Here is a 57,671-nt window from a genome sequence, read left to right as displayed (position 1 = left end):
GGTGGCCAACGCCTGGCTGGAGGGCACCTACTCCGAGATCTACGGGCACGTGGGCAACGACGAGGCCGGCATGGCTGAGCTGTTCCGGCAGTTTTCCTACCCGGGCGGCATCCCCAGCCATGCGGCACCGGAAACGCCGGGATCCATCAGCGAGGGCGGCGAACTTGGGTACGCGCTCGCGCACGCCTACGGGTCGGTGTTCGACAATCCCCAGCTGGTCACCGCCGTCGTGATCGGGGACGGCGAGGCCGAAACCGGACCGCTCGCGGCGAGCTGGCATTCGCACAATTTCCTGGACCCTGCCGCGGACGGGGCCGTGCTGCCCATCCTGCACCTGAACGGCTACAAGATCGCCAACCCCACGATCCTCGCACGGATGCCGGAAGCCCAGCTGGAACAGCTGCTGCGCGGCTACGGCCACGAGCCGTATTTCGTCACCGTCGCCGACCCGGACAACACCGCCCAGGCGCACCGGGATTTTGCGGCGGCACTGGAGGCCTGCCTGGACGGGATCCGCGCCATTCAGGACTCCCACCGCGGAGGCGACGCGGACGCCGTCGAAGGTCAGGACGGGGCGCCCCGCTGGCCCATGATTGTGCTGCGCTCGCCGAAGGGCTGGACCGGCCCGAAGACGGTGGACGGACTCCAGGTGGAGGGCACCTGGCGGAGCCACCAGGTGCCGCTGTCCGAGGTCCGCACCAACCCCGAACACCTGAAACTTCTTGAGGGGTGGCTGCAGTCCTACCGTCCGGACGAGCTGTTCGACGGCGATGGCAGGCTCCGGCCGGCTATCGCCGAGGCCGCCCCCACCGGCGATTTCCGGATGAGCGCAACCCCGCACGCCAACGGCGGGCAGCTGCGCCGCGCACTGGAACTGCCCGACTATGAGGCGCACGCCGTGGACGTACCGGAGCCCGGCACCGAGCGGATCAGCCCCATGATCACGCTGGGTTCGTGGATGCGGGATGTGATCTCGCTGAACATGGAGAACTTCCGCCTGTTCGGGCCGGACGAGACGGCATCCAACCGCCTCCAGAACGTCTATGAAGTCACCAACAAGGTGTGGCAGTACAGGATTGACGACGCCGACGAGCACCTTGCGCGGTCGGGCCGGGTTCTGGAGGTGCTCAGCGAGCATCTGTGCCAGGGCTGGCTGGAAGGCTACCTCCTGACCGGACGGCACGGCGTGTTCAGCTGCTACGAGGCCTTCATCCACATCGTCGATTCCATGTTCAACCAGCACGCCAAATGGCTGAAGGTGCACCGCAAGCTTCCGTGGCGCCAGCCCGTGGCGTCGCTGAACTACCTGTTGTCCTCACATGTCTGGCAGCAGGACCACAACGGGTTCTCGCACCAGGACCCGGGCTTCATCGACCACGCGGTGAACAAAAAGGCCGAGGTCATCCGCGTGTACCTGCCGCCGGACGTGAACACCCTGCTGTCCGTGATGGAACACTGCCTGGCGTCCACGGACTACGTGAACATTGTGGTCAGCGGCAAGCAGCCGTCGCCCACGTGGCTGGGGCCGGCCGACGCCGAGCACCACTGCCGCCGCGGCCTGGGAATCTGGGAATTCGCCGGTTCCGAGGTGGCGGGGGAGGAGCCGGACGTGGTGCTGGCGTGCGCCGGGGACGTGCCCACGGTGGAAACAGTGGCTGCTGCCGAGCTGCTGAAGAATGGTGCCCCGGGGCTGAAGGTCAGGGTGGTCAATGTGGTGGACCTGATGCGGCTCCAGGACGTGAGTGAGCACCCGCACGGCCTCCCGGCGTCGGACTTTGACGGAATTTTCACCCCGGACAAGCCGATCATCTTCGCGTACCACGGCTATCCGTCGCTGATCCACCGGCTGGCCTACCGCCGGACCAACCAGGAGGGCCTGCACGTGCGCGGCTACAAGGAGGAGGGGACCACCACCACGCCGTTCGACATGGCCATGCTCAACGGAATCGACCGCTTCCAGCTCGCCATCGACGCGATCGACCGCGTTCCTGGCCTGGCCGAGAAGCACTCCCTGCTGCGCCAGACGCTCCAGGACCGGCGGATCATGGCGCGGGAACACACCCGCACCCATGGGGAGGACCCGGAGGAGATCCGGACCTGGGCGTTGGGCGGAGGGAACCGTCCCCATGCCATGGCTTGACGTGCTCGGCAACGACATTCACTACACCGACTCAGGCCACGGCCAGTCGGTGGTCCTGCTGCACGGCCATGCCTCCGCGGCGGCGTGCTGGGAACCGATCATCGCGGAGCTGGAGCAGGACTTCCGCGTACTGGCGTACGACACCTACGACCACGGCTGGTCCTCGAACTCGCCGCGGCAGGGACCGCTGGTTGACCGGGCGGCAGAGCTGGAGCGCTTCATCGGTTCGCTGGGCCTGGAGAACCCGGTCATCGTGGGGCAGTCCATGGGCGGCATGACCACTCTTCGCTGGGCCGTCCGCCATCCCGGCGACGCGGCCGCCCTGGTGGTCTGCGGTATGGGCTGGCCGCTGGTGGTGCCGCCGCCGGGGCAGCCCGGCCAGCCGGAGAAGTTTGAGGTGTTCAGCTCGCTCGACGCCGACGAGCGGATCTGGCTGGGGGTGGGAAACTCCTTCACAGACGAATGGATCGCTGCCAACCCGCTCGACCACGCCCGCTACATCCGGGTCCGGTCCACGGCCGCGGCGATCGAAGCCGCCCGCCATCCGCGCAGCCTGGAGGCAAGCCAGGGCGAGTTCCTCAGCGCCGACGCCAGGGAGGTTGACGCGTTCCAGAAGGGGCTGGAGTCAATCACGAGCCCGGTGCTGGTGTTCATCGGGGACGCTGAGAGGCCGCGCATCCGCCGCGGCGCCGAGCATGTGGCCGCAACCGTTCCCGGCTGCCGCCTGATCGTCGTCGAGAACGCGGGCCACAACGCCTACTTCCAGCGGCAGGACCTTCTTGTGGCGGCCATCCGCAATGCTGTCGCAGGTACCTGAAACCTCCCCCGGGGTTACTCCGAACGGTACTGAAGGGCGCCGGGGATGCCGCCTGTTTCGGCCAGGCCGTCCCCGCGGGCAAACGCTGCCCACAGGCTGCGCAGCTCCCGGCCCACGGTATTGATCTCCTCCCACGTGGATCCCGTGAGGAGTCCGGCAGCTGCCCAGGTTTGCTGGTTACCGAACAACAGCGGCAGGTCAACAGTGTGCGCAGCCCGGTAGTAGTTCCCGGTGGCGCCCCAGGAGATCACGTAGCTGTGGGCCTTGCCGCCGGCGCGGGCGTGGCGGCGGGCAAACTTCCGGGCTGCCCGGCCGTACACCGCCTCCGTCACAGCCCAATTAATGGCTTGGACGGCGGCGTTGCCGATGCCGGGAACCTTGCCCAGCCGGCTGACGAGGGGGCTGCGGGGCAGGAACAGACGTGCCTCGTCGGCAGTGTGCCCGATCAGCACCTCGATGTCCGGGGCCGTGGCGTTCCAGGCCGCCTCAATGTCGGCCTCGGGTGGCAGCGGTGCGTGGCCGTACTGCGTGCCGAACGGCATGGCGGCCATCAGCCCGTATTTCCGGGCCACCTGCGAGACGCGGTCCTCAACGGCGACGACGTCCATCGCAGGCGTGTCCTCGGTGACGGCCTCGGCCGCGATGCCCATGGCGTGGCTCATCTTGTGCCGGCCCCGGATGATCCCCAGCGGTGCGCTCTGGATGATGGCCCGCTGGAAGAGCGACGGCGCTTCAGGGGTCGCCATGAGATGGGCCACGGAATCGCCCCCTGCAGACTGCCCGAACGCGGTGACGCGGCCGGGATCGCCGCCGAAGGCCGCAATGTTGCGCTGCACCCAGCGGAAGGCTTCGAGCTGGTCCAGCAGGCCGAGGTTCGCGGGCCGGCCCGTGCCGGTGGCCAGGTATCCGAACAGTCCCAGCCGGTACGTCACGGACACAACAATGATGCGGTTCTCGGACACCAGGGACGTGGCGTCGAAGATGGCCAGGTCGCCTGATCCGGAGGTGTAGGACCCGCCGTGCAGCCACACCATGACCGGGACCTGCTCGCCGTCGGCAAGGCCCGCGGGAACGGTGATCGAGAGCCGCTGGCAGTCCTCGCTGCCGGGGAGCTCGCCGTAGCGGGTGCCCAGGACGTCGTCGAGGAACGGCACAGGGCCCTGCGGGCAGGCCGGGGCGGGTGACGTTGCGGCAAACGCCGTGGTCCAGTCTGTCGCACTGACAGGGGGGCGGAAGCGGCACGCGGTGGCGTAGGGGATGCCCGTTGCGCGCAGGACGTCACCGTCCCGCCATCCTCTGACCGGACCGCACGGGGGACTAAACAAAGGCTCGGAACTCACGGGTCAACGATTCCACAGTTTCCTGATCCGCCGCTGACAACGCGCGAACTGGCAGGTGTGACCCTCAAAGCGCGATTTTGGGGGTCATATGTGCCAGTTCGCGCAAGGGGGAGGGGCGGGTTAAACGACGACGGCGGGTGGCGCGGTTCCTGAGGAACTGCACCACCCGCCGTCGAACGCTTTTAGTGCGCGGCAGGCACGTAACGCTTGATGGAGGCTTCCAGCTCGGCCTCGGCGGCGGCGCGGTCGCCCCAGCCTTCAGCCTTGACCCACTTGCCCGGCTCCAGGTCCTTGTAGCGGGTGAAGAAGTGCTCGATTTCCTTGATCAGGAATTCGCTGACGTCGCTGACTTCCTGGATGTGGTCGAAACGGGCGTCAACGGGAACGCACAGGACCTTGGCGTCTCCGCCGCCGTCGTCGGTCATGTTGAAAACGCCGATGGGGCGGGATTCGACGATGACGCCGGGGTGCAGGTCGAAGTCCTGCAGGAGCACCAGCGCGTCCAGCGGGTCGCCGTCCTCACCCAGGGTGTTTTCGAAGAACCCGTAGTGCGTGGGGTACTGCATGGAGGTGAAGAGGACGCGGTCCAGGCGGACGCGGCCGGTCTCGTGGTCAACTTCGTACTTGACGCGGGATCCCTTGGGGATCTCGATGGTCACGTCATGCTTCATGGAATGCTCCTCGGCAATTGCAGGGGGTGCGCGGCACAGTAGACGACCAGCAAAAAGGAGTGTCGGTGCCGCCGACTACTATTGAGGATATAGCGAGAGGCCCAAGTTTCAGGAACTGTGGGGAATTTTCAGGACTTGAGGACCAGCACCAACATGAAGGAAACATCGGGCCCCGGCGCGTTCACGGACGGATTCCGGCGCACGTTCCACCGCGGACTGGGGGCCTGGCCCACTGCGCTGCTCCTGGTTTTGATCGTCGTCCTGGCCCTCCCCGCCGGCTGGCTGCTCGCCCCGGCTTTCATCGGCCCGGCCCCCGTGGAGGCGCCCGAAATACCGGCCTGGCAGCAGGCCCCCGCGTCGCTTTCCGCCCGGCAGGGACTGTCTCCGCTCACGGACTCTGCGCCGGTACCGCTGCCGGCGGCCGTCACGGCCCAGCTGGAACCGGTGTTAAAGCCCGACGGCGGCGGCACCTTCACGGGGCTGGTCCAGGATGCGTTCACGGGCCAGGTCCTGTTTGACCGCGGCGGTTCGGAGAACCGGATTCCGGCGTCCAACATGAAGCTGCTGACCGCGGTGGCCGCCTTGCGGGTCCTCGGACCGGACGCGCGGTTCAGCACCAGGATCATCACCGGTCCCACACCGGACCAGGTGGTGCTGGCCGGCGGCGGCGACGTCCTCCTGGGAGCGGGTGTGTCCGCGCCGGACGAGGTGTTGGGCCACGCCGGGCTCGCCACCCTGGCCGCGGCTACGGTGGCCGCGCTGCAGGACGCCGGCGCAACCGGAGAGCTGAAGGTCCTGGTTGACGATTCCCTGTTCAGCGGCCCGTCGCTGAATCCGGCCTGGGCGGGCGGCGATGTTGAAGCCGGCGAGGTGGCCCCGCTATATCCCCTGGCGCTGAACTCGGCTCGGTTCGATCCCGCCGTCACCACGGGCCCCCGCCCACAGGATTCAGCCGTCACCGCCGCGGAAGCGTTCGCCGCGCAGCTCAAGGCAGCAGGTGCCGCCGCGGGACTGACCGTGGCAACCGGCGTCGGGCGTTACACAGTGCCGCAGACGGCTGACCGTAACCCGGAGGTCCTGGCCGAGGTCCAGTCCGCCACCGTGGGCGAGCAGGTCGACCTGATGCTCCAGACCTCGGACAACTACCTCGCAGAGGTCCTGGGCCGGATGGCGGCCGCGGCGGAGGGCCAGCCGGCCAGCAACGATGGCGCCACAGGCACCGTCCGGGCGCAGCTCACCGAACTCGGGATCCCTACGGACGGGATGCGGCTCGCGGACGTGTCCGGGCTGGCACTGGACAACCAGGTGTCGGCCCGCCAGTTCGCCGAAGTGGTGCGCGCCATCACCTCCGGGACGGACCTCAGGCTCCGGGCCGCGCTGGCCGGGTTTCCGGTGGCCGGCCTGACCGGAACCCTGGACACCCGCTACGGGGACAGCTCCACCGCCCGTGGCGCGGGGCTGGTTCGGGCCAAGACCGGAACGCTGAATTCGGTGATCGCGCTCAGCGGCTACGTGGTGGACGCCGACGGCCGGCTGCTGGTTTTCTCGTTCATTGGCAACGGCCTCACCCCCGGGTCGGGCGGCAACAAGGAAGCCCTGGACCGGGCCGCCACGGCGCTCGCGGCCTGCGGCTGCCGCTAGGAATACTGGCTGGGTCAGCACTGAATCGCCGAGACCGGTGGCCCGGGCTGTGGGCCTGCAGGCGTTCGCCGGTGAGCGAACTTAAGGACGATCCGTGGTCCGCTGTGTTCTGATGGGAACTATGGAGTCCACCGCACGTGATACGTCCGCACCGGCGCCGTCCAGCCCGGCCCAGGCCCTGATCAACTGGGACCTCGCCGCGTCCACTGCCGCGCGGCTGACATCCGCGGGGCCAGTGCTTTCCCCGGCGGAGATCGGCGACGCCGTGGACAGCCTGCGGCGGCTCGCTGACGAATCCGTGCACCACGTCCACCAGATCACCGGCCTGGAAGCGGCCAGGGACCTGCGGGACTCGTCGGTGCTGGTGGTGGATCGGGCATCCTGGGCCAAGGCCAACACCCAAAGCTTCGCGGTGATGCTCAAGCCGGCCATGGAGAAAATGCTGGAAAGCCGCCGCGGAACGGTCAGCCCCGCCGCGGCAGCCGTCAGCGGCGCCATCACCGGCAGCCAGCTGGGCGCCGTCCTGGCCTTCCTCTCCAGCAAGGTCCTGGGCCAGTACGACCCCTTCGCCGCCCTCGCCGAAGGCTCCACGGCGCCGGCCGGCGGCAGGCTGCTGCTGGTGGCCCCCAACATCGTGACCGTGGAGCGCGAACTCAACGTCACGCCCGAGGACTTCCGGCTCTGGGTCTGCCTGCATGAACAGACGCACCGCGTGCAGTTCGCCGCGGCACCCTGGCTGCGCCACCACATGCTCTCCGAGATCGACAACCTCAGCGTGCACCTGCTGGGCAACGTTGACTCCCTCATGGAGCGTGCCTCCGCCGCCGCCCGCTCCCTCAAGGACCGGACCGCCACAGGCGGCACACCGGGCCGCGGCGCCATCCTGGACCTGCTGCAAAACCCGGAGGAAAAGGCATCCCTGTCCCACCTCACGGCCGTCATGAGCCTGTTGGAAGGCCACGCGAACGTGGTGATGGACGCCGTCGACGCCAGCATTGTGCCGTCCGTGAAGACCATCCGGCAGCGCTTCAACGACCGCGGCAAGGACCGCGGCGTGATCGAAAAGTTCATCCGCAACCTCCTGGGCCTGGACGCCAAGATGCGCCAGTACTCCGACGGCGCCAAATTCGTCCGCGCCGTGGTGGACGTCGCCGGGATGGAGGGTTTCAACAGGGTCTGGGAATCCGCGGACAACCTGCCCACCGAGCCCGAAATCCATGACGCCAGGATCTGGCTTGACCGGATGGGCCTCTAGTTGCCTGAAGTGCACAGCGGACGACGGCGGCCCGGCAGGCTGGCGCCCGTCGTCGGCACAGCGCGCAAGGCGCTCCAGAACGCACTGGCGGACGCCGGCTATCCCGCGCACGTGATCGTGGCGTGCAGCGGGGGCCCGGACTCTCTGGCGCTCGCCGCCGTCGCGGCGTACTTTGCCCGCCGCGGCCATGTGGACGGACATCCTGTGACGGTGGGGGCCGTGGTGGTGGACCACCAGCTGCAGCCAGGCTCGGCCGAGGTGGCCGCCCGCACCGCGCAGACCCTCACGGAACTTGGACTCGCCCCGGTGGAGGTCCGCACCGTTGTTGTCGCGCCCACCGGCATGGGCCCCGAAGCTGCCGCCCGCGACGCCCGCCACTCCGCCTTGGACGCTGCCGCCGCAGGCCAGGGCGCCGCTGCCATCCTGCTGGGCCACACCCTGGACGACCAGGCCGAACAGGTCCTGCTGGGACTGGCCCGCGGCTCGGGGACCAGATCCCTGGCCGGAATGCGCCCTGCCCGCGGGACGCTGCTCCGGCCGTTCCTCGGGCTTCGCCGCGCGGACACCCTGGAGATCTGCGACGTCGAGGAACTCGACCCCTGGCATGACCCCAGCAACGCGGACCCGTCCTTTGCCCGCTCCCGGACCCGCGTGGAAGTGCTGCCGATGCTCGAAGAAAAGCTCGGCCCCGGCGTCGCGGAGTCCCTGGCCCGGACGGCGTCCATTCTGCAGTTGGACGCCGACTACCTTGAGGACGTGGCGGAGAGCACCTTTGCTGCCCTGGTGGAGCGCTCCGGCGTCGACGTCAGCCTTCCGGAGGAGGCGTTGGGGGACCTGGCGCCGGCCATCAGGTTCCGGGTCATCGCGAAGGCGGCGGCCGACGTCGGGGGCCAACAGCCCAGCTACCAGAGGCTTCTGGCGGCGGAAGCGCTGCTTCGGCGGCAGGGTTCGGCCGGGCCCGTTGAGCTTCCCGGCGGCGTGAGTGTGTACCGGCTGTCGCTGGCCCAGCTGGAGGCGGCAAACCGGCCCGGTGCGGTCGCCGGCCAGCCCAACGGCGGCAGTCCCGTTCCCCGTGAGGGCGCCCGCTGTGGGAAGCTAGTATTCCGGCCTCAAAAACCGCCCCAAAATTAGTCGCACCCCGCATCTACACAGGAGCCATTGGTGGATTCAAACGACGTCCAGGCAGACCTCAAGCACGTTCTCTACACCAAGGAACAGATCCAGCAGCGGATCGCCGAACTCGCTGCCGAGATCGACAAGGACTACGAAGGCCGTGAAATCCTCATTGTTGGTGTGCTCAAGGGTGCCGTGATGGTCATGGCAGACCTCGCCCGGGCACTCCACAGCCACATCTCCATGGACTGGATGGCTGTTTCCTCCTACGGCTCCGGCACCCAGTCCTCAGGGGTTGTCCGCATCCTCAAGGACCTGGACACGGACCTCATGGGCAAGGATGTGCTGATCGTCGAGGACATCATCGACTCCGGCCTCACGCTGTCCTGGCTGAAGACCAACCTGGAATCCCGCGGCACCGCTTCGGTGGAAATCTGCACCGCCTTCCGCAAGCCCACCGCCGCCAAGGTGGAGATCGACGTCAAGTACGTGGGCTACGACATCCCCAACGAGTTTGTGGTGGGCTACGGCCTGGACTACGCGGAGAAGTACCGCAACCTGGACTTCGTGGGCACGCTGGCCCCGCACGTCTACGAGTAAAAGCCCTCGCACAGCACTGCCGGTGGCGGCCTCTTCGGAGGCCGCCACCGGCATTTAAGCCGGGCCAAAGCCGGCCGAATTGACAAAACGATTTGTCAGCTTTCGTACCGCACCTCCAGCAGGCAAAACATCCGGGGGATGTGACCCTTGACACCCGGCCCGAAAGAGGCCTACATTAATGCCAAGTCGTTTTGGCAAAACGATTTTTCACCCCACAGACCGTCTCGCCATTCCGTTCGAGAGAAAGTGAGTCGACAGAGATGTCCACTCGAAAGACCATCAACAGGTTCGCCACCATCGGCGGCCTCTGCACCGCCGTCGCACTTGCGGCCACCGGGTGCGGCGCCGGGGGCCCGACCACTTCGGGTAGCGCCGCCAGCACCGTCAACGTCCTGGTGGAAGCTGGCGGCCACGCCGAACTGACCGGCGTCGCCGAGCAGTGCAAGAAGGACGCGGGAATCGACGTCAACTTCGTCGAACTGCCCTACGACGGCATGTTCAACCGGCTCTCCAGCGAGTTCTCCTCCGGCAACGTCTCCTTCGACGTCGCCGCCCTGGACTCCGTATGGCTCCCCAGCTTCAAGGACGCCGTCCAGCCCATCGATGAACTCTTCACCGATGAGGCCAAGAAGGACATCTTCCCGGCACTCGTCAAGGAAGCCAACGTGGACGGCCACTTCATCGGTATGCCCGCCTGGACCAACGCCGAAATCATCCTCTACCGCACCGACCTCTTCGAGGACGCCGCGAACAAGGCCGGCTTCAAGGCAAAGTACGGCTACGACCTCGCGGCACCCACCACCTGGCAGCAGTACAAGGACATCTCCGAGTTCTTCACCAAGGACGGCATGTACGGAACCGACGTCAAGGGCGGCGTCGAGACCGAATGGCTGGCCCACGTCCTCCAGGCCGGCTCCCCGATGATCCTGGACGACAACAACAACGTGGTCATCGACAACGCCGCCCACATGGAAGCGCTGGACTTCTACACCAGCCTGACCAAGTACGCGCCCCCGGGTGCCGCGCAGGTGGACTGGGCCGCGGCCCAGAACCTCTTCAACCAGGGCAAGACCGCCATGACCCGCTTCTGGGCCCACGCCTACCGCCAGATCCCCAAGGACGCACCGGTGGCCGGCAAGGTGGGCGCGGCGCCGATGATCGGCGGCAGCGCAGGCGTGGCAGGCGTTCCGGGACCCTGGTACCTCTCAGTCCCCAAGGCCACCAAGAACACGGACAACGCCAAGAAGTTCGTCAAATGCGCCTATGACTACAACAGCATGGGCATCGAGTCCAGCCTTGGCCTCGCCTCGCGCATCTCAGCCTTCGAGAAGTACCAGGACAAGGCCGGGTACGAGAGCTTCGGCCCGCTGATCGAAACACTGAACGGTAACGCCACTGCCACCCGGCCGGCCACCGAGAAGTGGCAGCAGATCGTGGACACCGTCCTGGTGCCGCTCCTGCAGAAGGCCGTGGCCGGCGGAGACTCCGCAGCCCTCCTGGCTGACGCCAAAAAGCAGATCCAGGCCCTCCTCAAGTAAGACTCCGCGGCTGGCACCTGCCCAACCGGTGCCGGCCGCGGCCCCAACAAACAGAAGAGAAAACCGTGCGCATCTCCGATCGCCGCTTCGCAACGTTTCTGATGGCTCCGGCGGCTTTGTTCCTCGCCATCTTCGTGGCTTACCCGCTGTTCCGCCTGGTGGCCGACAGCTTTTTCAAGATCTCGCCCATCGCCGGCGGGCCCCGCGACTTCGTGGGACTGGACAACTATTTCCAGGCCTTCGCCTCCGAGGCATTCATGGGCGCCGGCTGGCGGACCCTTGCCTACACCCTCGTGGTTGTAACCCTCGAATTCGCCCTAGGGCTGGGCATGGCCCTGCTCTTCACCATGCTGGGCCGCAACTCCCAGATCTGGCGGACCGTGTTCCTTTACCCGCTCATGATTGCGCCGATCGTGGCAGGGCTGCTGTGGAAGTTCCTCATGATCGACAACTTCGGCCTGATCGGGACCCTCATGCACCAGGCCGGGCTGCTGGCCAACCCCAACCAGATCGGCTGGCTGTCGGACCCCAACATCGTGCTGTTCTCGGTGGCCATTCCCGACATCTGGCTCACCACGTCGTTTATGTGCCTGGTGCTGTTTGCCGGGCTGCAGAACATCCCCGGTGACCTGATCGAAGCGGCCCGCCTGGACGGGGCCCGTGCGCCCGCCATGCTGTTCCGGATCATCCTTCCCCTGCTGCGGCCGGTCATCGCCGTCGCCCTGGTGGTCCGCGGCATCGACGCGGCACGTGCCTTCGACACCATCCTCATCCAGACCAACGGCGGCCCCCAGTCCGCCTCCGAAACCATGAGCCTGCTGATTTACCGCACCATGATCCGCTTCGGCGATCCCGGCCTGGCAAGCGCCATGGGCACCATCTACCTGCTGGCCATGCTCGCCGTCGCCTTCTTCGCGGTCTCCACCATCTGGCGGCCAGGAAAGGACAACTGATGAGCCTCGCAGACCCCCGCCTTCACGGTCCAGCCGCAACGGAGACCACCATGCCAACCACAACAGTTCCTTCCGCACCCAGCACCAAGGCGCCGGCCGGCACCGGCGCGCGCCGCCGTCGCTACCACGCGGAGGGCCTCGAGGCAGGCAAGCGCAGCACCAGGACGCTGCTGTGGATCCTCCTCGCGGCGGCCATGATCTTCTACGGTTTCCCGTTCCTCTACCTGCTCTTCACGTCCTTCAAGACGCCGATCGACACCATCGCCGTCCCGCCCACCATCCTGCCCAAGGAGTGGACGCTCGAGAACTACACCAACGCCCTGGGACGCAGCGGGGTGCTGGCTTCCTTCATCAACAGTGCGCAGACGGCCATCATCAGCACGGTCCTGTCCCTCGTGCTGGCGGTTCCGGCCGCGTACGGCATCACCCGCTACAAGACACCCAGCGGCCGCGTTTTCATCATGGCGGCGCTGGTCACCCGGATGGTGCCGCCCGTGGCCATCGGCATTCCGCTCGCATCGATGATGTCGGCAGCGGGACTCGCCGATACGCCCATCGCCCTGTCGATCGCCCACACCACCATCTCGCTGCCGCTTTCCATCTGGCTGATGTCCAGCTTCTTCGAAGCCGTGCCCAAGGACCTGGAGGAAGCGGCCACCGTGGACGGCTGCAGCAGGCTCGGCGCCCTGTGGCGGGTGGTCATTCCGGTGGTCTCCGGCGGCATCGCGGTCACGGCGATCTTCGCCTTCCTGGCGTCCTGGAACGAGTTCCTGTTCGCCCTCCTGATGACCGCCGTCAGGTCCCAGACCACTCCCGTGGTCATCGCGAATTTCCAGACCCAGTTCGGACTGGACTGGGGATCCATGACGGCACTGGCCGCGGTCTACTCGATCCCGGTCATCCTCCTTACCCTTCTCTTGCAGCGCAAGATCGTCGCGGGCATGACGCTCGGCGCCGTCAAGGGCTGAGAAACCACACCACAAAGGGAAGAAGCTATGTCAAGCAACAACTGCTACGACGTGACGACGTGGCCCGTCGGCAATGCGTTTGAGGACGTCGGTGAAGTAATCAACAGCATCATCGCTGACATCAAGGCCCGGCAGGCGGCCACCGATGCGAACAATGGCGGAAAGCCAGGCGCGGTGATCTACATTCCGCCCGGTGACTACCATCTTCGTACGCAGGTGCTGATCGACATCAGCTTCCTCAGGATCCACGGCTCGGGACACGGATTTACGTCGTCGAGCATCCGGTTCAACGTTCCCGAAGACGAATGGCCCGACCTGCATGAGCTGTGGCCAGGGGGGAGCCGCATCATCGTCGACCTTCCCCTCGGCGAAGACGGGGAGGAATCCAAGGGCGCCGCCTTCTACGTTGAGCGCAGCGGGAGCCCGCGGATCAGCTCGGTCGAGTTCTCCAACTTCTGCATCGACGGGCTGCACTTCACCCCGGATGGCTCGGGAATGCCTCCGGAGAACACCTACGTCAACGGCAAGACCGGTATCTATGTCGCAAACGCCAATGACTCATTCCGCGTCACCGGCATGGGGTTCGTCTACCTTGAGAACGCGCTCACCATCTACCACGCGGACGCGCTGTCCATTCACGATAACTTCATCGCCGAATGCGGAAGCTGCATCGAGCTGCGCGGGTGGGGGCAGGCGTCAAAGATCACGGACAACCTGGTCGGAGCGGGCTTCAAAGGCCACTCGATCTACGCCCAGAACCATGGCGGGCTCCTGATCACTGCGAACAACGTCTTCCCCCGTGGTGCGAGCAGCGTCCATCTCGACGGCGTCACGCGTTCAAGCGTCACCAACAACCGTTTGCATTCGTTCTACCCCGGGATGGTGGTTCTCGCAGCGAACAGTTCGGAGAACCTCGTGGCCACGAATCACTTCCTGCGTGACCATGAGCCCTGGACGCCCTTCCTGGGAGTCGACAACGGGCTGGATGACCTCCACGGACTTCTCTGTGTCAGCGGCAGCAACAACACTGTGGTCGGCAACCATTTCTCGCAGATCATCGACTCTCAGAGCATCCGGCCGGCAGGTGCGACGCCTGTCGTCATCCGGCTGATGGCGGGGGTTGGCAACTTCGTCTCCAACAACCACGTGGTGGCGATGGACGTCCACTCCACGTCAAGTGACTCCTGCTTCTCGGCGCAGGTGGACGCCCTCCTGACGACCGAGGCGTCGGACGATCTCGCCGTAACGGCCGTCATGGTCGATCCAGAATCAGTTCGGAATACGATCCTTGACTCCGGCACTGAGGCCCAGGTTACCGCCGACAGGGCCGTTAACGCCTTGAGGGCCACACCCACGGTCGGTTTCCAGGTGGCACATGCAGTTCTGGCCCAGTAACCGGCCCAGGGGCCACGCCCACGACCAGGGAAACGATTACTCGTCTGTAGCCTTACTGGTACAGCACCAACACCATGAGGACGTGGGAGACCAATGACCAACAGATCAGTCGGTATCAAGGAAGTAGCAGTCGCCGCAGGGGTGTCTGTGACCACGGTCTCCCATGTCCTCAATGACGTGAAGTACGCACGGATCAGTCCGGAAACCAGGGACAAGGTGAAGTCCGCCGCCGAACAGCTCGGGTACGGGCCCAACCGGCTCGCCCAGGCGCTCCGCACCCAGCGGACCGGTATGCTGGGCCTGGTCAGCGAGGACATCGCCACCACCCCCCATGCGGGACGCATCATCCTGGGCGCGGACGAGGCCGCCCGTGCCCGCGGTTATAACCTGATGATCATCAACACCTCCGGGTCCGCGAGCACCGAATCCAGGGATGCCGACGTCGAGGCCCTCCTCGAGCGCCGCGTCGACGGCATCCTCTACGCCACCATGTACCACCGCCAGGTGCAGGTGCCGGTCAACCTTGGCAGTGTGCCGTCCGTTCTGGTGGACTCGGTCAGCACCGGCGGCAGCATCACCGCGGTGGTGCCGGACGAGGAGGGCGGTGCCCGTGCCGCCGTCGGAACCCTCCTGGCGGCCGGCCATACGCGCATCGGCTTCCTTAACAACACCGACGACGTCCCCGCCACCCGGGACCGCCTCCGCGGCTTCCGGGCCACACTGACGGAGGCAGGGCTCGACGGCGACGCGGCACCTGTCGAGTCGGAGATCTCCGAAGTGCAGGGAGGCTACGAGGCGGCCCGCCGCATCCTGGCCCGCCCGGACAGGCCCACCGGGCTGTTCTGCTACAACGACCGGATGGCCATGGGCGCCTACCGGGCCGCGGCGGAGTTTGGACTGTCCATCCCCGCCGACCTGTCCGTGGTGGGCTTCGATGACCAGGAACTCATCGCTGCAAACCTGTACCCGGGCCTGACCACGGTGGCCCTGCCCCACTACGAAATGGGTGCCTGGGCCGCCGACAACCTGATCGACGCCATCGAGGGCAAGACTGACCTGGCCCTCATGGCGCTCCACCCGACCATCCTGGACTGCCCGCTGGTGGCCCGCGACTCCGTCGCAGCGCCACCGCCGTGACCCCGGGTCCGGTTCCCCGGACACCGGCAAGCAAGTCCTCCCTACCGACCAGACCAGAGCAAGGATCCAGCACCATGTCCAGCCGCCTTGATGACGCACGCCCAAAACCGGCCCCGCCGCAGGAAGTCCGGCCCCAGGAAGTGCTGCCGCAGCAAGCCCACGCCACGACGCCGCACCTGCGTCCGGCCCTGCACTACACGGCGCGGGACACCTGGCTCAATGACCCCAACGGCCTGGTCTTTTACCGGGGCACCTACCACCTCTACTACCAGAACAACCCGTACGGGAATGTGTGGGGCAACATGTCCTGGGGGCATGCCACGTCCACCGACCTGGTGCACTGGACCGAGCAGCCCTTGGCCATCGCCTGCGACGATGCCGAGGACATCTACTCCGGCAGCATTGTGGTGGACCACACCAACAGCTCGGGCTTCGGCAGCGCCGAAAACCCGCCCCTCGTGGCCATCTACACCAGCGCCTACAAGCCCGGTACCCCCCATGAAGGCACACAGGCACAGTCACTGGCCTACAGCAACGACGCCGGCATGACCTGGACCAAGTTCGCGGGCAACCCCGTGCTGACCCGCGGCTCGGCGAACTTCCGCGACCCCAAGGTCTTCAGTTACCCGGGTCCCGATGGCCCGCACTGGGTGATGGCCGCCGTCGAAGCCGGCGAGCAGACAGTGGTGTTCTACCGCTCCGCGGACCTGCGCGTATGGGAGCTGGCCAGCGAATTTGGACCGGCCAACGCCGCCGGTGGCGAGTGGGAATGCCCCGACCTCTTCCCGCTGCCTGTGGACGGCAACCCGGACCGGACCAAGTGGGTGCTGGTGGTCAACGTCAACCCCGGTGCAGTGGCCGGAGGCTCCGGCGGGCAGTACTTCGTAGGCGACTTCGACGGCTCCACATTCACGCCCGATCCGTCGTCCCTGCTGGACTCCCCGGTGTTTGGAACCACCGCCACGGACCTTGGCCGGTTGCGCGAATGCCGCTGGCTGGACTGGGGCCGTGACTACTATGCCGCGGTGTCCTTCAGCAACGTTCCGGACAACCGGCGCCTCATGATCGGCTGGCTCAACAACTGGGACTACGCCAACACGCTGCCCACGTCCCCCTGGCGGTCCGGGATGTCGCTGGTCCGTGAGGTCACCCTGGAAACGGTGGACGGCCGCCCGTCACTGGTCCAGGCCCCCGTCCTTCCGCCTCTTGACAACGTCCAGTCCCTGGGCGGCCGGGAGCTCCGCGGCGCGCTCGCGCTGCCCGAATTCCGGCCGGGCAAGGCCCAGGTGATCGACGCCGAGATCCTGCCCGGCACCTCGGGCCGCTGCGGTCTCCGGCTGTGGGAGGATGCCGACGGCGGCGCCGCCGTCCTCGCGTACGATCCCGCCGCCGGGGTGCTCAGCCTGGACCGCAAGGCGGTGGGGGACACCGCCTTCCACCCTGCCTTCGCGTCGGTGGAGTCGGCCCCCGTTCCGCTGGAGGACGGCGTGCTCACGGTTCGCGTCGTCGTCGACCATTGCTCGGTGGAGGTTTTCGCCCAGGGCGGCAAGGTGGTCCTGACGGACCTGCTCTTCCCGGGCCCGGGAAACCACGGCGCTTCAGTCTTCGCCGAGGGCGGCACGGCCATCCTCCGGAAACTGGCTGTGCACGCGGCCGTCTGACCTGCGGCGCCCCCGTCCTGGCCTCCTGCAGCCCGCTACGCCCAGAGGGAACTTTTGCGCCATACCGTGCGTGATTTACTCCGAACGGTGTATAGCTAGAACCTGACGCAGCACCACACGCGCGCAGACCACTCGCCGTGCAGCACTACCAGGAGGGACGGGGCGAATCCCCGAACAGATGAAAGCTAAGAGTTTCTTCAAGGGCCCGGGCATCTGGATCGTTGTTGTGATCGGCATGCTCCTTGTGGCTTTTGCAACACTGGCTCCCGGCGGTGCCGCCCGGATCGACACGGACAAGGGCCTGGGGCTCCTGGCCGACAACAAAGTTGAGCAGGCGAAGATCTTCGACGGCGAAAACCGCGTGGACCTGGTGCTCAAGGACAGCCTCCAGGTCGACGGGCAGGACAAGGGCAAGAGCGTCCAGTTCTTCTTCGTCGATGCCCGCGCGGTGGACGTGGTCAAGGCCGTCACCGACGCCAAACCCGCAAGCGGCTACACGGACCAGCCGATCGAGAGCAACTGGTTCTCCGGACTCCTCTCGCTGCTGATCCCCGTCATCCTTCTCGGTGCGCTGTTCTGGTTCCTGATGACCCGCATGCAGGGCGGCGGTTCGAAGATCATGCAGTTCGGCAAGTCCAAGGCCAAGATGGTCAACAAGGACATGCCGCAGGTGACCTTCGTGGACGTCGCGGGTGCTGATGAAGCTGTGGAGGAACTGCAGGAAATCAAGGAGTTCCTGCAGGAACCGGCCAAATTCCAGGCGGTGGGCGCCAAGATCCCCAAGGGTGTGCTGCTGTACGGCCCTCCGGGCACCGGCAAGACCCTCCTGGCCCGCGCCGTCGCAGGCGAGGCCGGCGTTCCCTTCTTCTCCATCTCCGGCTCGGACTTCGTTGAGATGTTCGTCGGTGTGGGCGCCTCCCGCGTCCGTGACCTGTTCGAACAGGCCAAGGCCAACTCGCCCGCCATCATCTTCGTTGATGAAATCGACGCCGTTGGCCGCCACCGCGGCGCAGGCATCGGCGGCGGCAACGACGAACGCGAGCAGACCCTCAACCAGCTGCTGGTGGAAATGGACGGCTTTGACGTCAAGACCAACGTCATCCTGATCGCCGCCACCAACCGCCCCGACGTCCTGGACCCGGCACTGCTGCGTCCGGGCCGCTTCGACCGCCAGATCGGCGTGGAAGCGCCGGACATGATCGGCCGTGACCAGATCCTGCAGGTCCACGCCAAGGGCAAGCCCATGGCCCAGGGCGTTGACCTCAAGGCTGTGGCCAAGAAGACCCCGGGCTACACCGGTGCGGACCTGGCCAACGTGCTGAACGAAGCCGCGCTGCTCACCGCCCGCTCCAACGCCAACCTCATCGACGACCGCGCCCTGGACGAGGCCATCGACCGCGTGATGGCCGGCCCGCAGAAGCGCAGCCGCGTCATGAAGGAGCACGAGCGCAAGATCACCGCCTACCACGAAGGCGGACACGCCCTGGTGGCGGCGGCACTGCGCAATTCGGCCCCGGTCACCAAGATCACCATCCTGCCCCGCGGCCGCGCGCTGGGTTACACCATGGTGGTCCCGGACAATGACAAATACTCGATCACCCGGAACGAACTGCTGGACCAGATGGCCTACGCCATGGGCGGCCGCGTTGCCGAGGAAATCGTCTTCCACGACCCCTCCACGGGCGCATCGAACGACATTGAGAAGGCCACCTCGACGGCCCGCAAGATGGTCACCGAGTACGGCATGAGCGAACGCGTGGGTGCCGTGCGCCTGGGCCAGGGCGGCGGCGAGCCCTTCCTGGGCCGCGACGCCGGGCACGAGCGCAACTACTCCGACCAGATTGCCTACGTGGTGGACGAGGAAGTACGCCGCCTGATCGACCAGGCGCATGACGAGGCCTACGCCATCCTCACCGAAAACCGGGATGTCCTGGACCAGCTGGCCCTGGAACTCCTGGAGCGGGAGACCCTCAACCAGGCCGAGATCGCGCACATCTTCACGGACATCCGCAAGCGCGACTTCCGCGAGGTATGGCTTTCGAAGGAGACCCGGCCGGTCCAGAAGGAAGGACCTGTCGAGTCGCGCCTGGAGAAGGCCGAACGCGAAGCCCAGGAGGAGGCCAAGGAGGCCCGCCTCGAGGAGCCGCTGGACGCCCAGCCCCCGCACCCCCAGGGCGTTCCGGAGGATGCCCCGTTCCAGGGCGGCATCCCCGACTCGGGGCCCGACACCCTTCGCGGCTAAGCTTTCATACGTGAATCACTTCGACGACGACGACGCCCACTCCTCCGCCGGGTACCCGGCGGAGGACGGATCCCACCACAAAAAGCACGAGAAAGTGGACCGGCCGCGGATCGAAGCTGCCGTCCGCGAAATCCTGCTGGCCATCGGCGAGGATCCGGACCGCGGCGGGCTCCAGGACACCCCCAAACGGGTAGCCAAGGCCTACGCCGAGGTCTTCGCGGGGCTGCACCACGATCCGGCGGATGTCCTCTCCACCAAGTTCGACCTGGACCACGAGGAACTGGTCCTGGTCAAGGACATCCCCTTCTACTCCACCTGCGAGCACCACCTCGTGCCGTTCCACGGTGTGGCCCACGTTGGCTACATCCCGTCCCATGACGGAAAGGTGACCGGGCTGAGCAAGCTGGCGCGGCTCGTGGACATCTACGCCCGCCGCCCCCAGGTCCAGGAGCGGCTCACCACCCAGATCGTTGAAGCGATGGTCAGCCATCTCAAACCCCGCGGCGCGATCGTCGTGGTTGAATGCGAACACATGTGCATGTCCATGCGCGGTGTCCGCAAGCCCGGAGCGAAGACCGTCACCAGCGCGGTACGCGGGCAGCTCCATGACCCGGCCACCCGTGCCGAAGCCATGAGCCTCATCCTCGGAAGGTAAGTATCAAGACCATGGACTCACTAGCTGCAGCCCCGGGAACCGGGCCCGCAACATCTCCGCTGCCCATCCTGCGCAAACCGCGTCCGGCCGCGAAATTCTCCGACCTCCCCACCGACCGCACCCTGGTCATGGGCGTCCTCAACGTCACCCCGGACTCATTCAGCGACGGCGGCAAGCACCCGACAGCTGACACCGCCATCGCGGCGGGCCTGCGGATGTTCTACGCCGGGGCGGACATCATCGACGTCGGTGGCGAATCGACACGTCCAGGCGCGGAAGACGTCAGCCCGGACGAGGAACAGCGGCGCGTGATCCCTGTGATCCAGGCCCTGGTCAAGGCCGGTGCCCTGGTTAGCATCGACACCACCCACGCATCCACCGCAGCTGCCGCTGTGGAAGCCGGCGCCGCCATCATCAACGACGTCTCCGGCCTCACCATCGAACCGGAAATGGCAGAGCTCGTTGCCGCATCCAAGGTGCCCTATGTGCTCACCCACCGCCGCGGCGACGCCCGCACCATGAATTCGCTGGCCGACTACAAGGACGTTGCCGCCGAAGTGGTGGCCGAACTGGCCGGGGTACGGGACAAGCTCTACGCGGCCGGGGTCAGCCAGGACCAGATCATCGTGGACCCGGGCCTGGGCTTCGCCAAGAATGATGCCCAGAACTGGGAACTCCTGCAGCACCTGGACCAGCTCGAAAGCCTCGGCCACAAGGTCCTGGTGGGCGCTTCGCGCAAGCGTTTCCTGGGCACGCTGCTCACGGTGGCCGGCAAGTCGGCCGCACCGGAAGAGCGGGACGCGGCCACCGCGGCCATCACCGCCATCAGCGCGTTCCGCGGGGCCTGGGCGGTCCGCGTGCACGACGTCGGCCCCAGCCTTGACGCCGTCAAGGTTGCCTCACGCATGGCTGCCGCCCGCACCGCACACTAGGGCCGGGGGACCCCATGGACAGGATTACGCTGAGCGGTGTGACCGCCGTCGGCCATCACGGTGTGTTCGATTTCGAACGCCGCGAGGGCCAGCCCTTTGTGGTGGACGCCGTGCTGCACCTGGACTTTTCCCCGGCGGCCGCCTCGGATGATGTCCGGGACACCGCGCACTACGGCGAAGTGGCCGAGCGCATCACCGGCTGGATCACGGGCGAGCCGGTAAACCTGATCGAGGCCCTGGCTGTCCGGATCGCCGAGGACCTGCTCAGCGAGTACCGGCTCCACGCGGTGGAGATCACCGTGCATAAGCCCAAGGCGCCCATCGAGGTTCCCTTCGGCGACGTGTCCGTCAGCGTGTACCGGGAGCAGAAATGACCGCCGGCTATTCCAAGGCAGTGCTTGCGCTCGGCAGCAACCTCGGCGAACGGAACGACACCCTGTCCGGGGCCGTTGCGGACCTCGTGGATCCGCCCGAGGTCCGCCTGCTGGCCGTCTCCCCGGTAGTGCAGACCAAAGCGGTCGGCGGGCCCGCCGGCCAGCCGGACTTCCTGAACATGGTCATCACCGTCGAAACCACACTGTCCCCGGCGGCGCTGCTGGAGCACTGCCAGTCCGTGGAGAACAAGCACCACCGCGTCCGGGAGGTGCGCTGGGGGCCGCGGACGCTTGACGTCGACATCATCACCTACGGCGACCTCACCAGTGACGACCCGGATCTGACCCTGCCGCACCCGCGTGCCGCCGAACGCGCCTTTGTGCTCTATCCGTGGTCCCTGATCGAGCCGGCGGCGACGCTGAACGGCGAACGGATCAGCGCCCTGGCTGCCCGGGCCTCCGACTTCGACGACCTGGTTCCGTTCGACGGCTTCGGCGACTTCGACGGCGTCCCCACGGCCGGGGCGGTTGAGTAGGCCATGAAACCCATCAACCCGCTGCGCCTGCTGCTGATCGGCCTGATCCTGGCCGTTGCCGGCTGGGCCGCCACCGTCCTGACCAACCGGTACAGCGTGGCCACGCCCGTCCTGCCCGCCACGGCGCTGGCCACCATGGGCGTGATCGTGGCCATCACGCTGGTCCTTGGCATCCGGATCCTGCGGTGGCGCAACAGCAACCGCGACGCCACCAAGAAAAAGACTGCCCTCAACCCGATCCTCGCCGCCCGGACCCTTGTCCTGGCCCAGGCCTGCGCCTACGCCGGCACGGTCCTGCTGGGCTGGCACGCCGGGATTTTCCTGGACCAGCTGCGGGTCTGGAGCATGCGCAGCGACCAGGGCATCACGTGGCTGTCGCTGGCCCAGGCCGGCGGCGGCCTGGTGATGATCGTGGTGGGCCTGCTGGTGGAGCGGTTCTGCAAGATCCCGCCGGAGGACACCGAAACGCCGGGTGAGGGCCAGCGCGGCCGGAGCCCGCGTGGTGAAGCCGCAGGGGAAGGCGAATATGCATACCGAGGCGATTGATCCGCCGGGCATCAGCTGGCAGCGGGTGTCGCCCAAATACGTGACCGTGCGGCTGGTGCAGTGGGCCCTCGGGAACATCGTGATGGTGCTCGTCCTGAGCCTGCCGCTCGTGTTTGTGACCCTTGGCTGGTGGCAGTGGCCGCCCTTGTGGCTCGCCATCCTGGTACCGTCCGCAGCGCTGGTCCTGGCTGTCTGGCGGCTGGTGCTCATCCCGCGCCAGGTACGCGCCATCGGCTACGCCGAGCGTGACGACGACCTCCTGATCCGGGGCGGCATTTTCTTCCAGCGCACCATGGTGGTCCCCTACGGGCGGATGCAGTACGTGGACATCGGCGTCGGCCCCGTGGAACGCGGACTCGGGCTGTGCACACTGAAGCTTCACACCGCCTCGCCGGGCACCAACGCACACATCCCCGGGCTGCCCGCCGCCGAAGGGGCACGCCTGCGCGAGCAGCTGTCGGCCCGCGGCGAAGCCAGGCTGGCTGGGCTGTGACCGCTGACGGCCCTGTCCCGGAGCCTGGGACGGCGCCGGGCCCTGTACCCGCCGTGGCCGCACCGGAAACGCCTGCGCCCGCCGCGCCCGCACTGCAAACGCCCGACGGCGAGTGGCTGCGCGTGCACCCGGCGTCGCCGTTTGTGCGCGGCTGGGTGGCGCTGGCCGCCATCGGATTCTTCTTCGGCCGCGACTTCTTTGAGCGGATGCTGCAGGGCAGGCCCGTCCTGGAAGACGACTTCGCCGGCCGGATACCCTGGCTGCTGGCCGGCGGCGGGGCCGTCCTGCTGATAGCTGTGCTCGGCTTCATCCTGACCTGGTATTTCACCCGGTACCAGGTGGCCGGCGGCTATGTCCGGGTCAACACCGGCTTCCTCTTCCGGCAGCAGCGGCAGGCCCGGCTGGACCGGGTCCAGGCCATCGACATTGTGCAGCCCCTGTTGGCAAGGATCTTCGGCCTGGCCGAGCTCAAGTTCGAGGTGGCCGACGCCGGCGAGTCCGCCGTCCGCCTCGCCTACCTCCGGATGGACGAGGCCCGGCAGCTCCGGGCCACCATCCTCGCCCGGGCCGCCGGCGTGGTCCAGGACCCGGCCCGGCCGGAGGAGGCCGCGCCCGAGGCGCCGGAATATCCGGTACTGTCCGTGCCGCCGTCGCGCCTGGTCGGTTCGCTGCTGCTCAGCGAGCAAAGCTTCTTTGTGGTCCTCGGCGGCATCGCCTCCGTGATCCTGTCCGCGGTGACCGAGAACCGTGGCTTCTACTTCTACCTGATTCCGGCCGCGCTGGGACTTGCCGCGAGTTACTGGGGCTCCTTCAACAAGGGCTACAACTTCACCGCCGCCATCTCCCCGGACGGGATCCGGCTGCGGTACGGGCTGCTGGACACCCAGGCACAGACCCTCCCGCCCGGAAGGATCCAGGCGCTCAGGGTGGCGCAGCCGCCGCTGTGGCGGATCTTCGGCTGGTATCGGATCCAGGTCAATGTTGCCGGGTACGGGGCCGCCGGGAGCAACGGCGAAACAGCGTCGCGGACCACACTGCTGCCAGTCGGCAAGCTGGCCGACGTCATGAGCATGCTGTCGCTGGTGCTCCCGGACCCCGGAACTCCGGAGCCGGGACGGGTCTTCGGTGCGGGGCTCACCGGGCTGGATTCCGACGGCGGTTTTGTCACCACGCCGCGGCGGGCCCGGCTCCTGGCCCCGCTCGGCTGGCGCCGCAACGGATTCGCCGCCACCGCAACGGCCCTGCTGATCCGCTCCGGACGCTGGTGGCGGCAGCTGGTGGTGGTCCCGCACCAGCGCACGCAGTCCATTGCCCTGCACCAGGGCCCGCTGGCCAGGCGCTTCGGAGTGGTTGACCTCGTGCTCCACACCACCGCCGGCCCGGTCTCACCCCGCCTGATCCAGGCCGGGACGGACGAGGCCAGGACCCTTTTCGACGAACAGTCCGCCCGCGCCCGGCTGGCCCGGAAGCGCCAGACCACCGAACACTGGCTGGCCCAGGTGGTGCCGGCAGCCCCGGTGGTTGAGCCTGCCCCGGTGGTTGAGCCTGCCGAAACCCCGGACACCCACACACAACAGGAAGGCCAGCAGCATGGCTAAGCCCGGACGCCTCGGCGTCGGAATCATCGGTGCCGGCAAGGTGGGCGCCGTCCTCGGTGCGGCGCTCCGCTCGGCGGAACACGCCGTCGTCGGGGTTTCCGCCGTGTCCGACGCTAGCCGCGAACGGGCCGAAGCGCTGCTTCCCGGGGTGCCCGTCCTGGAGATCCAGGACATCGTGGAGCGCTCGGAGCTGGTGCTCCTCGCCGTCCCCGATGACGCCCTGGCCGGCCTCGTGGCAGGGCTGGCAAAGCTCGGGGCCTGGCAGCCGGGACAGCTGGTGGCCCATACGTCGGGCAGGTTTGGGGTGGGGGTCCTGCATCCCGTGCGCGCGGCCGGTTCCATCCCGCTCGCCCTGCACCCTGCCATGACTTTCACCGGCATGAGCCTGGACCTCACCCGGCTGCTGGACTGCACCTTCGGCGTCACCGCTGACGCGGCCATGTTGCCCATCGCCCAGGCCCTGGTGGTGGAGATGGGCGCCGAGCCCGTGGCCATCGCCGAAGGCGACCGGACCCTTTACCACGCTGCCCTGGCCCACGGCTCCAACCACATGGTCACCTTGGTGGCGCAGGCATCCCAGCTGCTCCGCGAGGTGGGCGTGGACGCCCCGGAACGGATGCTGGGGCCACTCCTGCGGGCCACGCTGGAGAACGCACTGGCCTCCGGCGAAGCCGCGCTGACCGGGCCGGTGGCCCGTGGCGACGTCGGGACAGTGGCTGCCCACGCCGAGGCCCTGCGGGAATACGACGCCGGCGCCCACGGGGATGTGCTGGCGGCGTACCTGGCCATGGCCCGGTCCACAGCCCGCCGCGCCGAAAGCCGCGGCCTGCTGAAGGCGGACCAGCTGAAGGGGCTGCGCGAGGCCCTCGAACCGAAGGAAGACTGAGATGCCCATCAAACTGGTGACGACGGCGGTCGAACTGCGGTCCGAAAGCGCCCGCCTGCTGATGCAAAAACAGGGTGCGTCACAGGGCCTGGTGCCCACGATGGGCGCACTCCACGAGGGACACGCCCAGCTGGCGCGCACCGCCGTCGAACAGAATGACGTGGTAGTGGCGTCCATCTTTGTGAACCCGCTGCAGTTCGGCGACGCCGTGGACCTGGACCGCTACCCGCGGACGCTGGACGCTGACCTGGCACTGCTGGAGGCCGAAGGCGTGGACCTGGCGTTCGCACCATCGGTTGAGGAGGTGTACCCCGGCGGCGAGCCGCTGGTCCGGGTGACCGCAGGCCCGTTGGGGGATAAGTGGGAGGGCGCCTCCCGGCCCGGCCATTTCGACGGCGCCCTCACCGTGGTGGCCAAACTGCTGCACTACGGGATTCCCGGCGCCGGCCTGCCGCCGTCGGGCGCCTTTGCCTCCTCCGGTGGCGCCGGCCTTGCAGCCTACCGTGCCTACTTCGGCCAGAAGGACGCCCAGCAGCTGGCGCTGGTCCGGCGGATGGTGGCTGACCTGGACTTCCCCGTCGACATTGTGGGAGTGCCCACGGTGCGGTCCGCCGACGGCCTGGCCCTGTCCAGCCGCAACCGCTTCCTCTCCGGCGAACAGCGGGAAGCCGCGCTGGTCCTCTCCAGGGCGCTGCGGCTCCTCGAAGACCGCTCCAACGCCCACGAACCGCTGGACCTCGAGTCCGCCCAGGACCTGGTGGCGTCCCAGCCGCTGGTGGAACTGGACTACTTCGAAGTGGTGGACCCGGGCACGCTGGAACCCCTGGCCGAGAACTGCCGGGAGACCCCGTTCCGCGGCGAAGGCCTCGCGATCATCGCCGCCAAAGTGGGACCGGTCCGGCTGATCGACAATGTGCCGCTGAGCTCCTGAAGAGTCCGGGCGGTGATTGCGGCCTAACCGGGCGGGTTGTGGCGCGGGTCCCTGTTGGTCGGGCGTCGGGTCAGCTATGCTCAAATTGTTGCCCCAGACCCTGGCATCGCCATATTCGGCGACCCCAGGAGGACCTGACATCAATTCGGGCGCACCACATTCCACAACCAGCCTTACCTTTGGCCTTTGTGCTTTCCGGCGGCCGTATGCACGGCACAGCCGCGTGCGGGCGTGCACCAGGCACACCTGCGCTCCCCACCGACCCCTGTGGCCGACATGCCACACCCCTATCAGGAGCTAATTCCCGATGATCAGCACAGTAGAGGACGGCCTGTCCTATGTCGTCAAAGTGACTGATGCGTCCGTCCTGGACGACTATCTGAATTCTGCGGTGGACCTGGCGCGCCAGCATGCCGCCAAAAGCGGGATCTGCGGGATTCTGGTGACCCGGCACGCGCACGACACCTTCACGGTGGCGTTGAGCGAAGCCGTCCCGTTCGGCGAAACCCGCGAACGTTTCGACCCCTAGCGGAGGCCCCGATGTATGACGATCTAAGAATCTTGACGCTCCCGCCGGAAATTGCTGCCCCCTCGCCGTTACCCGTGGTGCCCGGCGCCAGTCCGATCGGTATGCAGGCGCTGGACATCATCGCCTCCATCCTTGAGGACGCATCGCCCGGGCTGGCAGAGATCAAGCTCAACCTGCGCAAATGCATGGCCCATTATCCGGGTGCCCCGGAGCGGGCCCTCCTCGCCCACCTTGTGGAGACCTCAAACCGCGTGAATTCGGAAGGCGGTAAACGGCAGCCCTGATTGCGGCTGCGGACGATCCAGGCAGTGTCGGTGGGTATCCTTAGGTGACGACTTCGCCGTCCCCGGTTCAGCCAGCAGCCGGTCCGGTGAGAGCGGGATGAATCAAGGATCAGAGGCTCACCATGGAAATTACGCCCGGGCTGGTCGCGGGTGACGAGGACCTGTGTGGCCCCTACTTGGCGAAATTGCCGATAACGGGTGCAGCCGTATCGCTTTTTGGCGGTGCCACCGCTGAAACCCTCGTGTGTGCGAGCGACGCCTTGGCCGCCCACTTGGACGAGCTTCAATTCAGCCTTGGTGAAGGGCCACGCTGGCGGGCTGTCCGGTCCCGGCTGCCCGTGCTGATCCCCGACGTGCAGGCCGTGGCGCACGCTGACTGGCCCATGTTCCACAAGGCTGTTGCAGGGACCCCAGCCGCTGCGCTGTTTGTCTTCCCGCTTACGGTTGGCGCGGTGGACCTCGGTGTCGTTGAGCTCTATCACTCGTCGCCCGGAACCTTGAGCAGCTCCGACCAAGCGACGGCGGCTGTGCTTGCCGGACAAACCTCCTGGTATCTCCTTCGCAAGATCCTCACCATCAGCTCGCCCGACACTGATCCCGCCCTGGAGCCGGGCCTGATGTCCCGCCGTGAGATCCACCAGGCCACGGGCATGGTCCTCGCGCAATCGGGTGCAACCGCGGCGGACTCCTTGCTGCTGCTACGCGCCTACGCCTTCGCCCATGACCTCACGCTGCGTCAGACGGCCGACGCCGTCCTCGAAGGCCGGCTGAGTTTCGCGCCCGAGGTAGGTCCAAGCGGCTTGGGTGGCCTGTCACTGACGTAAAATAGGGCCATGGCAACCACCACCCGCGCGGAGCGCGTCAGCACGGCGTTCGTGAAACTGACGGACACGCTGGTTGCTGACTACGACGTCCTGGACCTCCTCCATACCTTGGTCGAGGAATCCGTGGGGCTCCTCGACGTCGCGGCGGCGGGCCTGGTCCTGGCCGATCCCAGCGGTCAGCTCCAGGTGTTGGCGTCCACCAGCGAGCAAAGCCAGCTCGTGGAAGTACTGCAGCTGCAGGCCGGTTCAGGGCCTTGCGTGGAATGCTATACGAGCGGCACTGCCGTGGCGGTGGCGGACATTGAAGCGCTTGAGCGGTGGCCGGACTTCAAGGCCGCGGCGCTGTCGCAGGGCTTTCGTTCCGTGCACGCTGTGCCGATGCGCATCCACGGCCGGACCATCGGCGCGATGGGGCTCTTCGGCGCCAACCCAGGCTCCCTGACTGCGGAAGATTCCGCCATCGGACAGGCTCTTGCGGACGTCGCGACGATTAGCCTCATGCACGAACGCACCATCAGGGAGGCCGTCCTTGTTAATGAACAGCTGCAGCGTGCGCTGAACAGCCGCGTGCTGATTGAACAGGCCAAGGGTGTCATCGCGCACACCGCAGGCGTCGACATGGACGAGGCGTTCAACCGGCTGCGGAATCACGCCCGCGCCCACAGCGAGGGCCTTCACGAAACCGCAGGCCGGATTGTGGACCGCAGCCTGACGCTTTAGCGCGGCGTTACATTTATACCGGAAGGTCCCGGTTGAACATCAGCTGTTCCAGCAGTGCCTGCTCCGGCTCCCCGGGATGCCGCGCCACGCAACGGCGCAGCCTGGCCCTGGCCAGTTCCTCGCCGGGTGACTTTCCGCAGAGCACTTCGTCGATGATTTCTTGGGCCTGCCACCGCAGTGACTCGATCGCGAAACGCCGAATCTCGACCGGATTGAAGCCTTCTTCCATCCAGGGATCTGGGTCTGAGGGCACGCTTTGATACATCCGCTCTGCTGACATCGGGGCCTCCTTGCACCAATACGGCGGGATCATCAACGGTCCAACCGGCGTCAAAAGCACTGCGCGTAGGAAGAACACTACAACTAGTAAGACTGGTCTGTCTCTACCTGGAGTAAACTGTTTTCCACGATGAGTTCAGCAGCAGAATCTGTTCCGTCCCCGGTGCAAACGCAGCCGGAGGCGTCAGCCGGTCACGCCGATGCGGTGGACCGGATCCTTGCTGTTGCCTACGAACTTTTCTCCCGCCGGGGCGTCCGCGACGTCGGCGTTAACGAACTCATTGAACGTTCCGGCGTTGCCAAAGCAACCTTTTACCGGCACTTCCCGTCCAAGGATGCCCTGGTGCTGGCCTTCCTGGAACAGCGGGACCGGCAGTGGACCGTGGACGCGATCGTCTCCGAGGCCCGGCGCCGCGGGACCACGCCCACCGAGCAGCTGCTTGCCATCTTCGACGTCTTCGGCGACTGGTTCCTGCGCGAGGACTTTGAGGCGTGCTCATTCATCAACATCCTGCTGGAGATGGGACCGGCGCACCCCCTCGGCAAGGCCAGCATCGACTACCTGGCCAGGATCCGCGGCCACGTCCAGGCCCTTGCGGAAGAAGCCGGGCTCGCCCGCCCTGAAGACTTTGCCAGGTCCTGGCACATCCTCATGAAGGGGTCCATCATCTCTGCCACCGAGGGTGATATGCAGGCGAACAAGCGCGCCCAGCAGATGGCCGCCTGGCTGATCGAACACCACCGCGGCTAGAACAGCAGCACAAACGACAAGCCGGTGGTTGGGCTTGTGGAAACATGGGTTTCGACAAGCTCAACCACCGGGCATAGTCCCGCCTGTTTGCTGCTAGTGCTTGACGGCGTCCAGCTTGAGCATCTTGGCGATGACGCTGTCGAGTTCGGAGTCGTCGAAGATCTTCTTCCAGTCGTCCTTGATGATGGTGTCCTTGCCGTACTGGATGGCGATTTCGCAGGCCTCGGAGAACGGGTTGGAGCCGCGCAGGGCGTTGGTGAGCGCGATCTGGACGTGGCCGAACAGCATGGCCTTGGCCGCTTCCTCCGGGACGCCGGCGGTGTGGACGGTCTCGTGCAGTGCCTCGTTGAGGAGGGTGCCGATCATGCAGGCCACGGTTTCCACCAGGGTGGGTTCGAGGATGGCGAGCTGCTTCACGGTGACCCAGTGGACGTCGATGACGGGCGCGTAGATGATGCGGATGGTGGCCTCGGCGGCTGCCTTGGTTTCCTCCGTGGCGTTCTCGTCGATCGCGGCAACCACGTTCTGCGGGGCGCCTTCGCCGCCGAAGGTGTCGGCCCATTCTTCCTTGGTGGTGCGCTCCAGGAACACGGACGGGTGGCACGGGTGCGCCACTGCCTGGACGACGTCGTCGCGCTTGGCCAGCAGTCCGGCGTAGGCGGCGGCGGGGTCCAGGGTGAGCAGGATCGCACCGGCCTTCAGCTGGGGGACCACGCCCTGGGAGACGACGCCGAGGACGGTGTCCGGGACGGCGAGGATGACCACGTCGGCGTCCTTGACGGCGTCCTCAGTAGAGGTGATGGTGCGGCCTTCGGCCTGGATGCGTTCCTGGCCTGCGGGGGAGTTCTCGCTGTAGAAGACGGTGTGGTTGCTCTTCTGGAGGTTACGGGAAACGCGCATTCCCATTTTGCCACCGGCTCCGATGACGGCGACGGTCAATTTTTCTGCTGACATTTCACTTGCTCCTTAGGAATTCGATGCTTTGCTGGGTCCACTGGTTTTCGAGGCGGATGGTTTCCGCTTCGGAGTCCTGCCATGGCAGCCAGTGTTCGACGATCTGGTTGATATTTCTTTGGTGGGGCTGGAATTTGCTGACCATGTAGTCGTAGTCGAGCAGGCCTTCGCCGAGCGGCGCGCCGGCGTAGGTGAACCCGACCCAGCCGTCCTTGCGGCTGAACGCGAAGTCCTTGACGTGCATGTTCAGGACGTAGGGTGCGACGGCGTCAATCACCTCGCGCGGCATTTGCAGCGCCGCGACGGTGTTGGCCGGGTCGGCGCAGATGCCCAGGGACGGGTTGTCCACTGCGCGGATCACGTCAAGGATCAGCGAGGTGGGCACCTGCTCGTAGGTTTCCACCGCGATCTTCACCCCGGCCGCTTCAAACTCGGGCAGGACGTCCTTGAAGATCGCTACGGCTTCGTCCGTCGTGGGGGTGTGGCCCGGGACGTTGAACATGGTCCGCAGCAGCGGCGAGCCCAGGATCCCGGCGATGTGCAGGAATTTCCGCAGGTGCTCCGGGCGGATGCCCTTGGTACCGAGCTCCAGCGAGATGCCCAGCCGGTCCGCCGTGGCCCGGACGGCCTCAAGTTCGGCGTCAGCCATGGCTTCGAGCGGGGCGTAGTCGCAGATCTGGAACAGGTCCACGCCCAGTTCCTTGGTCCGTTCCAGCGCCTGGTGGATGTTCAGCGGTTCGGCGACCTTGTCCGAGAGCTGCCAGAAGAACGCGTAGCTGCTCAGGCCGATCCGTGAGCCCTGCCCGATGCGTGAGCCGGTGGTGGCCGTCATGCTTTGGCCTCCGTCCCGGCCAGCAGGCCAAGCCGCGCAGCAGCCTCGTCCAGGATGGTCTTCAGCGCCTTCGGATCGTGCGCGAAGCGGCCCAGGAACAGGCCGGCGACGGCGGAGTCCAGTTTGGTGATCAGGCCCGGGCCGGCGCTGCCGCCGTAGATCACGCGGCTGTCCGCCTGGCCGGGCAGGGTGCGCAGGTGCGCGTCCAACCCGGTGATGACGGCGCTGATGTACTCCGGCGTTGCCGGTTCAGGGGCGCCGATGGCCCACTGCGGCTCGTAGGCCACGATGGTCCGGCCGGCGGGTCCGAGTGACTGGGCGCGGGTGAGGGCTGCATCGATCTCCGCAGAGCACTGCGCGATGGCCTCTTCCGGGGAACCAGCGAGAAGTTCGCCGACGCACAGGATGGGTGTCAGGCCGTTGCGGTAGGCCGCGGCGGTCTTCAGCCCGATGACCGTGTCGTCCTCGCCGAAGATCCGGCGGCGTTCGGCGTGGCCGACTTCGGCGTAGCGTCCGCCGAGTTCGGCCACGGTCTTGCCGCCGACCTCACCGGTGAACGCGCCTTCGTCTTCCCAGAAGATGTCCTGCGCGCCCGCGGCTGCCCCGGCGGTGCCCAGGATGCGGGCAGCTTCGGGAAGCACCGGGAGGGTGGGCAGTACGAACAGCTCGATCGCACCGTTCTGGACCGCCGGGTGCGCGAACGCGATGGCGGCGACGTCGCGGCAGTAATCAACCGAGCGCTGGTAGCCGAAGTACATCTTCAGGCTGACGCCGATGATGGCCTTCGGTGGTGTCGATTCTCCGGCGCGGGCCGCAGGGCTGTTAGCAGGAAGTGACACCCTCATAGTCCTTAATCAGGGTGACTTTCTCGGCCGAGGCGGAGGTTTCGTCGAACGTGTAGGTCAGCCATTCCTTGGCGAGCCGGCGGGCGAGCTCCAGGCCAACAACGCGCTGGCCGAAGGTGAGGACCTGGACGTTGTTGGACAGGATGGACCGTTCAACCGAGTAGCTGTCGTGCGCGGTGACGGCGCGGATGCCGGGGACCTTGTTCGCGGCGATCGCCACGCCGAGGCCGGTGCCGCAGACCAGCAGGGCACGGTCGGCCTTGCCGGCGGCGATGAGCTCGGCGGCGGCGATGGCCACGGACGGGTAAGGGGTGTGGCTGGTGGCGTCCACCCCGACATCCGTGACGGACTCGACCAGGTCGGAGGCCTCCAAATCAGCCTTCAGGGCTTCCTTGTACTCGAAACCGGCGTCGTCGGCTCCAACAATCAGGCGCAGTTTGGCGCTCATGCTTTCTCCTTAATGGTTGTCCGCTCGATGAGCGTGTTGTGGATGGCTCGGATGATCAGCGCCATGGACACGGCACCCGCGTCCGGCGTGCCGAGGCTCTTCTCGGCGTGCGGGCGGGCGCGGCCCATGAGGGGCAGCAGCGCGGCGGTGTCTTCGGCGGCCTGCTCCGCGGTCACGGCGGCGGCGGCCCAGGCCTCGGTAAGGGACTTCCCGGCCCCGACGCCGGAGGCCAGGGCATCGCGGAACGGAACCAGGACGTCCACCAGGGTTTTGTCGCCCGGTTTGGCCTTGCCGAAGTCCATGATCGCGGCCGCGGCGCCCGCGACTCCGGCGGCGACAGCACCGGCGTCGGGCGCTTTGCTGTCACCGACGGCGTCACCGACGGCCCGCAGGGCCATGCCCCAGAGGGCGCCGGAGGTGCCGCCGGCCTTGTCGGCCCAGGCGTCAGCGGCGAAGTGCAGGGTGGTCGCGGCACCGGCACCGCGGGCGACGGCGTCCGTCGCGGCTTCGACGGCGGCGCGGACACCGCGTTCCATGCCGATGCCGTGGTCACCGTCGCCGGCGATCGCATCGATCCGGCCCAGTTCGTCGGCGTTGGCGTCGACGACGGCTTTTGCGGCGCCGAGGGCGGCGAGGATGCGGATGGCTCCGGCGCGGGACTCGTCGGTCGCGTCCGGGATGGCGTGTTCGGCCTCGGTGAGGTCGCCGGCGTCACTTGGTTCCAGGGCGTCGGCTGTGACGGCGCCGCGGCGGAAGGCCGGGGCATCTGCCGGGGCGTTCCAGAGGGACTCGAGTTCCTCGTCGAGCCAGAAGAGTGTCAGGGAGGTGCCGGCCATGTCGAAGCTGGTGACCAGTTCGCCGACCTGCGGTTCCACCGCTTCCAGACCGGCTTCGGCCAGGAGCTGGGCGACGCGGCGGTAGACGACAAAGAGCTCTTCGTACTTGACGCTGCCCAGCCCGTTCAGGATGGGGACCACGCGGGCGCCGCTGGTCTCGAGGCCCTCGGGTACTTCGGTGAGGAGTTTGGCGACCAGCAGCTCGGCGAGCTCGTCCGCCGTCGGGATGTCGGTTTCGTCGATGCCGGGTTCGCCATGGATGCCCATGCCCACGGCCATCCGGCCTTCGGGGACGGAGAACAGCGGGTGGTCCGCGCCCGGCAGGGTGCAGCCGGTGAACGCGACGCCGAAGGAGCGGGTGCGGTCGTTGGCGCGCTCGGCGATTTCCACCACTGAGTCCATCGAGTAGCCGGCTTCCGCGGCAGCGGCCGCGACCTTGAAAACGGTCAGGTCCCCGGCGATGCCGCGGCGCTTGGCACGTTCGGACAGCGGGGCGGAGGAGACGTCGTCGGTGACGGCGATGCTGCGGCAGTCGATGCCCTCCTTCCGGAGGCGGTCCTGGGCCTGGTTGAAATGCAGGACATCGCCAGCGTAGTTGCCGTACCCCAGGAGCACGCCGCCGCCGTTGCTGGCCGCCTTCGCCACGTTGTAGACCTGTTGGGCGGACGGCGAAGCGAACAGGTTGCCCATGGCGGCGCCGTGCGCGAGGCCCTGGCCCACCAAACCTGCGAAGGCCGGGTAATGGCCGGAGCCGCCGCCGATCACCAGCGCCACCGTCTCCGGCGTGCTCTTGGTGTTGCGGACAACGCCGCCCGGGACACGCTTGACCCAGCGGCCGTGGGAGGCGACAAAGCCCTCGATCATTTCGTCAGCAAAGGCTGAGGGTTCGTTGAACAGGCGGGTCATGGGAAAGCTCCTGGGGTTATTGCTCGCTCCGGTGGCTCGACCACCGGTTAGTTGAATTGGTGCGGGGGCGTCCGCGGGTGAGGCGGACGCCCCCGGGTCTGTTACGGCTCGGAGTGGTGTCCGGCTCCCTGGGGATCCAGTGCCTCGGCGGGGATGCCCTCGCTGACCTTGCCGGAGCGGCTGAGCACCACCATCAGGATCGAGGAGAGGAGCATAAAGCCGCCTACTACGAACATCGGAACGGTGTAGCCGCCGGTGAGGTCCTTCAGCCAGCCGGTGACGTAGCCTGCGCTGAAGCCGGCCAGGTTGCCGATCGTGTTGATCAGGGCGATGCCGGCAGCCGCAGCTGCACCGGTCAGGAACTGCGTGGGTACAGTCCAGAAGTTGGGCAGGGCCGCGAAGATGGACATCGCGGTGATGGTGATGACGGCGATGGTGGCCGCCGGGGATCCGGCGAACAGTGCCAGCGGGATGCTCAGGCCGCCGATGAGGGCGGGGAGGGCAATGTGCCAGGTCTTGACGCCGCGCTTGGTGGCGTCCTTGGACCAGAAGTACAGGGCGAACGCTGCCGGCAGGTACGGGATTGCGGTGATCAGGCCCTTCTGGAGGACGTCGAACTTGGTGCCGTAGATGCCTTCGAAACCGGCGATGATGGTGGGGAGGAAGAAGCCGAGGGCGTATAGGCCGTAGATGAAGCCGAAGTAGATGGCGGAAAGCATCCAGACGCGGCCGTTGCCGAAGACGGTGCGGACGCTGACGTGCTTGTTGCTGGCCGCGGTTTCCTTCTTTTCTTTCTCCAGGGCGCCGGTCAGCCAGGTCTTTTCGTCCTGGGTCAGCCACTTGGCCTTGGCGGGGGAGTCAGCCAGGTAGAACCAGGCGATGATGCCGATGATGATGGCGGGGATGGCGACGCCGAAGAACATCACACGCCAGCCGGCGAGCCCGAAGAGGCCGTGCTGCTGGATGAGGAGGCCTGCCAGCGGCGCACCGATCACGGTGGTCAGCGGCTGGGCCAAGTAGAACAGTGCGAGGATCTTGCTGCGGTGCCGGGAGGGGACCCAGAGGCTCAGGAACAGGATGGCGCCGGGGAAGAAGCCTGCTTCAGCCACACCCAGGATGAAGCGCAGGACGTAGAGCTGCTCAACGTTGCCTACCCAGGTAAACAGCAGGGAGACGATGCCCCAGCTGACCATGATGCGGGCGAGCCAGCGGCGGGCGCCGAACTTGTGCAGGGCCAGGTTGCTGGGAACTTCCAGCAGGATGTAGCCGATGAAGAAGACTCCGGACGCGAAGCCAAACTGGGCTGCCGAGAGGGCCAGGTCCGTGTTCATGCCGTTGGGGCCGGCGAACGAGATGGCCGTGCGGTCCAGGTAGTTGATGAAGAACATCAGGGCGACGAACGGGACAAGCCGTACCGCCACTTTCCTGATTGCGGATTTTTCGACCACCGATTGTGTGGTGTCCACGTTGACTCCTAGATGTTGATGTCCCGGCTGCGTCCGTCACTGGAGGCTTGGGGTCTGTTCAACGCCGGAAGGGATTGGGGGCCAACCGGCGGCTAAAGCATTGTGACCTTAACGATAGGAGCGAATCCTAAATTGGTCAACCGGTTGACGTGTTCATTTTTTGAATTTCATGATGGCGGCTGGTGGCGGGGCTGGTTGCTACGCTTGGGAGGTGTCCATAAACTCCGCCGCATCGACGGCCAAGATCAGCGCAGCGCTCGGTTCCGTGGGCCAGGGCTCCGTTGTCTCTGAGGTTGCCGAGCGTTTGCTGGCCTATTTCACCAGTGGTGATATCGCCGTCGGCACGCGTCTTCCGGCGGAGCGCCAGCTGGCTGCCTCCCTGGGGGTTGGCAGGTCTGCCGTGCGCGAGGCGCTCGCCGCCCTGGAGATCCTGGGGATCGTCATTGTCCGCCCGGGGTCCGGCACGTACCTCCGCGACGGCATCTCCGAACTCCTGCCCCGCACGTTGAGCTGGGGCCTGATGCTGGGCGCGCCCCGGACGCGTGAGCTGGTGGAATTGCGGAGCGGCCTGGAGGTCCAGGCTGCGCAGCTCGCCGCCGACAGGATCACCGATGAGGCGCTGGAGCGCATGCGCGGCAACCTGGCCACCATGGCGGAAACGCTCGATGACCTTGCCGCCTTTGTTGAAGCGGACGCTGCCTTCCACCGCGAAATCGCCGAGAGCTCCGGCAACCAGGTCCTGCAGGAGCTCCTACAGAGCATTCGTTCACTGCTGCGCATCTGGGTGGACCGGGCGCTGACCGACGAAGGCCATGCGGCGTCGGCCCTCAAGGAGCACGCGGAAATTTTCGCTGCCCTGGAGGCGCGTGATGCCGAGGCTGTCACCAAGACCATGCGCTCGCACATGCTCACGGCTTCCCGGCGCCTCCTCGCCGGCTTCGACGCCTCGCAGTAGGGTTTTCGGACCGTTTGCGTAGTCCGGCCGGCTCCCGGGGGTCCGACTATTGGTCAACCGGTTGACTTGTGCATGGCGCTGATTCCATAATCGGGTATGGCCTGCCTCACAGGCCCTCTTTGAGTTTGCTTCAGCGACGCCGGGCACCCGGGCCACAGCAGCCCCGGGCAAGGCAGAGAGCAGTGCCGTGTTTTTCCAGCCCCTGACCGATGACCAGCCCGAACCGTCCGCTTCCGTCCAGGCCCGGCTGGCACCTCCTGTCCGGGTACTGTCCGCGGGACCGTGGACTGCCCGGCTTGTGGGCGACGAGCTGGCCCACATCAGTTATGCGGGCCGCCGTGTGCTGCGGGCCGTCAAGGCTGTTGTCCGGGACCAGGACTGGCGGACTCCGCAGCCTTCGGTCCGAAGCGTCGAGATCAAGCAGGACGACGATGGCCTGCACGCGCGCTGGACCGTTACGTTTGCCGGCTACGGCGTGGAGTATGACGCCGTCCTGAGCGCCGTTTTCACTCCCGCGACTCTGGACATTTCCTTCGAGGGCACTGCTGCGCACGCCTTCCGGAGCAACCGGATCGGCCTGGTGGTGCTCCACGCGCCCGCCGACGCGGGCCGGGACATCACTGTTGAACACTCCGACGGCGGCAGCACGGCCGCGCAGTTTCCCCGCGACATCAGCCCTCACCAGCCGTTTATGGACATCGCGGCCCTCGAATGGGCCGATGCCGGCACAGCCTTCCGGCTGTCGTTCACCGGTGACGTCTTTGAGACGGAGGACCAGCGGAACTGGACGGATGCCTCCTTCAAGACCTACAGCACGCCGCTGTCCCGCCCGTTTCCTGTGGACGTCGCGGCCGGGGACACTGTCAGGCAGGCCGTTCTCCTGGAGGCCGCCACCCTGGAGCCGCAGGAGGCCGTGGAAGCGGCCGCCGTTGCAGGCGCTGGCGACGCCGGTGGGCCCATGGTGGTCACCGCGCATATAGGCGGTGAATCCGGCCGGGTTCCGGCGCTGGCGGTAGTTGCCGGGTCGCAGCCGGGCTTGCTCCCTGCGATCCCCGGACTCGACGCCATCATGGTGGAGCTCGTGGAAGATTCGGGAGGCGCTGGCCCCTCCGGCTCTTCTCGGTCTGGCTCTGGCCGGTCCGGCTGGGCTGCCCAGCTGCAGTCGGCGGCCGCCGCGGCCGCCGTCCACGGAGCCGGGCTGGACATCCGGGCAGTAACCGCGGACCCGGCCGGTGCCGTGGCAGACCTCGCCCCGTACCTGGCCGAAGCCAAGAGGTTCGCCGTGTTCCATCCCGCCAGCCACGTCACCGAGCCGGACCGTTGGCAGGGATTTAAGGCATCGGTGCGTGCCGCAGGGTTCAGCGGAAGCCTCGTCGCCGGAACCCGCGCCCACTTCACGGAACTGAACCGCGACAGCAGCCGCACGCCGTCGGACTCCGACGCACTGACGTTCAGCATCACGCCGCAAATGCACAGCACCGAGGCCGCGCACATCATCGACAGTGTGCCGATGCAGCGGCTCGCGGCCCGCAACGCGCTGAGTCTGGCGGGAGGACGGCCTGTCCACGTGGGCCCGGTGACACTGCTGCCGAGGTTCAACGCTGTGGCCACGTCCGGCGATGCTGCCGAAGCCGAAGCGGATGAACTGCAGGACCAGCCGTTCACCGCGGCGTGGATGCTGGCGAGCATCAGTGCGCTGACCCTGGACGGGGTAGCGTCCGTCAGCTACTTCGAGACGTCCGGTCCGAGGGGGATCTCCGACGCCGCCGGCCGGCTGAATCCGGCCGGTGAACTGCTGAAGCAACTCGCCGCGCTGCGGGACTCCGTGGTGTTGGCGGTCGACGTCGAGGCGGGGGAGGCGCAGGCGGACGCTGTGACTTTGTACCCGGTGCAGTCACCGGAGGGTCTGGTGATCTTCGCCGGGAATCTCTCCGGTGCAGCGGTTGCCGTGGACGTCCGGCTCCCGGGCACTGTCAGCGCGGGCGACGGCGACACCGCACCTGGGCGGCTGGCCCTCGGACCGTGGTCCGCCGGCGTCGTCCGTTTTCCGGCAGTCGATGTTCCGGCACCCAACTGATCCGCCCCACATACTTGCTGCCGGCTTCCGACGGCGGCGCCACCTTAGCGAAAGGAGACCCCGATGGGTCTGCGTCTTGAAGGAAAAACTGCCCTCGTCACGGGGGCCGGCTCCGGGATCGGCCTGGCCGTTGCCCAGCGGTTCGTCGCCGAAGGGGCCACGGTCTACTTCGCCGACATCAATGTGGAGGCCGCCGAGAAGGCCGCCGCCGCCACGGGCGCTTCCGGTGCGCACGCCCTCCGGATGGACATTTCGGACGAGGCGAGCGTTATTGCCGCCTACGCCGCCGTGGCCGGGAAGCTCGATGTGGTGGTGGCGAACGCCGGAGTCCAGCTGTTCGGGCAGGACGCCAAGGTGGGCGACCTGGACCTGGCCGTCTGGGAGAAGACGGTCACCATCAACCAGCGCGGAGCGTTCCTCACCCTCAAGCACGCCGTACGGGCCATGGAAGGACACGGCGGGTCCATCATCTGCACGGGAAGCCCCACGGCCGTGGTGGCCTGCGGGCAGACGTTCACCGCGTACACCAGCTCCAAAGCCGGGGTCCACGGCCTCGCGAGGGTGGTCGCGGCCGATTACGCGCACGCCGGAATCCGGGTGAACATCGTGGTTCCGGGTTACACCGAAACGCCCCTGGTCCAGGCCATCGCGGACGACCCCGTCAGCCGCGCCGGCCTGGTGGACTCCACCATGCTGGGGCGGCCCGGGACTGCAGCAGATGTGGAGGGCATCATGGTGTTCCTCGCCAGCGACGACTCCGCGTACGCCACCGGCGGGATCTTCACCGTGGACGGCGGCCTGACGGCCCTGTAGCAGCGCTTCCGCGTGGCGTTGCGGCGGCGGAGGCGGGGCCACCTGTGTACGTCCGCGAACTGGCAGGTAATGCCCTTAAAACTCGGTTTTGCGGGCGTTACCTGCCAGTTCGCGCGAGGAAACTTGGGGCCGCAAGTGTACGTTCGCGCTGTGGTGTTCCGGGTAGGAGGAGGGGGAACCCTAAAACTTTTCCGTGGTGATGGCCTCAAGGAACGCGACCACTTCGGCTGGCATGTCCACTGAGTCGTTGTCGAGAAGCCACTGCACCTGCAGGCCATCCATGAGGGCGGCGAGCTGGCGTGCGGCGGCGGCGGGCACGATGCCGGGACGCAACTGGCCCCGCCCGTCCAGGTCGTCAAACGCGTCGGTCATGGTGCCGCGGACCCAGTTGTAGCGCCGTTGGAAGTACTCGTGGGCAGGATGGTCGGGATCGGTGGCTTCAGCGGACAGGACGCAGTACAGGGCGACCAGGCCGGGGATGGTGGTGTTGTAGCGCGTGAGCTCCACCAGGCCGTGGAGCAACTCAATCCCCTGGGCAGTCAGGGCGCCCGTCCGCGTTACGGATTCCTCGTCCCTCAAGGTCAGGACAGCCTCCAGCAGTGCCTCCTTGCTGGGGAAGTGATGCAGCAGCCCGGCCTGGCTCAGGCCCACTTTGTCGGCCACGTCCTTCAGCGATCCCGCACGGTAGCCGGACGTCGAAAACACCTCAAACGCGGCCGTCAGGATCTCCTGGCGGCGGGCCTCGGTCTTGGCGTAGCTGCCCCGCGGCCGGCCCCGTCGTGGGGCCTCAATGACCGCGCTGGCCGGTGTGTCTGTCATCACATAACCCTAACAAGCTAGTTTTCGCTCGCTGTCCGCCGATTGGTCAACCGCTGTGGTTGGCGTCACATTTCGCGACGTTTCAAAATTCCAAAACAAAAACCTAGTACCCACTAGGTTTTCATGTTACGGTCTTTCTCAATGGCCGTCCATGGTGGACGCCACTGACCGTGAAAGGGACCAAAGATGTTCCGATCCAAGCGAATGGCCGCCGTAGTTGCCGCCGTTGCCCTGAGCCTCGCCGGCTGCTCCGCCGGTGGAGATGCCACCGCAGAACAGTCCGCACAAACACTCACCCTCGGCGCCATCCAGTCGCCCAAGACGTTCGATGCCAGCCAGTCCGAATTCGCCAACCTCTCGCCGTTCTACCAGGCCGTATACGACACCCTGCTCCGCATGCAGCCGGACGGCACGCTGGTGCCCATGCTGGCGACCGAGTGGAACTACAACGCGGACAAGACCGTCCTGACCCTGAAGCTGCGCGATGACGTGAAGTTCACCGACGGCACCGCATTCAACGCCGACGCCGCCAAGCAAAACCTCGAGCGCTTCAAGGCCGGGACCTCCCCGGACGCCCAGTTCCTTGCGGCGCTGAAGACGGCCACGGCCGTCGATGCGACCACTCTGGAGCTGACCCTCTCCGCCCCGGATCCGGCCTTCCTGAACTACCTGTCCAAGGATGCGTCGTTCATGCAGAGCCCGAAGTCCTTCGGAAACGCGGACATCGCCACCAACCCGGTCGGTTCCGGCCCCTACGTGCTGGACACTGCAGCCACCGTCACCGGAACGTCCTACACGTACAAGCGCAACCCCGACTACTGGGACAAGGACCTGGTCCACTACGACAACCTGGTCCTGAACGTCTACCTCGACCAGACGTCGCTGCTGAACGCCATCAAGTCCGGCACCCTGAACGCCGCCAACACCATCGACAACAACACGCTGACGGAGATCGAGGCCGCAGGCTACAAGGTCAACCCGCTCCAGCTGAACTGGGCCGGCCTGCTGATCTTCGACCGCGCGGGCACCACCAACCCGGCCCTCAAGGACGTCCGCGTCCGCCAGGCCCTCAACTACGCCTTCGACACGAAGGCGATGCTTGCATCCATCGGCCAGGGCTACGGTGAGCAGACCACCCAGGTGTTCCCGCCGTCGTCGGACGCTTATGACAAGTCGCTGGACTCCCGCTACGCCTACGACCCGGCAAAGGCCAAGGCACTGCTGGCCGAGGCCGGCTACGCCAGCGGCCTGACCCTGAAACTGCCGTCCTCCACCCTCCTGGGCAACACCATTCCGGCGCTGATCACCCAGCAGCTCAAGGATGTGGGCATCACCGCAGAATTCACCGACACCGGCAACAACTTCATCGCCGACCTCCTGGCACCGAAGTACGGGGTGAGCTACATGATCCTGGAGCAGCAGTCCGACTGGCAGCTGATCAACATGAAGCTCACCCCGGGCGCCCCGTGGAACCCGTACAACTACGAGGATCCCAAGGTGGACGAACTGGTCAACAAGATCCACGTCGGATCTGCGGACGAGCAGAAGTCCGCGGCCAAGGAACTGAACAAGTACATCGTGGAGCAGGCCTGGTTCGCCCCGTGGTTCCGCCCGCAGTCCAGCTTCGTCACCGACGCCAAAACCAACGTCGAGGTCCAGACGGGTAACGCCTACCCGTTCATCTGGTCCTTCACCCCCGCCTCCTAGCGGACAGCTGCCGGACGGGGCCGCATCGCAGCGGTCCGGTCCGGCAGCTTCAGGAACCTTCCTTAAGGATTTTCGAATGTACCGATTCGTGCTGCGGCGCCTGTTTTCCGGTGTCCTTTTGCTGTTCGTCATCACCACGGTCGCCTACCTGCTGCTCTACGCAGGCGGCGGCGACATCGCCCGCCGCATCGTGGGCCCCACCGCCAGCGACGCCCAGGTTGCGCTGAAAGCCACCCAGCTGGGCCTGGACCGTCCGCTCCTGGTCCAGTACTGGGACTGGCTCACCAGCGCACTGACCGGCGACCTCGGCCGGTCCTGGTTCAACGGCCAGCTCGTCAGCGCCAGCGTCAGCAGCCGGGTCTCCGTCACCATCTCCCTGGTCCTGGGGGCTACCATCATCGCGGCCGTCGTCTCGATCGTTGTGGCCGTCTGGGCGGCGGTCCGCCGCGGCTGGGTTGACCGTGTGGTCCAGTTTGTGGGCGTCCTCGGCTTCGCCATCCCGGGCTTCCTGATCGCACTGGGCCTGGTGTCCCTGTTCGCCCTGAACCTCAAGTGGTTCAAGGCCACCGGTTATGTCCCTATTACGACGTCGTTCGGCGGCTGGGCGGCGACGGTCACCTTGCCGATCATCGCCCTCTCCATCGGCTGCATTGCAGCCGTGGTCCAGCAGGTCCGCGGCTCACTGATCGATGCGCTCCGCCAGGATTACGTCCGGACGCTGCGCGCCCGCGGATTGTCCTTCAACCGAGTTGTCTACAAGCACGTCCTGCGCAACGCCGGCGGCCCTGCCCTGGCCGTGCTCGCTGTGCAGTTCATCGGGCTGCTGGGCGGCGCCGTCATTGTTGAACAGATCTTCGCTCTGCCCGGGCTCGGGCAGATCACAGTCACCGCCACCGGCCAGGCCGACATCCCGGTCGTGATGGGAGTCGTCGTCGCGACGGCCGCCATCGTGGTGACCGTCAACCTCATCATCGACCTCGCCCAGGGCTGGCTCAATCCGAAAGTTCGGCTGTCATGATCGAAACTCCCCTCGTACTGCCCACGACGGCAGCCAAGGTTTCCCTTTTCCGCAGGCTCCTGACCCACCCCACGGGCGCGGCTTCCCTGTTGCTGCTGGTCCTGGTGGCCCTGGCCTCCGTCCTCGCGCCGCTGCTGGCCACCCATGATCCCGGCACCGCCAGCCTGCAGGATGTGCTGGCGAAGGCCGGGTCCGAACACCTTCTTGGTGCCGACAGCGCCGGCCGCGACGTCTTCAGCCGTCTGCTGTTCGCCGGCCAGTTCAGCCTCGCCGGCGCTCTCCTGGCCCTCGCCGTGGCGATGGTCCTCGGCGTCACCGCCGGCCTGGTCGCCGGGTACTACGGCGGCTGGTTCGACTCGGTCTCCTCCTGGGTCACGGGCCTGATGATGGCCCTTCCCGGCATGGTGGTGCTGCTGGCAGCCCGTGCCGTGGTGGGCCCGTCCATGTGGCTGTCCATGATGATCTTCGGCGTCCTGCTCTCGCCCGCCTTCTTCCGGCTGGTCTACGCCTCCGTCACCGCTGTCCGCAACGAGCTCTATGTGGATGCGGCACGCGTTTCCGGGCTCAGCGATTTCCGGATCATCGGCCGGCACATCCTGACCGTGGTCCGGGCCCCTGTGATCATCCAGTCCGCCATGGTCCTGGGCATTGCCATCGCCATCCAGGCCGGCCTGGAGTTCCTCGGCCTGGGCGACCTGAACATCCCCACCTGGGGCAGCATGCTCAATGACGGCTTCATCAACATCTTCAAATCCCCCACCCTGGTCCTGTGGCCGTCCCTGATGATCGGCCTGGTCTGCATCGCCCTGACGCTGCTGGCCAACGCCATGCGCGACGAACTGGAACGCAGCCGCGGACCGGTGAAGAAGAGCCGCAAAGCCGCGGCAGCGGCCGCAGCAGCAGACGCCGAAGGTGCCTCCGAGAAGCGCGGTGCCGCCGCCGTCGTACACCCCGACGAACCCGCCGGTGCACAAAACTGCAACGCCGGCGAGCTGCTGCTGGAAGTCACCGACCTGGGTGTCGGCTACGACCAGCCCGACGGTTCCACCACCCACGTGGTCAACCACGTTGGCCTCACAGTACGCCGCGGCGAAGTCCACGGGCTGGTGGGCGAATCCGGGTCCGGCAAGACACAGACCGCGTTCTCCATCCTCCGGCTCCTGCCCCAGGGCGGACGCATCACCGGCGGGTCCATCTTCTTCGAGGGCAAGGACCTGGCGCACCTCTCCGAAAAGGAGATGACCAAGGTCCGCGGGAAGCGCATCGCATACATCCCGCAGGAACCCATGTCCAACCTCGACGGCGCGTTCACCATCGGCAGCCAACTGACGGAGCCCATGCGGGTCTGCCTTGGCATCTCCAAAGCCGAAGCACGCAAACGCGCCCTTGCCCTGCTGGCCAAGGTGGGCATCCCCAACCCGGAACGCACTTTCAACGCCTACCCGCACCAGATCTCCGGCGGCATGGCCCAGCGCGTCCTGATCGCCGGCGCCGTCTCCTGCGAACCGGACCTGCTGATCGCCGACGAACCCACCACCGCCCTGGACGTCACCGTTCAGGCCGAAGTCCTGAACCTGCTCCGCGAGCTTCAGGACGAACTGAACATGGGCGTCATCCTGGTGACCCACAACTTCGGCGTGGTGGCCGACCTCTGCGACCGCGTCTCGGTGATGCAGACCGGCCGCGTGGTGGAAACCGGACCGGTCCGGGCCATCTTCAACGATGCCCAGCACCCGTACACCCGCCAGCTGCTCGAGGCGATCCTCGAGGACACGGCGCCCCGCGGACAGTACCCCGCCGCCGGAAAGACCACCGCGGCACCAGCCGACGGCCAGCCCGCCGGGCCGAAGACACTCAAAGGAGTGACGTCATGACCGACACCCTGCTCGACGTCAAGGACGTCGTGGTCGAATACCCGCTCAAGGGCTTCCGGAAGGAACCGTTCAAGGCCCTCAAAGGCGTTTCCCTGGACATCCGGCCCGGCGAGACAGTGGGCCTGGTGGGGGAGTCCGGTTCGGGAAAGACCACCCTGGGCCGCGCCGTGCTTGGCCTGGCGCCTGTCACCGGCGGCAGCATCAAATACCGCGGGCAGGAGATTTCCAAGGCCACCCGGGCCCAGCGCAAGGAACTCAGCCACGAGATCCAGGTGGTCTTCCAGGACCCGTACACCTCGCTGAACCCGTCCATGACCATTGAGCAGATCCTCACCGAGCCGCTCACCGTCCGCAAGGTGGACCGCCAGGCCGCCAACAAGCGCGTGGCCGAACTGCTGGACCAGGTCAGGCTGCCGCACGGCGCCGCGCACCGGCTGCCGCGTGAATTCTCCGGCGGCCAGCGCCAGCGCGTCGCGATCGCCCGGGCACTTGCCCTGGACCCGAAGCTGATTGTCTGCGACGAACCCGTCTCCGCCCTGGACCTCTCCACCCAGGCCCGGGTCATGGAACTGTTCATCGAGATCCAGGAACGCACCGGCGTCGCCTACCTCTTTGTCTCCCACGACCTCGCCGTGGTCCGGCACCTCAGCCACCGCGTGGCCGTGATGTACCACGGCGAGATCGTGGAATGGGGCGACGGCGAACAGGTCACCGGGGCACCGGAGCACCCGTACACGCAGCGGCTCTTTATGGCCGCCCCCATCCCCGATCCCGACCGGCAGGCCAAACACCGCGCCGACAGGCTCCGGCTCCTGGAACTCCAGCAACAGCAGGACGTCCAGGCCGGCGTCGCCTGACCTCCGGGCCCGAGACAGACAGCCGCCTCATCAACACTGCGGAGCACCGACACGTCCTCCGCAGGAACAGCCAAGAAAGCCACTATGGAAACCCTCACCACTGACACGAACGCCGACGAAACCACTGACCAGAACACCGACGCCCGGCTGAAGTCCCTCCTGGCTGAACTGACGCTCGAAGAGAAGGTCCAGCTACTGACCGGCCGGGACTTCTGGACCACCTGGCCGCTGGAGAAGATCGGCCTGCGCCGGATGCTCTTCTCCGACGGGCCCACCGGGGTCCGCGGCGAGGTGTGGGACGAGCGCGAGCCGTCGATGAACTTCCCGTCGGCCGCCGCGATCAGCTCCTCCTGGGATCCGGCGATCGCTGACCGGCTTGGTGCCGCGTCCGCCGTTGAGGCCCGCCGCAAGGGCGTGGATGTTGTCCTTGGCCCCACCATCAACCTGCACCGCTCGCCCCTGGGCGGCCGCCACTTCGAGGCATTCAGCGAGGACCCCGTCCTCACCGCCGAACTCGCCGCCGCCTACGTGGCCGGCGTGCAGCGCAACGGCGTGGGCGCCACCCCGAAGCATTACATCGCCAACGATTCCGAAACGGACCGCTTCACCGTGGACGTCAAGGTCGGCGACAGGCCGCTGCGCGAGCTGTACCTGCTCGCCTTCGAGAAGGCCATCGTCGAGTCGAAGGCATGGCTGGTGATGAGCGCGTACAACTCCATCAACGGCGCCACCGCCACAGAAAACGACCTGCTGGAAACCCCGCTGAACAGTGAATGGGGTTTCGATGGTGTGGTGATCAGCGACTGGACCGCCGTGCGCAGTATTAACAGCGCGAACGCCTCCCAGGACCTGGTCATGCCGGGCCCGGACGGCCCGTGGGGCGAGTCCCTGGTGGTGGCCGTGAAGTCCGGCCAGGTCCCCGAGGCCGCGATTGACCGCAAGGTGTTCCGGATCCTGCAGCTCGCTGCCCGCGTCGGCGCCCTCGAAGGCTTCGAGCCCGTGGCCGCCGAACCCGTGGACCGTGAGGACCCCATTGCGTTCGCCCGCGAAGCATCCGCCGCCGGCACGGTCATGGTGAAGAACGACGGCGTGCTGCCGCTGGACCCTGCCTCCGTCACCAGGGTCGCTGTGATCGGGCACAACGCCCGCTACGCCCGCACCCAGGGCGGCGGCTCCGCCACCGTGGTCCCGGAAAAAATTGTCACCCCGCTGGACGGGATCCGCGCCGCCTTCGGCAAGGAAAACGTGACCTACAGTGTGGGCGCCGTGGTGCAGGAAGGCATCGCCGAGCTCCCGCTGGAACAGATCACCAACCCTGCCACCGGAACGCCCGGCGTACGGGTCCGGTTCCTGGACTCCAACGGCGAGGAACTCTTCGCGGAGGACCGCCGCTCCACCGCCCTGGTCTGGTTCGGCGGCGACGCACCCATCGCGGCGTCCTCCACTGTCCAGTTCCACACCATCTACACCCCGGACGAGAGCAACCCGGTCAAGCTCGGCTTCTCCACCGTCGGCCACGGCCGGATCTTTGTCGACGGCGTCCTGGCCCGCGAGGCCACCATCGAAGCCACCGGCACCGACCTCGGCGCGGCGTTCCTGGCACCCCCGTCCGCGTCCGTTGAAGTCCAGGCAACCGCGGGCGTCCCGCTGGAGGTCCGGATCGAACTGGACACCGCAGACCGGGAAGGTGCCCTGTCCAACGCCCTGGCCATCACCATCGGCGTGGAAGCGGACGATACTGACCCGGACGCCCTGATCCGCGACGCCGTCGAGGCCGCCCGCGCGGCCGAGATCGCCGTCGTTGTGGTCGGCACCAACTCCCGCGTCGAATCCGAAGGCTACGACCGGACCTCCCTGGAACTGCCGGGCCTGCAGGACCGCCTCGTCCACGCCGTCGCCGCCGCCAACCCCCGCACCATCGTCATCGTCAACTCCGGCTCCCCGGTCCTGCTGCCCTGGCGCGACGAAGTGGCCGCCACCCTGATCGGCTACTTCGGCGGCCAGGAATTCGGCCACGCCCTCACCGACATCCTCACCGGCGCCAGCGAACCCGGCGGCCGGCTCCCCACCACCTGGCCCGCCAGCCAGGAGGATGTCCCGGTCATCAACGTCACCCCCGCACCGGACGGGACCCTGACCTACGACGAAGGCATCCACATCGGTTACCGCGCCTGGCTCAAAGCGGGCACGGAACCGGCCTACGAATTCGGCTACGGCCTCGGCTACACCACCTGGACCACCGACAGCGCCGACGCACCCGCAGAAGCCACACCGGGCGCCGTCGTGCCGCTGACCGTGACCCTGACCAACACCGGCACCCGCGCCGGGAAGAACGTGCTCCAGGCCTACGCCGAAAAGCCAGGCTCTGCCGTCGACCGCCCCGTGCGCTGGCTCGTCGCCTCCACTCCCGTCTGGGCCGGACCCGGCGAAACCGTGACAGCCGTCCTGTATGTCCCCACCCGCCTGCTGGCCTACTGGGACAACGGCTGGACCTACGAGCCGGGCGACTACACCCTCCGCATCGGCTCGTCCGTCACCGACCTGCCGCTCGAAACCACGTTGACGCTGTCCGCAGCAGACCAGGAAGGCGCCGCATGAACCTGCCCAATCCCTTGATGCCCGGCTTCAACCCGGACCCCAGCATCGTCAAGGTGGGCGGGGACTATTACCTGGCCACCTCCACGTTCGAATATCTCCCCGGCATCCCCGTCTACCACAGCACCGACCTGGTCAACTGGACCCGGATCGGGCATGTGGTGGACCGCGAAGGACAGCTGGATTCCAGGGACGTGCCCACGCTCGGCGGCGCCTGGGCACCCACGATCCGCTTCCACGACGGCCTGTTCTACGTGGCCGTCACCGACGCCATGGCCCGCGGCACACTGGTGTTCACGGCCAAGGACCCCGCCGGCCCGTGGAGCGACGGACTCGCCATCGAAGGCGCCATCGGCATCGACCAGGACCTCGCCTGGGACGACGACGGCACCGCCTACATGACCTACTCCGGACTGGACACCGTCACCGGAAACATCAACGAACACGGCGGCATCCTCCAGGTCCGCGTTGACCTTGAGGCGGGCAAGGCACTTGAGGAACCCCGCAGCGTCTGGTCCGGGACGGGCCTGATGTTCCCCGAAGCGCCGCACCTCTACAAGCGCGGCGACTACTGGTACCTCATGATCGCCGAGGGCGGCACCGAGCGCGGGCACAGCGTCAGCATCGCCCGCGGAACATCCCCGGCAGGGCCGTTCGAGAGCAACCCGGCCAACCCCATCCTGAGCGCCCGCAGCACCGACCGGCCCATCCAGAACACCGGCCACGGCGACCTGGTGGAAACCCCCGACGGCGGCTGGGCCATGGTGCTCCTGGGCATGCGGCCCAAGGGCATGACCCGCGCCTTCTCCGCGCTGGGCCGGGAAACGTTCATCACCCCGGTCACGTGGGAGGACGGCTGGCCCGTCGCGGAACCGGTCATCCTGAACCCCCGCGAGGGCGGCACCGCGTTCCGGGATGACTTTGCGGACGCAGAGCTCGACGGCGGCTGGATCGCCGTCCGGCGTTTCCCCGGCGCGTTTGCCTCCACCGAAAAGGTCCCGGGCCGCCTCACGCTCACCAGTGACGGCACCGGCCTCGACGACGCCCGGCCAGCGTTCCTGGGCCGCCGCCAGCAGTCCCAGGTGGAGACGATCGCCGCCCTCGTGGACGCGGGGGAGAACGGCTCGGGCGGGCTGGCCGTCCGTTACGACGAGGCCCACCACTACTCCATCGAAACGGACGGAACCACGGTCACCGCCCGGGCCCGGATCTCTTCGATCGAACAGGCGTGGACGCACACGACCCCCGGCGGGCCTGTGGAACTGCGGATCGAAACCCGCGAGCCGAACCCGGACAACGCCATTGGCAGCCTGAGCTCGGACACCATCGCGCTGCAGGCCGTCATCAGCGGCGAACCGGTCACCCTCGCGGAGCTCGACGGCCGGTACCTCTCTGCCGAGACCGCCGCGTCCTTCACCGGCCGGGTCGCGGGCGTCTTCGCCGGCAACGGCACGGTCACGTTCGACTGGTTCCGCAGCGAAGGCCGCGAACCCCGCTAGGTACGCAACCATCCCGATCCCCATTACGTCTCCGCCCGAAAGGCCCTCCGTGACAAACATGACCCTGACACCGCAGTCAGCCACCCGCCAGCAGACCGCCGTGAGCCGGTTGACCGCGGAGTACCGGACGGACACCCCCTTCGTGGCTGAGCCGCGGCCCCGGCTCAGCTGGGTCACTGCCACTGCGAGCACGGACTGGCAGCAGACCGGTGCCGAACTCCGGCTCAGCCGCGGCGGAACGACGGAAGCGGCAGTGCTCGGAGGCGCCGAGTCCGTGCTCGTGGAGTGGCCCTTCGCACCTATCGCGGCGGGCGAACAGGTGGAGTTGGAAGTCAGGGTCATGGGGAACGACGGCGGCACCACGGACTGGAGCGCGCCGCTGGCTTTGGCGGGCGGCTTTGTGGACGGGCCGTGGGAGGCAGCGGCCATCGGTCTGCCGGCACCGGCCGGGGAAGAGCAGCGGCTGGGCCAGCCCGGCCAGCTGCGCTGCGAATTCATGGTGGGGGAGGGGCTGGCCAGGGCCACCCTGTTCGCCACCGCACACGGCGTCTACCAGGCCGAAATCAACGGCACGGAAGTGGACGACCAGATCCTCAAGCCGGGCTGGACGGCCTACGCGGACCGGCTCAACCACGAAACCACAGACGTCACGGCGCTGCTGACTCCGGGCGCCAACGCCATCGGCGTCTGGCTGGCCGGCGGCTGGTTCACGGAAAAGTACGGTTTCCACGGCTTCGCCAAACCGTTCTACGGCGAACAGCCGGCGGTCAAGGTGGAGCTGCACCTCGAATACGCGGACGGGACGCGGGAAACCGTGGTCAGCGGGCCGTCCTGGCGGGCGTTCACGGGCGGCCCGCTGGTGTCCAGCGGCATTTACGCCGGCGAAGCCTTAGACGCCCGTCGTGCGGAAGCGGGCTGGTCAAGACCCGGCTTCGACGACGCACACTGGCTCCCGGCCGCCGTCGACCCAGACGCGGACTGGGCGGAGGCCACGCCGGCCATCGCCCCGCCCGTGCGCCGCATCGAGGAACTGCCCGTCAGGCATGTCCTGACCACATCCTCCGGCGCCACCGTGCTGGACTTCGGCCAGAACCTGGTGGGCCGCCTCAGGATCCGGGTCACCGGCGAGGCAGGCCGCACCATCACCCTCCGGCATGCCGAAGTCCTCGAAGACGGCGAACTGTCCCTCCGCCCGCTGCGCCAGGCGGCCGCCACCGACACCTACACCCTGGCCGGGAGCGGTGTCGGGGACGGCGGTGCGGAAGCCGTCGAGGAGGAATGGGAACCGCGGTTCACCTTCCACGGCTTCCGCTACGCCCAGGTGGACAACTGGCCCGGCGAGCTGGACCCGGCGGCGATCACCGCCGTCGTGATCCACAACGACATGCGCCGCACCGGCTGGTTCGAGTGCTCCGACCCGCTGCTGAACCGGCTGCACGAAAACGCCCTCTGGGGGATGCGCGGCAACTTCCTGGCCCTGCCCACCGACTGCCCCCAGCGTGACGAGCGGCTGGGCTGGACCGGCGACATCCAGGTCTTCAGCCCCACCGCCAGCTACCTCTATGACTCGCTGGGCTTCCTGGATTCCTGGCTGCGTGACCTTTCGCTCGAACAGGGCCACCGCGACGGCGTGGTCCCCATCATCGTGCCGTCCGTGCTGGGCATGCTCGAATCGCCGGTGGCCGCATGGGGCGACGCCGCCACGGTGGTCCCGTGGGTGCTGTTTGAACGCTTCGGCGACACGGGCCTGCTCCGCCGGCAGTATGCCAGCATGCGGGACTGGGCCGATGCCCTGCTCAAAGTCAGGGACAGTTCCGGTCTGTGGCAGGGCCAGATGCAGCTCGGCGACTGGCTCGACCCCGCCGCACCGCCGGACAAGCCCGGTGCCGCCCGCACCCACGGCGACATCGTTGCCAGCGCCTACCTTTTCCGCTCTTTGAATCTCGTGGCCCAGGCGGCCGCCATTCTGGGGAACGACGCAGACCACGGCACCTACGCGGCGCTCGCCGAGGAGACCCGGCAGGCATTCCTGGCCGAGTACGTGACGCCTTCCGGCCGGATGGTTTCGGACGCGCAGACGGCCTACTCCCTGGCCCTGATGTTCGGCATCAGCACCGACCCGGCCCAGCGCCAGGCCCTGGGCGGCCGGCTCGCCGAGCTCGCCCGGCTCGGTGGCTACCGGATCGCCACCGGGTTTGTGGGCACCCCGCTGATCGCCGACGCACTGACCGTCACCGGCCACCTGGATGCCGCCGAGCGGCTGCTCACCCAGATCGAATGCCCTTCCTGGCTGTACCCCGTGACGCAGGGTGCCACCACCATCTGGGAACGCTGGGACTCCATCCTCGAGGACGGCAGCGTCAACCCCGGCGAAATGACCTCCTTCAACCACTACGCGCTGGGCGCCATCGCCGACTGGATGCACCGCACCGTGGCAGGCCTGTCCCCGTCGGCGCCAGGGTACCGGAAACTGGGCATCGCACCGCGCCCGCTGAACAGCCTGACGCACGCGGCGACGTCGCATGAGACGCCCTACGGCCTGGCCAAGGTCGCGTGGAAGCGGGTCGGGGACCGGATCCTGGTGGACGCCACGGTGCCCCCGGGGACCACCGCTGTGGTCTCGCTCCCGGACGGCTCCGCGGAGTTTGTTGTGGGCTCGGGCCGGCACAGCTGGGACGTTCCCGACGCCGGGCCGGCAGCTGAGCCGGGCGCGGCCTCGCTGGACACCCCGCTCGCGGACATCATGGACGATCCCGAGGCCTACGCGGCAGTCTGGCGGGCCATCGACGCCCATGATCCGGCAGGGGCTGCCGCCTTCCGCAAGGACACCGTCTGGTACCGGCAGACCACGCTGGACCAAAGCCTGATCTTCACCCGGCCCGCCGTCAAGAAGGACATCGCCACCGCCCTGGCTGCCCTCTCCGGCAACCGCGCCGCCCAAATCCCTAAAAACTCCTGAACTCCTTACATCCACAAATAAAGAAGGCCCCGATGACCACTTTCACCGCCGAGAGCCCGCTGTACTTCGTGATGCGGCACGCCGAAGGCAACCGCATCCTGAGCGAGCATGTCCCCACGCTGACCAACAACCCCCTGCTGCACACCCTGTACTTCCATGAGGTGGGCATGATCCTGGGCACCGAGGAAGCACTGAAAGGGAAGCCCGCCGAGGTGGCGGAGATTCTGCGCCTGATCGGCGGGCTGGAACCGGAGGACACGGTGGCGCAGCGCGCCGCGGCAGCCGCCGTCGACGTACCCGCCCCGGCTGCCGGCTACGAGCCGGAAACCGTGGAGCGGGGCAGCGCGGCTGTTTCGCTGCCCACGACGGTGGCGGCGCAGGAACGCTTCGAAGTCACCTTCGCCGGGCCCGCGCACGGCAACCCGTTCACCGACGTCGACCTCCGGGCCGTGTTCACCGCCCCCTCCGGCAAGGTACTCAGCGTCCCCGGTTTCTACGACGGCGACGGGACGTACAAGGTCAGGCTCCTGGTCCCGGAATCGGGGGACTGGACGTTCAGCACGTCCAGCAACGCCCGCTCGCTCGACGGCATCACCGGCGCCTTCAGCGCAGCGGAGGCCGCTGAGGGCGTGCGGGGCGTGGTGCGCGTGGCCAGCACCTTCCACTTCGCGTACGACGACGGCACACCCTACCTGCCGATCGGCACCACGGCCTACGCCTGGACCCACCAGGGCGACGCCCTGGAAAAGCAGACCCTGGACACCCTGGCCGCGGGGCCGTTCAACAAGATGCGGATGTGCGTCTTCCCCAAGTCGTACCTGTTCAACGAGAACGAACCGGACCTGTACCCGTTCGAGGGTTCCCTGGCCGGCGGCTTCGACTACGAGCGGCCCAACCCGGCGTTCTACCGCCACCTCGAACAGCGCATCAGCCAGCTGGACGAACTCGGCATCGAGGCGGACCTCATCCTCTTCCACGCCTACGACCGCTGGGGCTTCTCCACCATGACCCCGGGCCAGGACGACCGCTACCTCAAGTATGTGGTGGCCCGGCTGGCGTCACACCGGAACATCTGGTGGTCGCTCGCCAACGAATACGACCTGCTGTTCCGCAAGACCACCGAGGACTGGGAGCGGTTCGCGGGCATTGTCCAGGCCAACGACCCCAGCGGCCACCTGCTGTCCATCCACAACTGCCACGCGTTCTACGACTACAGCCGGCCCTGGATCACGCATAGCAGCATCCAGCGCCAGGACGTGCACAAGACCGCTGAATTCACAGGGGAGTGGCGGGACCGCTGGCAGAAGCCGGTGGTCATCGATGAGTGCGCCTACGAAGGCAACATCGACCAGGGCTGGGGCAATATCACTGGCGAGGAAATGACCCGCCGGTTCTGGGAGGGCGCGGTCCGCGGCGGCTACGTGGGCCACGGCGAAACCTACATGCACGCCGGGGACATCCTGTGGTGGGCCAAGGGCGGGGAATTCCACGGCACCAGCCCTCAACGCATCGCGTTCCTGCGCCGCATCCTGGAAGAGACCCCCGGCGGATTCCTGGACCCGCTGCCCAGCGCCTGGGACGTCCCCACCGCCGGCATCCGGTACGAATACGAGCTCAGCTACTTTGGCTTCAACCAGCCCACGTACCGGAATTTCGTGATGCCCGCCGGGCGGCAGTACCAGGTGGACATCATCGACACCTGGAACATGACCGTGGAGACCCTGCCCGGCACGGCGGAAGGCCGGTTCCGGGTGGAGCTCCCGGGCCGGCAGTTCATCGCCGTGAGGATCCGCGCCGTTTCCTGACCCGGGGCAAGAGTACGGGGAAAGCCCAAAGTAATCAGCTTGCTTATTACTTTGGGCTTTCCTAGGCTGGATGCTGTCAGGCACAACAACTCTCCAGGCGGATACCGGCGCGCTTCCCTGTGCTGCGGCCGCCTCACCAGAGGAGGAAAAATGTCAGAACACAGCATCGCAGGCAAGAAAGTCGCATTCCTGTTGACGGACGGCGTGGAGCAGGTCGAACTCACCAGCCCATGGCAGGCGGTCAAGGACGCCGGCGGCGAACCCACCCTGGTGGCCCTCAAGAGCGGCAAGCTGCAGGGCTTCAAGGGCACGGACAAGGGCGACACGTTCGACGTCGACCTGACCGTGGCCGACGCCAACGCGGCGGACTTTGACGCCCTGGTGCTTCCCGGCGGGGTTGTGAACGCAGACCACCTCCGCGTGGACAAGGACGCCCAGGCCTTCACCCGCACCTTCTTTGAGCAGCACAAACCGGTGGCTTCGATCTGCCACGGACCGTGGCTCCTGATCGACGCCGGAGTGGTCCGCGGCCGGAACGTCACCTCGTACCACACGCTCCAGACGGACCTGAAGAACGCCGGCGCCAACTGGAGCGACCAGGAAGTGGTGGTGGACCAGGGCCTGGTCACCAGCCGCAGCCCCAAAGACCTGCCTGCCTTCAACAGCAAGCTGGTGGAGGAAATCTCGGAAGGCCGGCACGCCGGCCAGACCGCCTGAACCGAACTGTTCCCCCTGGGTTAAGAAAAATTCCCGCCGGAGGAATTACTCCACCGGGTAGAGTGTTGGAATCTGCAGCGACGATGCTCGCCTGCCACCAAACTCAAACTCCCTGAGGGAACACTTATGTCTACAAAAGTCTCTTCTGACGCCCACGGCGAGCCCGTGCAGGCCGCTGAGGCGCAGCCGTCCGCACCGGTGAAGATGTCCCGCGAATCGGTGACCATCATCGCCACGCTGCTGGTGGCAACATTCGTGGTGATCCTCAACGAAACCATCATGAACGTTGCCCTGCAGCGGCTGATGGTGGACCTCGGCGTGGACGCGCCCACCGTGCAGTGGCTGTCCACCGGCTTTATGCTCACCATGGCCGTGGTCATCCCCACCACTGGATTCATCCTCCAGAGCCTGTCCACGCGCGCCGTCTTTATGCTGGCCATGGGCCTGTTCGCGGGCGGAACTGCGCTGGCTGCAGTGGCGCCGGGCTTCGAAGTCCTGCTCCTGGCCCGCATCGTCCAGGCTGGCGGCACGGCCATCATGCTGCCGCTGCTGATGACCACCATCCTCACCCTGGTTCCGCTCGCCAAGCGCGGCGCCGTGATGGGCAACGTCAGCATCGCCATCTCCGTGGCCCCGGCCATGGGCCCTACGGTCTCCGGCCTGATCCTGGAGCACTTCACGTGGCGCTTTATGTTTGTGTTCGTCCTCCCGGTGGCCCTGGCCGCACTGGCCATCGGCGCCAAGTACCTCACCAACGTTGGCGAAACCGAGAAGACCAAGCTCGACTTCCTCTCCGTGCTCCTGACCGTCCCGGCCTTCGGCGGCCTGGTCTACGGCCTCAGCCAGATCGGCGGCGGCCACGGCGGCCAGGGCGGACCGAGCCCGGTGGCCATCGGCGCGCTGGTTATCGGCGTGGCCAGCCTGGCGGTGTTTGTGCTGCGCCAGCTCCGGCTGCAGAAGGCCGAGGCCCCGCTGCTGGACCTGCGCGCCTTCAACTTCCGCATGTTCACCGTGTCCGTGCTGCTGATGGTGGTGGCCATGATGGCGCTGTTCGGCGGCGTGATCCTGCTGCCGCTCTACCTGCAGGAGATCCGCGGCCTCGGTTCGCTGGAAACCGGCCTGGCCCTGCTCCCGGGCGGCCTGGCGATGGGCCTGCTGGGCCCGTTCATCGGCCGGCTTTTCGACAAGGTCGGCCCGCTGCCGCTCACGGTGACCGGTTCTGTCCTGATGGTGCTGTCCCTGTGGCAGTTCTCCATGCTCGACGCCGGCACCGCGGTCTGGTGGATCGTCAGCCTTCACGTTGTGCTGAGCTTTGGCCTGGCGCTGCTGTTCACCCCTGCGTTCACCACCGGCCTGAACCCGCTGCCGCCGCACCTGTACTCGCACGGCTCGGCAATCATGAGCACCACGCAGCAGGTCGCCGGTGCCGCGGGCACGGCCCTGCTGGTGTCCATCTTCGCCGTGGTCTCCGCCGCGTCCGGCCTCGTTGCGGGGATGAGCGCCGCGTTCCTGACGGCGACCGTTATAGCCCTCGCCGCCGTCGTACTTTCAGCGATGATGCGCAAGACGGAAGGCGCCGCCCCGGCCCACGGCGGCCACTGATCCCAATCAAGGCAGCAGTCAACGCACTCAAGAGCGATTTGGGTGCGTTTTCTGCGAGTTAGTTGGGGTGGAGTTTCAGCATCCAGCGGGCCACCGATTCTTCCCAGAGCCCCGGCCAGCTGTTCCACTCCTGCGTGTGCCGGCAGGCCGGGAACCTGACCAGGCTTACGGGATCAGGGAAGCGGGCGGTGTAGTCCTCGCTGATGCGGATCGGCGTGCGGGCATCGTCTCCGCCATGAAGGATGATCACCGGAACCGGCGGCGGAACCTGCGTGAAA

Annotated in this window: 51 protein-coding genes (2 of these 51 cut by a window edge); 40 read left to right on the top strand and 11 right to left on the bottom strand. The window is 67.1% G+C overall.

The window, feature by feature from the left end:
* Together ABV518_RS08225 and ABV518_RS08220 are read left to right on the top strand one after the other, a co-directional pair.
* Positions 1 to 2,140, top strand: partial view of a phosphoketolase gene (locus tag ABV518_RS08225; protein ID WP_367766396.1) — the 3' portion only. The gene continues 269 nt to the left of window position 1, outside the view; the window shows 2,140 of its 2,409 coding nt (coding positions 270-2,409); the start codon falls outside the window, past its left edge; its stop codon occupies positions 2,138 to 2,140.
* Positions 2,127 to 2,957 carry an alpha/beta fold hydrolase gene (locus ABV518_RS08220; protein WP_367766394.1) on the top strand — a complete coding sequence of 277 codons (831 nt, stop codon included), beginning with the start codon at positions 2,127 to 2,129 and terminating at the stop codon, positions 2,955 to 2,957. Before ABV518_RS08225 ends, ABV518_RS08220 begins: the two co-directional genes overlap by 14 nt.
* 14 nt (positions 2,958 to 2,971) lie before the next feature.
* Here the strand turns inward: ABV518_RS08220 and ABV518_RS08215 are convergent, their stop codons facing one another.
* A complete protein-coding gene (locus ABV518_RS08215; RefSeq protein ID WP_367766392.1) occupies positions 2,972 to 4,297 on the bottom strand; it encodes a carboxylesterase family protein in 1,326 nt (441 codons plus the stop codon).
* Between the two features lie 182 nt (positions 4,298 to 4,479).
* The gene (locus ABV518_RS08210; RefSeq protein WP_024818962.1) at positions 4,480 to 4,968 is read right to left on the bottom strand and encodes an inorganic diphosphatase; all 489 of its coding nucleotides are present in this window, start codon (positions 4,966 to 4,968) and stop codon (positions 4,480 to 4,482) included.
* A 153-nt stretch (positions 4,969 to 5,121) separates the two neighbouring features.
* Between ABV518_RS08210 and dacB the strand changes: the two genes are divergently transcribed.
* The 24 genes from dacB (at position 5,122) to ABV518_RS08090 (ending at position 28,779) form a co-directional block, all read left to right on the top strand.
* On the top strand, positions 5,122 to 6,609 hold the full coding sequence (dacB, locus tag ABV518_RS08205; RefSeq protein WP_367766391.1) for a D-alanyl-D-alanine carboxypeptidase/D-alanyl-D-alanine-endopeptidase: 1,488 nt from the start codon (positions 5,122 to 5,124) through the stop codon (positions 6,607 to 6,609).
* A 121-nt stretch (positions 6,610 to 6,730) separates the two neighbouring features.
* On the top strand, positions 6,731 to 7,864 hold the full coding sequence (locus tag ABV518_RS08200; RefSeq protein WP_367766390.1) for a zinc-dependent metalloprotease: 1,134 nt from the start codon (positions 6,731 to 6,733) through the stop codon (positions 7,862 to 7,864).
* Positions 7,865 to 7,903: 39 nt separating this feature from the next.
* On the top strand, positions 7,904 to 8,995 hold the full coding sequence (gene tilS, locus ABV518_RS08195) for a tRNA lysidine(34) synthetase TilS (protein WP_367766579.1): 1,092 nt from the start codon (positions 7,904 to 7,906) through the stop codon (positions 8,993 to 8,995).
* 30 nt (positions 8,996 to 9,025) lie between these two features.
* Entirely contained in the window at positions 9,026 to 9,577 is a 552-nt protein-coding gene (gene hpt, locus ABV518_RS08190) for a hypoxanthine phosphoribosyltransferase (protein WP_131132307.1), read from the top strand.
* A 260-nt stretch (positions 9,578 to 9,837) separates the two neighbouring features.
* Complete coding sequence (locus tag ABV518_RS08185) at positions 9,838 to 11,115, top strand: ABC transporter substrate-binding protein (RefSeq protein ID WP_367766389.1); 1,278 nt, start codon at positions 9,838 to 9,840, stop codon at positions 11,113 to 11,115.
* 65 nt (positions 11,116 to 11,180) lie between these two features.
* The gene (locus tag ABV518_RS08180; RefSeq protein ID WP_367766387.1) at positions 11,181 to 12,068 is read left to right on the top strand and encodes a carbohydrate ABC transporter permease; all 888 of its coding nucleotides are present in this window, start codon (positions 11,181 to 11,183) and stop codon (positions 12,066 to 12,068) included.
* Between the two features lie 50 nt (positions 12,069 to 12,118).
* A complete protein-coding gene (locus tag ABV518_RS08175; RefSeq protein ID WP_367766386.1) occupies positions 12,119 to 13,036 on the top strand; it encodes a carbohydrate ABC transporter permease in 918 nt (305 codons plus the stop codon).
* A 27-nt stretch (positions 13,037 to 13,063) separates the two neighbouring features.
* On the top strand, positions 13,064 to 14,431 hold the full coding sequence (locus ABV518_RS08170) for a right-handed parallel beta-helix repeat-containing protein (protein ID WP_367766385.1): 1,368 nt from the start codon (positions 13,064 to 13,066) through the stop codon (positions 14,429 to 14,431).
* Between the two features lie 93 nt (positions 14,432 to 14,524).
* A complete protein-coding gene (locus tag ABV518_RS08165) occupies positions 14,525 to 15,568 on the top strand; it encodes a LacI family DNA-binding transcriptional regulator (protein WP_367766384.1) in 1,044 nt (347 codons plus the stop codon).
* 74 nt (positions 15,569 to 15,642) lie between these two features.
* Positions 15,643 to 17,229 carry a glycoside hydrolase family 32 protein gene (locus ABV518_RS08160; protein ID WP_367766383.1) on the top strand — a complete coding sequence of 529 codons (1,587 nt, stop codon included), beginning with the start codon at positions 15,643 to 15,645 and terminating at the stop codon, positions 17,227 to 17,229.
* Between the two features lie 178 nt (positions 17,230 to 17,407).
* Complete coding sequence (ftsH, locus tag ABV518_RS08155) at positions 17,408 to 19,471, top strand: ATP-dependent zinc metalloprotease FtsH (RefSeq protein ID WP_367766382.1); 2,064 nt, start codon at positions 17,408 to 17,410, stop codon at positions 19,469 to 19,471.
* Positions 19,472 to 19,481: 10 nt separating this feature from the next.
* The gene (folE, locus tag ABV518_RS08150) at positions 19,482 to 20,126 is read left to right on the top strand and encodes a GTP cyclohydrolase I FolE (protein ID WP_367766381.1); all 645 of its coding nucleotides are present in this window, start codon (positions 19,482 to 19,484) and stop codon (positions 20,124 to 20,126) included.
* A gap of 11 nt (positions 20,127 to 20,137) precedes the next feature.
* On the top strand, positions 20,138 to 21,058 hold the full coding sequence (folP, locus tag ABV518_RS08145; RefSeq protein ID WP_367766380.1) for a dihydropteroate synthase: 921 nt from the start codon (positions 20,138 to 20,140) through the stop codon (positions 21,056 to 21,058).
* A gap of 14 nt (positions 21,059 to 21,072) precedes the next feature.
* Positions 21,073 to 21,432, top strand: a complete 360-nt coding sequence (gene folB, locus ABV518_RS08140; protein WP_367766379.1) for a dihydroneopterin aldolase — start codon at positions 21,073 to 21,075, stop codon at positions 21,430 to 21,432.
* Entirely contained in the window at positions 21,429 to 21,968 is a 540-nt protein-coding gene (folK, locus tag ABV518_RS08135) for a 2-amino-4-hydroxy-6-hydroxymethyldihydropteridine diphosphokinase (protein ID WP_367766378.1), read from the top strand. The genes folB and folK overlap by 4 nt, the downstream gene beginning before the upstream one ends.
* Positions 21,969 to 21,971: 3 nt before the next feature.
* Positions 21,972 to 22,514 (top strand): DUF3180 domain-containing protein, encoded by a 543-nt coding sequence (locus ABV518_RS08130; RefSeq protein ID WP_367766377.1) that lies wholly within the window; start codon positions 21,972 to 21,974, stop codon positions 22,512 to 22,514.
* Positions 22,495 to 23,007, top strand: coding sequence for a PH domain-containing protein (locus ABV518_RS08125; protein WP_367766376.1), 513 nt, complete (start codon positions 22,495 to 22,497; stop codon positions 23,005 to 23,007). Before ABV518_RS08130 ends, ABV518_RS08125 begins: the two co-directional genes overlap by 20 nt.
* A gap of 53 nt (positions 23,008 to 23,060) precedes the next feature.
* A complete protein-coding gene (locus ABV518_RS08120) occupies positions 23,061 to 24,605 on the top strand; it encodes a PH domain-containing protein (protein WP_367766577.1) in 1,545 nt (514 codons plus the stop codon).
* On the top strand, positions 24,598 to 25,491 hold the full coding sequence (locus ABV518_RS08115) for a Rossmann-like and DUF2520 domain-containing protein (protein ID WP_367766374.1): 894 nt from the start codon (positions 24,598 to 24,600) through the stop codon (positions 25,489 to 25,491). The genes ABV518_RS08120 and ABV518_RS08115 overlap by 8 nt, the downstream gene beginning before the upstream one ends.
* A gap of 1 nt (position 25,492) precedes the next feature.
* Entirely contained in the window at positions 25,493 to 26,422 is a 930-nt protein-coding gene (locus tag ABV518_RS08110) for a pantoate--beta-alanine ligase (protein WP_367766373.1), read from the top strand.
* Positions 26,423 to 26,729: 307 nt separating this feature from the next.
* On the top strand, positions 26,730 to 26,951 hold the full coding sequence (locus tag ABV518_RS08105) for a hypothetical protein (RefSeq protein WP_367766372.1): 222 nt from the start codon (positions 26,730 to 26,732) through the stop codon (positions 26,949 to 26,951).
* Positions 26,952 to 26,983: 32 nt separating this feature from the next.
* Positions 26,984 to 27,235, top strand: coding sequence for a hypothetical protein (locus ABV518_RS08100; protein ID WP_367766371.1), 252 nt, complete (start codon positions 26,984 to 26,986; stop codon positions 27,233 to 27,235).
* 122 nt (positions 27,236 to 27,357) lie between these two features.
* Positions 27,358 to 28,059 (top strand): GAF and ANTAR domain-containing protein, encoded by a 702-nt coding sequence (locus ABV518_RS08095; RefSeq protein WP_367766370.1) that lies wholly within the window; start codon positions 27,358 to 27,360, stop codon positions 28,057 to 28,059.
* Between the two features lie 9 nt (positions 28,060 to 28,068).
* Positions 28,069 to 28,779 carry a GAF and ANTAR domain-containing protein gene (locus ABV518_RS08090; protein ID WP_367766369.1) on the top strand — a complete coding sequence of 237 codons (711 nt, stop codon included), beginning with the start codon at positions 28,069 to 28,071 and terminating at the stop codon, positions 28,777 to 28,779.
* A gap of 13 nt (positions 28,780 to 28,792) precedes the next feature.
* Here ABV518_RS08090 and ABV518_RS08085 read toward each other — a convergent pair whose 3' ends face one another.
* A complete protein-coding gene (locus ABV518_RS08085; RefSeq protein ID WP_367766368.1) occupies positions 28,793 to 29,059 on the bottom strand; it encodes a hypothetical protein in 267 nt (88 codons plus the stop codon).
* Positions 29,060 to 29,188: 129 nt separating this feature from the next.
* On the opposite strand from ABV518_RS08085, the gene ABV518_RS08080 reads away from it, so the two are divergent.
* Positions 29,189 to 29,809: a TetR/AcrR family transcriptional regulator gene (locus ABV518_RS08080; RefSeq protein WP_367766367.1), complete on the top strand. Its 621-nt coding sequence runs from the start codon at positions 29,189 to 29,191 to the stop codon at positions 29,807 to 29,809.
* 93 nt (positions 29,810 to 29,902) lie between these two features.
* Here ABV518_RS08080 and ABV518_RS08075 read toward each other — a convergent pair whose 3' ends face one another.
* The 6 genes from ABV518_RS08075 to ABV518_RS08050 form a co-directional block, all read right to left on the bottom strand.
* Positions 29,903 to 30,763 (bottom strand): phosphogluconate dehydrogenase C-terminal domain-containing protein, encoded by an 861-nt coding sequence (locus tag ABV518_RS08075; RefSeq protein ID WP_367766366.1) that lies wholly within the window; start codon positions 30,761 to 30,763, stop codon positions 29,903 to 29,905.
* Position 30,764: 1 nt separating this feature from the next.
* A complete protein-coding gene (locus ABV518_RS08070; RefSeq protein ID WP_367766365.1) occupies positions 30,765 to 31,595 on the bottom strand; it encodes a sugar phosphate isomerase/epimerase family protein in 831 nt (276 codons plus the stop codon).
* A complete protein-coding gene (locus ABV518_RS08065) occupies positions 31,592 to 32,434 on the bottom strand; it encodes a triose-phosphate isomerase (protein ID WP_367766364.1) in 843 nt (280 codons plus the stop codon). The genes ABV518_RS08070 and ABV518_RS08065 overlap by 4 nt, the downstream gene beginning before the upstream one ends.
* Positions 32,418 to 32,888 carry a ribose-5-phosphate isomerase gene (locus ABV518_RS08060; protein ID WP_131132327.1) on the bottom strand — a complete coding sequence of 157 codons (471 nt, stop codon included), beginning with the start codon at positions 32,886 to 32,888 and terminating at the stop codon, positions 32,418 to 32,420. Before ABV518_RS08060 ends, ABV518_RS08065 begins: the two co-directional genes overlap by 17 nt.
* Positions 32,885 to 34,630 (bottom strand): dihydroxyacetone kinase family protein, encoded by a 1,746-nt coding sequence (locus tag ABV518_RS08055; RefSeq protein WP_367766363.1) that lies wholly within the window; start codon positions 34,628 to 34,630, stop codon positions 32,885 to 32,887. Before ABV518_RS08055 ends, ABV518_RS08060 begins: the two co-directional genes overlap by 4 nt.
* Positions 34,631 to 34,731: 101 nt before the next feature.
* Positions 34,732 to 36,096 carry an MFS transporter gene (locus tag ABV518_RS08050; protein ID WP_367766361.1) on the bottom strand — a complete coding sequence of 455 codons (1,365 nt, stop codon included), beginning with the start codon at positions 36,094 to 36,096 and terminating at the stop codon, positions 34,732 to 34,734.
* A gap of 211 nt (positions 36,097 to 36,307) precedes the next feature.
* On the opposite strand from ABV518_RS08050, the gene ABV518_RS08045 reads away from it, so the two are divergent.
* The 3 genes from ABV518_RS08045 (at position 36,308) to ABV518_RS08035 (ending at position 39,941) form a co-directional block, all read left to right on the top strand.
* On the top strand, positions 36,308 to 37,051 hold the full coding sequence (locus ABV518_RS08045; RefSeq protein ID WP_367766360.1) for a FadR/GntR family transcriptional regulator: 744 nt from the start codon (positions 36,308 to 36,310) through the stop codon (positions 37,049 to 37,051).
* A 187-nt stretch (positions 37,052 to 37,238) separates the two neighbouring features.
* Positions 37,239 to 39,128, top strand: a complete 1,890-nt coding sequence (locus ABV518_RS08040) for a hypothetical protein (protein ID WP_367766359.1) — start codon at positions 37,239 to 37,241, stop codon at positions 39,126 to 39,128.
* 63 nt (positions 39,129 to 39,191) lie between these two features.
* Positions 39,192 to 39,941 (top strand): SDR family NAD(P)-dependent oxidoreductase, encoded by a 750-nt coding sequence (locus ABV518_RS08035; RefSeq protein ID WP_367766358.1) that lies wholly within the window; start codon positions 39,192 to 39,194, stop codon positions 39,939 to 39,941.
* A 180-nt stretch (positions 39,942 to 40,121) separates the two neighbouring features.
* On the opposite strand, the gene ABV518_RS08030 is transcribed toward ABV518_RS08035, so the two are convergent.
* On the bottom strand, positions 40,122 to 40,760 hold the full coding sequence (locus ABV518_RS08030; RefSeq protein ID WP_367766357.1) for a TetR/AcrR family transcriptional regulator: 639 nt from the start codon (positions 40,758 to 40,760) through the stop codon (positions 40,122 to 40,124).
* 186 nt (positions 40,761 to 40,946) lie between these two features.
* Here ABV518_RS08030 and ABV518_RS08025 point away from each other — a divergent pair, with 186 nt between their 5' ends.
* From ABV518_RS08025 to ABV518_RS07980, 10 genes are all read left to right on the top strand, one after another.
* On the top strand, positions 40,947 to 42,467 hold the full coding sequence (locus ABV518_RS08025) for an ABC transporter substrate-binding protein (protein ID WP_367766356.1): 1,521 nt from the start codon (positions 40,947 to 40,949) through the stop codon (positions 42,465 to 42,467).
* Positions 42,468 to 42,543: 76 nt separating this feature from the next.
* Positions 42,544 to 43,485 (top strand): ABC transporter permease, encoded by a 942-nt coding sequence (locus tag ABV518_RS08020; RefSeq protein WP_367766355.1) that lies wholly within the window; start codon positions 42,544 to 42,546, stop codon positions 43,483 to 43,485.
* Entirely contained in the window at positions 43,482 to 45,359 is a 1,878-nt protein-coding gene (locus tag ABV518_RS08015) for a dipeptide/oligopeptide/nickel ABC transporter permease/ATP-binding protein (RefSeq protein ID WP_367766354.1), read from the top strand. The genes ABV518_RS08020 and ABV518_RS08015 overlap by 4 nt, the downstream gene beginning before the upstream one ends.
* Positions 45,356 to 46,216 (top strand): ATP-binding cassette domain-containing protein, encoded by an 861-nt coding sequence (locus ABV518_RS08010; RefSeq protein WP_367766353.1) that lies wholly within the window; start codon positions 45,356 to 45,358, stop codon positions 46,214 to 46,216. The genes ABV518_RS08015 and ABV518_RS08010 overlap by 4 nt, the downstream gene beginning before the upstream one ends.
* Positions 46,217 to 46,300: 84 nt before the next feature.
* A complete protein-coding gene (locus ABV518_RS08005) occupies positions 46,301 to 48,814 on the top strand; it encodes a beta-glucosidase (RefSeq protein ID WP_367766352.1) in 2,514 nt (837 codons plus the stop codon).
* A complete protein-coding gene (locus tag ABV518_RS08000; RefSeq protein ID WP_367766351.1) occupies positions 48,811 to 50,310 on the top strand; it encodes a family 43 glycosylhydrolase in 1,500 nt (499 codons plus the stop codon). The genes ABV518_RS08005 and ABV518_RS08000 overlap by 4 nt, the downstream gene beginning before the upstream one ends.
* 58 nt (positions 50,311 to 50,368) lie before the next feature.
* A complete protein-coding gene (locus ABV518_RS07995; RefSeq protein WP_367766576.1) occupies positions 50,369 to 53,269 on the top strand; it encodes a glycoside hydrolase family 78 protein in 2,901 nt (966 codons plus the stop codon).
* Between the two features lie 32 nt (positions 53,270 to 53,301).
* On the top strand, positions 53,302 to 55,074 hold the full coding sequence (locus ABV518_RS07990; RefSeq protein ID WP_367766350.1) for a DUF5605 domain-containing protein: 1,773 nt from the start codon (positions 53,302 to 53,304) through the stop codon (positions 55,072 to 55,074).
* A gap of 150 nt (positions 55,075 to 55,224) precedes the next feature.
* A complete protein-coding gene (locus tag ABV518_RS07985) occupies positions 55,225 to 55,791 on the top strand; it encodes a type 1 glutamine amidotransferase domain-containing protein (protein ID WP_367766349.1) in 567 nt (188 codons plus the stop codon).
* A gap of 126 nt (positions 55,792 to 55,917) precedes the next feature.
* Positions 55,918 to 57,393, top strand: a complete 1,476-nt coding sequence (locus ABV518_RS07980) for a DHA2 family efflux MFS transporter permease subunit (protein ID WP_367766348.1) — start codon at positions 55,918 to 55,920, stop codon at positions 57,391 to 57,393.
* 58 nt (positions 57,394 to 57,451) lie between these two features.
* Here ABV518_RS07980 and ABV518_RS07975 read toward each other — a convergent pair whose 3' ends face one another.
* A protein-coding gene (locus tag ABV518_RS07975; protein ID WP_367766347.1) for an alpha/beta hydrolase family protein crosses the window boundary here: on the bottom strand, positions 57,452 to 57,671 show its final stretch. 905 nt of this gene lie beyond the right edge of the window; the window shows 220 of its 1,125 coding nt (coding positions 906-1,125); its start codon lies off the right edge, out of view; it ends in the stop codon at positions 57,452 to 57,454.

This window comes from Arthrobacter sp. HS15c, from assembly GCF_040812005.1.
Lineage (GTDB): Bacteria > Actinomycetota > Actinomycetes > Actinomycetales > Micrococcaceae > Arthrobacter.
This window is presented reverse-complemented; position numbering and strand designations above follow the sequence as displayed.

What these genes read in the sequence shown, in the direction of transcription:
- ABV518_RS07980 (WP_367766348.1), top strand. Translation starts at nt 55,918, where the DNA reads ATGTCTACAAAAGTCTCTTCTGACGCCCACGGCGAGCCCGTGCAGGCC.
- ABV518_RS08000 (WP_367766351.1), top strand. Translation starts at nt 48,811, where the DNA reads ATGAACCTGCCCAATCCCTTGATGCCCGGCTTCAACCCGGACCCCAGC.
- ABV518_RS08060 (WP_131132327.1), bottom strand. Translation starts at nt 32,888, where the DNA reads ATGAGCGCCAAACTGCGCCTGATTGTTGGAGCCGACGACGCCGGTTTC.
- ABV518_RS08165 (WP_367766384.1), top strand. Translation starts at nt 14,525, where the DNA reads ATGACCAACAGATCAGTCGGTATCAAGGAAGTAGCAGTCGCCGCAGGG.
- ABV518_RS08070 (WP_367766365.1), bottom strand. Translation starts at nt 31,595, where the DNA reads ATGACGGCCACCACCGGCTCACGCATCGGGCAGGGCTCACGGATCGGC.
- ABV518_RS08010 (WP_367766353.1), top strand. Translation starts at nt 45,356, where the DNA reads ATGACCGACACCCTGCTCGACGTCAAGGACGTCGTGGTCGAATACCCG.
- ABV518_RS08080 (WP_367766367.1), top strand. Translation starts at nt 29,189, where the DNA reads ATGAGTTCAGCAGCAGAATCTGTTCCGTCCCCGGTGCAAACGCAGCCG.
- ABV518_RS08035 (WP_367766358.1), top strand. Translation starts at nt 39,192, where the DNA reads ATGGGTCTGCGTCTTGAAGGAAAAACTGCCCTCGTCACGGGGGCCGGC.
- ftsH (WP_367766382.1), top strand. Translation starts at nt 17,408, where the DNA reads ATGAAAGCTAAGAGTTTCTTCAAGGGCCCGGGCATCTGGATCGTTGTT.
- ABV518_RS08005 (WP_367766352.1), top strand. Translation starts at nt 46,301, where the DNA reads ATGGAAACCCTCACCACTGACACGAACGCCGACGAAACCACTGACCAG.
- folB (WP_367766379.1), top strand. Translation starts at nt 21,073, where the DNA reads ATGGACAGGATTACGCTGAGCGGTGTGACCGCCGTCGGCCATCACGGT.
- ABV518_RS08090 (WP_367766369.1), top strand. Translation starts at nt 28,069, where the DNA reads ATGGCAACCACCACCCGCGCGGAGCGCGTCAGCACGGCGTTCGTGAAA.
- ABV518_RS08075 (WP_367766366.1), bottom strand. Translation starts at nt 30,763, where the DNA reads ATGTCAGCAGAAAAATTGACCGTCGCCGTCATCGGAGCCGGTGGCAAA.
- ABV518_RS08185 (WP_367766389.1), top strand. Translation starts at nt 9,838, where the DNA reads ATGTCCACTCGAAAGACCATCAACAGGTTCGCCACCATCGGCGGCCTC.
- ABV518_RS08105 (WP_367766372.1), top strand. Translation starts at nt 26,730, where the DNA reads ATGATCAGCACAGTAGAGGACGGCCTGTCCTATGTCGTCAAAGTGACT.
- ABV518_RS08020 (WP_367766355.1), top strand. Translation starts at nt 42,544, where the DNA reads ATGTACCGATTCGTGCTGCGGCGCCTGTTTTCCGGTGTCCTTTTGCTG.
- ABV518_RS07985 (WP_367766349.1), top strand. Translation starts at nt 55,225, where the DNA reads ATGTCAGAACACAGCATCGCAGGCAAGAAAGTCGCATTCCTGTTGACG.
- ABV518_RS08220 (WP_367766394.1), top strand. Translation starts at nt 2,127, where the DNA reads ATGCCATGGCTTGACGTGCTCGGCAACGACATTCACTACACCGACTCA.
- ABV518_RS08085 (WP_367766368.1), bottom strand. Translation starts at nt 29,059, where the DNA reads ATGTCAGCAGAGCGGATGTATCAAAGCGTGCCCTCAGACCCAGATCCC.
- ABV518_RS08170 (WP_367766385.1), top strand. Translation starts at nt 13,064, where the DNA reads ATGTCAAGCAACAACTGCTACGACGTGACGACGTGGCCCGTCGGCAAT.
- ABV518_RS08200 (WP_367766390.1), top strand. Translation starts at nt 6,731, where the DNA reads ATGGAGTCCACCGCACGTGATACGTCCGCACCGGCGCCGTCCAGCCCG.
- ABV518_RS08110 (WP_367766373.1), top strand. Translation starts at nt 25,493, where the DNA reads ATGCCCATCAAACTGGTGACGACGGCGGTCGAACTGCGGTCCGAAAGC.
- ABV518_RS08175 (WP_367766386.1), top strand. Translation starts at nt 12,119, where the DNA reads ATGCCAACCACAACAGTTCCTTCCGCACCCAGCACCAAGGCGCCGGCC.
- ABV518_RS08115 (WP_367766374.1), top strand. Translation starts at nt 24,598, where the DNA reads ATGGCTAAGCCCGGACGCCTCGGCGTCGGAATCATCGGTGCCGGCAAG.
- dacB (WP_367766391.1), top strand. Translation starts at nt 5,122, where the DNA reads ATGAAGGAAACATCGGGCCCCGGCGCGTTCACGGACGGATTCCGGCGC.
- ABV518_RS08210 (WP_024818962.1), bottom strand. Translation starts at nt 4,968, where the DNA reads ATGAAGCATGACGTGACCATCGAGATCCCCAAGGGATCCCGCGTCAAG.
- folP (WP_367766380.1), top strand. Translation starts at nt 20,138, where the DNA reads ATGGACTCACTAGCTGCAGCCCCGGGAACCGGGCCCGCAACATCTCCG.
- ABV518_RS08030 (WP_367766357.1), bottom strand. Translation starts at nt 40,760, where the DNA reads ATGACAGACACACCGGCCAGCGCGGTCATTGAGGCCCCACGACGGGGC.
- ABV518_RS08015 (WP_367766354.1), top strand. Translation starts at nt 43,482, where the DNA reads ATGATCGAAACTCCCCTCGTACTGCCCACGACGGCAGCCAAGGTTTCC.
- ABV518_RS07995 (WP_367766576.1), top strand. Translation starts at nt 50,369, where the DNA reads ATGACCCTGACACCGCAGTCAGCCACCCGCCAGCAGACCGCCGTGAGC.
- ABV518_RS08095 (WP_367766370.1), top strand. Translation starts at nt 27,358, where the DNA reads ATGGAAATTACGCCCGGGCTGGTCGCGGGTGACGAGGACCTGTGTGGC.
- folK (WP_367766378.1), top strand. Translation starts at nt 21,429, where the DNA reads ATGACCGCCGGCTATTCCAAGGCAGTGCTTGCGCTCGGCAGCAACCTC.
- ABV518_RS08055 (WP_367766363.1), bottom strand. Translation starts at nt 34,630, where the DNA reads ATGACCCGCCTGTTCAACGAACCCTCAGCCTTTGCTGACGAAATGATC.
- ABV518_RS08160 (WP_367766383.1), top strand. Translation starts at nt 15,643, where the DNA reads ATGTCCAGCCGCCTTGATGACGCACGCCCAAAACCGGCCCCGCCGCAG.
- ABV518_RS07990 (WP_367766350.1), top strand. Translation starts at nt 53,302, where the DNA reads ATGACCACTTTCACCGCCGAGAGCCCGCTGTACTTCGTGATGCGGCAC.
- ABV518_RS08125 (WP_367766376.1), top strand. Translation starts at nt 22,495, where the DNA reads ATGCATACCGAGGCGATTGATCCGCCGGGCATCAGCTGGCAGCGGGTG.
- ABV518_RS08130 (WP_367766377.1), top strand. Translation starts at nt 21,972, where the DNA reads ATGAAACCCATCAACCCGCTGCGCCTGCTGCTGATCGGCCTGATCCTG.
- ABV518_RS08025 (WP_367766356.1), top strand. Translation starts at nt 40,947, where the DNA reads ATGTTCCGATCCAAGCGAATGGCCGCCGTAGTTGCCGCCGTTGCCCTG.